We start from the raw sequence: 53569 nt of genomic DNA, 5'->3' as shown, positions 1-53569 counted from the left end.
AAAGCTCGCCGCCCAACCTTTCGGTCAAGCCCTTCGCCAATGACTCACCGCTTGTCTTGCGACTCGCGCTGCGTTGTCATCAGCGAAGCCCACGACTGTAGCACAGGTTTTTTCGGGAGCGCAAGACATCGGCGGAAATTCTTTCGAGACACGCCGACCGGCGGCGGAGACACCCTCAGCTCTGGCTCGCCCGTTACCTGCCAGCGCGGCAGGCTCCGGGCAGCGCGCCTACCTCAGCCCTCTTCTTGGAACGCCTCTTCACGCTTGCTCTTGATACTGGGCAACATCACCAGCAGCACCAGCAGCACTGCGCCGATCAAAAGCCCTGCAGAAAGCGGGCGCGTGATGAAGGTGCTCCAGTCCCCGCGCGCCAGCAGCAAGGCCCGTCGCAGGTTCTCTTCCATCATTGGGCCCAGGATGAAGCCCAACAGCAGCGGTGCGGGCTCGCAGTTCAACTTGTAGAAGACGTAACCCAGCAAGGCGAAGGCAGCCGTCAGGTAGACGTCGAAGCTGTTGTTGTTCAGCGAGTAAGTGCCAATGCAGCAGAACACGACGATGGCCGGAAACAGGAAACGGTACGGCACCGTCAGCAACTTGATCCAAATGCCGATCAGCGGCAGGTTCAAAACCACGAGCATCAGATTGCCGATCCACATCGACGCGATCAGGCCCCAAAACAGCTCCGGGTTGCTGGTCATCACCTGCGGTCCGGGCTGAATGCCTTTGATCGTCATGGCCCCCACCATCAGCGCCATGACAGCATTGGGCGGGATGCCCAGGGTAAGCATGGGAATGAACGATGTTTGCGCGCCGGCGTTGTTGGCACTCTCCGGGCCCGCCACCCCCTGGATGGCCCCCTTGCCGAAGGGCACGCTGGGGTTGCGGACGATCTTCTTCTCCAAGGTGTAGGCCGCGAAGGACGCCAACAGCGCCCCGCCACCGGGCAACACCCCCAGAACAGACCCCAGCGCTGTGCCACGCAGCACGGCAGGCCACGCCTCGCGCAGATCGTCCTTGGTTGGCCAGAGGCCTGTCACTTCTTGGGTGAAGACTTCCCGCGCCTCCTCGGGCTGCCCCAAGTTGGCGATGATTTCGCCAAAGCCAAAGATGCCCATGGCAATGACGACGAATCCCACGCCATCACCCAACTCAGGCGTGTCGAACGCGTACCGAACCGTTCCTGAGATCACATCAGTGCCCACTTGGCCCAACAGGAGCCCCAACACGATCATGGCAATCGCTTTGATCAAGGATCCCGAAGCGAGCACGACGGCCCCAACCAGGCCCAGCACCATCAGCGAAAAGTACTCGGCCGAACCAAACTGTGCCGCGAGGCGCGTCATGGGCTGTGCGAACGCGGCAATGATGACCGTGCCCACGCACCCCGCGAAAAAGCTACCGAGGCCCGCCGCCGCCAAAGCAGCGCCTGCGCGGCCACGGCGGGCCATCTGATAGCCATCAAGCGCCGTCACCACCGAACTGGATTCCCCGGGCACGTTGATCAAGATGGCGGTCGTGGAGCCCCCGTACTGGGCGCCGTAGTAAATGCCGGCCAGCATGATCAGCGCCGGCGTGGCATCCAAGGCATAGATGGACGGCAGCAGCATGGCGATCGTTGCCACGGGCCCGAGCCCTGGGAGCACGCCAATCAAGGTGCCCAGCACCGCACCAAAAAATGCATAGGCGAGGTTCTGGCCTGTGAAAGCGACGCCGAAGCCAAGCGCGAGGTTTTGCAGCAAATCCATACGTCCCTCAGCCAGCCAACACAACAGGCCAGACCGGCATGGTCAAACCCAAGCCGTCGATGAACATCCAGCAACTGATGCAAATCAGTGTGGCGACCAGCAGCACAACTTCCATGGTGGGCCGCAGGGCCGCGGGCGCACGGGTCACAAGCAACCAAGCCAACAGCGCGGAAGGCACCAAACGCCCGAGCAAGGCGACTGCAAGCGTCACGGCAGCACGCAGGCGCGAGCCTGGTGCCCCCCAGTCACCCAGCACTGCGCCCAACGCGGACAACAACGCCGGTACCAGCGTGTGCAGCAACAGCGCTGCCAGCGCGGTGCCGACGAGGGTTCCCACAATGGTGGGGCGCAGGCGGCTCCCCCGGTCGGCCTGCAGCGACAGGGCCACCAGCAGGGCCAACGCCACCACCAGCCCAAGCCGCGGCAGGGCCGCGCCGAACACCGCCACCGCTGCCACCACCACCAGCAAGGGGCGCCACGCGAGGGCCCCGATGGGGTCGCCGCCCTCCGATTCCAGCGTCAACGCCTTGAACAGCACGATGCCACCCAGCAGCGCCAGCAGCACACCCAGCACGAACGGGAAATAGCCCGGGCCGGGGCTGGCCGAACTGCCGAACGCGTATTCCGTCGCGCCCCAAGCGAATGCCACACCCACCCCCAGAAACAGCAGCCCGGCGCAGAAGTCTCGCTGGCTCTTGATCTTCATCGTTCCTCGCCTCCGGCCTGCCGGCGCAGCCGCCGGTGTCTGAACGATTCTGTCAGTGCGCGGCGGGCAGGCGCCTGTGGATTACGCGCAGCAACCGGTTGAACATGGGGGGATCAGCCTCGGGTTCAGCCTTCCCAAGCCGGCGTGCTGCGCAGCACTTCGTCCAGCGTGGTGACACCTTCGGCCACCTTCATCGCGCCCGCCAGGCGCAGCGGGCGCAGGCCCTCTTGCATCGCCTGGCGACGCAGGCCGGCCAGGTCGCCCATCGCGCCCTTCACGCTCTCGGTCACGGTCAGCAGCTCATACAAGCCGGCGCGCCCGCGGAAGCCCGTGTTGCGGCACTCCAGGCAGCCCACGGGCTTGTACGCCTTCACGCCACCGCCCAGGCGCCAGTGCCGCACGGTTTCGTTGAGGCGCTCGCGCGTCATCGCGTCGTCGGGCTGCTTGCAGTGCGGGCACAGCGTGCGCACCAACCGCTGGGCCAGCACGCCAATCACCGTGGCGCTGATCAGGTAGGTGGGCACCCCCAGGTCCTGCAGCCGGGTGATGGCCGACACCGAATCGTTGGTGTGCAGGGTGCTGAAGACCAAATGGCCGGTCAGCGCGGCCTGGATGGCCATCTCGGCCGTCTCCAGGTCACGGATTTCGCCGACCATGATGATGTCCGGGTCCTGCCGCATCAGCGCGCGCAGGCCTTCGGCAAAGCCAAAGTCCAGCGCGTTTTGCACCTGCGTCTGGTTGAAGGCGGGCTCGATCATTTCGATCGGGTCTTCCACCGTGCACACGTTCACCTCGTCCGTGGCCAGGCGCTTGAGGGTGGAATACAGCGTGGTGGTCTTGCCGCTGCCGGTCGGGCCGGTCACCAGGATGATGCCGTGCGCCTGGCGCACCAGGGCCTCCCAGCGGTCCGAGTCATGTTGGCCAAAGCCCAGCGAGGCCAGGTCCTTGACCGCGGTGTCGGGGTCGAAGATGCGCATCACCATCTTCTCGCCGAAGGCGGTGGGCAGGGTCGACAGGCGCATTTCCACTTCGTCGCCTGCCGGGTTGCGGGTTTTGATGCGCCCGTCCAGCGGGCGTCGCTTCTCCACCACGTCCATGCGGCCGAGCAGCTTGATGCGCGAGGTCATGGCCGCCAGCACGGTCGACGGCAGCTGGTAGACGGTGTGCAGCACCCCGTCGATGCGGAACCGGATCACGCCCATCTCGCGGCGCGGCTCCAGGTGGATGTCGGACGCGCGCTGGTCGAAGGCGTATTGCCACAGCCAGTCCACCACCTGCACCACGCCCTGGTCGTTGGCGTCCAGCTGCTTGTTGTTCTTGCCCAGCTCCACCAGCTGCTCGAAGCTGGCGATCTGGCTTTGCTCCCCCGCCTTGGCCGCCTGCCGCACCGACTTGGCCAGCGTGAAAAACTCGGTCGTGTAGCGCGCAATCTCCAACGGACTGGCCACCACCAACCGAATGGGCTTGCGCACGTGGGAGGCGATCTGGTTCACCCAGTCGATGTCGAAGGGCTCGGAGGTGGCGATGGTCACCTCGCTCAGCCCGAACTGCACCGGCAGGCAGCGCTTGGCTTCGGCGTAGCCGACCGACATCACATCGCCCACGCGGCCCACGTCCACCTTCAGCGGGTCGATGCGCAGGTAGGGCATGCGGGCCATGCCGGCCAGCCACTCCGTCAGGGCCTCCACATCCAGCGCCTTGCCGTTGGACACCCGCACCAACCCGGCGTGCCCCAGGCGCACCAACGGGTGCAGCGAACTGTCGCCCGCGGCAAAGCGCTGCTCGGTGCGCTGGGCTTGCGCGGCGTCGATGACGCCATCCCGCAGCAGCCACTTCAGCACCTGCCGCCAATCCAGGCGGCCTTGCGGCGGGGCGGCTGAGGCCCCGGACGCGGAAACGGCGCTGGGTTTGGGCTGCGAATCAGGCTTGGCGGTGGCGTTCATGGGCGGGTGTCGAGTCACAGCGCTTGGAGGATGCTCATGGGCAGCGGGCGCACCAGCCGCAACCACTTGCGCGCCGGCAGTTTGAAGCGCGATTCGATCGTAGCGGCGCGCTGCTCCAGCACCTCACGGTGCGGCACCTGCACGCCGCGCGCGGCCACCACCACGGTGTTGCCTTCCTTGGTGGGCGCCAGGCTCCATACCTGGTCGGAACCAAAGGCACGGGCGATGCGCAGCGCGCTGCGTGCAAAGCTCGCGCTGCGGCCGAACAGGTTCACCGTCATCAGCCCGCCGTCGGCCAGCACGCCGCGGCAGGCTGCGTAAAAGGCATCGTCGTCCAAGACCGGCGCGGCGGCGTCGTGGTCGTACAGGTCCACGTTCAGCACGTCCACGGTCTGCAGGTTCGCATCGTCGTTCACCCAGCGGGCGGCATCGGCGTTCACGACGTTCAGCCGCTCGTCGTTCGCCGGCAGGCGGAACCACTGGCGGCAAGCGGCGATCACCTCCGGGTTGATCTCCACCGCCGTCGTCTGCATCTTGAGCTGGCCCTGGCAGAAGCGCGTCAGCGCCGCGGCCCCCAGGCCCAACTGCACCGCGTGGCCCTGGCCCAGCGTGGCGCTGTCACGCCACAGCATCCAGGCGCACATGCGCTGCACGTACTCCAGCTCGATCTGATCGGGCTTGCGGATGCGCATGGCGCCTTGCACCCAGATCGAATCCAGGTGCAGGAAGCGCACGCCATCGAATTCGCTCAGGGTGGCGGGCCCCCAGGTCTGCTGCTTTGATTTCATGGCGGCATCCTAGACGTAGGGCGCCAGCGCCTCGCGCCACGCCGACTGCTTGGCGGCCAAGGACAAGCTCGCGTGCGCCGGGCTGGTGGACGGCAGTTGCAGCACCGGCACCGCGGGCGTGCCCAGCGCGCGCAGCGTCTGGCGGTGGGCCAAGGCCCCGTTGCAGGCGATCGCACGCAACGCCGGCAACTGCGCGAGCAGCATGGCCAGGTCGCTGGGCTGCGCCGCTTGAATGGCCGTGTCCAGGCTGCCTTGCCGCTCACAGGAGGCCACGGCATCCCACAAGGCCACCCGGTGCTGGCGCAGGGCCTGCAAGCGATCTTCATACGGGCGGGAGGCCAGGTCGGGCAGGTTCAGCACCGCTGCCATCGCCGGCCAAAACGCGTTGCGGGGATGGGCGTAGTACTGCGACGCCTTCAGCGACGCCACGCCCGGAAAGCTGCCCAGCACCAGCACCCGGGCGTGTGCATCGAACGCCGGCGCCAAACCCACCCATCGCACGGCGGCATCGTGGCCTAGCAGGACAAGAGCGGGCTCGGGGGTCAACCCGGGGGCGGGGGCAGGCAGGGGCATGGACACTTCAGCCCGCCGCACTCGGCGGGGCCGCAACCAAAGACGAGAGACATCATGGCTGATCTGATCGCCCGCATCGGCGGGCTGTGGCGCTACCCGGTCAAATCGTGCGCCGGCGAGGCGGTGGACGCCCTGCCCCTGGGCGACGACGGCTGGCCCGAAGGCGACCGCGGCTGGGGCCTGGTGGACGCTGCTGGCGAGTTGACCTGGATGGGCGCCCACCCGCGCCTGGCCTTGGTGTCGGCGCGCGCCACGCCAGAAGGCCTGACGCTACACACCGCCGACCGCACGGTGACCGTGACGGCCGCAGCCACCGAAGGCCACGAACAGACCGTGCGCGGCTGGAACGGCGACCGCCAGGACTTCGACCTGTTGCAAGCCTGGGACGCGGGCGACGCCGCCGCCGACCTGCTGCGCGCCGCCACCGGCGCGCCGCTGCGCCTGGTGCGCCTGAGCCAGGCCGCCCAGCGCCGGCCGGTGCTCAATGCGCTGCACCTGGTGGGCGATGGCTCGCTGCAGGCCTGGGGTGAAGCGCTCGGCACCCCTGCCAACCCGCTGGCCGCGCGGGCACGCCCCAACGTGCTGCTGCAAGGCGTGGACGGCGAGCCCCTGCCCGCCTTCATTGAAGACTTGCTGACCGAAGCGCGCGTCGGCGCGTTGACCCTGCTGCGCACCCAACCCTGCGTGCGCTGTGTGATGACCTCGGTGGACCCCGCCACCGGCGAACCCCAACCGCCCGCACTGGAAGCGTTGACCCGGCTGAGCGCCGAGCGCGCCCCCGGCGCGCCGGTGCAGTTCGGCATCTACGCCCGAGGCACAGGTGCCGGCGTGCTGCGCGTGGGCGACCGGGTGGACCTGACGCTGAACTTCAGCTGAGGCCTGAGAGCCGGGGCAACGCCGCCCGGGCATTCGCGCCCGTGACGGCCGAGGTTTGCGCCGCCGTCCAGCCGCGCAGGTCGGCCAGGGTCTGCGCGATGCGCGGCAACTCGGCCGGCTCGTTGCGCCCCTGCCCCGGCGCGGCCTGGCGCGCCTCGGCGGTCTTGTATAGCCACTGCGGCGGGATGTCCGGCGCGTCGGTCTCCAGCACCAACGCGGTCTCGGGCAAGCCCGCCGCCAGGCGGCGGATCTGCAAAGAGCGCTCGAACGTCAGCGTGCCGCCAAACCCGAGCTTGAAGCCCCGGTCGACGAAGGCCAGCGCCTGCTGTTCGCTGCCATTGAACGCGTGCGCAATGCCACCGTGTGCGAAGCCCACGCGGCGCAGGCCCGCCAACAACAAGTCGGCGCTGCGGCGCACGTGCAGGATGACGGGCAGCGCGAAGCGCTGAGCCAGCTGGAGCTGACTCACGTAAAAGCGCTGCTGCACCTCAGCGTCCAGCCCCGGCACGAAGAAGTCCAGCCCGATTTCGCCCACCGCCACGAGGCGCGGGTCGCCCTGGTGGGCGTGCAGGGCTGCGGCCAGTTGATCCAGCGCATCGGCCGGCGCCCGCATCACATAGAGCGGATGGATGCCCAGCGCGTACGCCAAGCCGTGCTCGGCGGCCAGCCGGCGCACCGCGTCGAAGTTTGCCGGCTCCACGGCCGGGATGACGATCTGCGCCACGCCCGCCGCCCGGGCCCGGGCGACGACGGCATCACGGTCCGCGTCGAACTCGGCCGCGTCGAGGTGGCAGTGGGTGTCGGTCCACACTGCCGGCTCCGCTTACCGGAACACCACCGTGCGGTTGCCGTTCAACAGCACGCGGTGCTCGGCATGCCACTGGATGGCGCGGGCCAGCGCCACGCATTCCATGTCACGGCCGATGCCCACCAGCTGCTCGGGCGGCATGCTGTGGTCGATGCGGGCCACTTCCTGCTCAATGATCGGGCCCTCGTCGAGGTCGCTGGTCACGTAGTGGGCCGTGGCGCCGATGAGCTTCACGCCGCGCTCGTAAGCCTGGTGGTAGGGCTTGGCGCCCTTGAAGCTGGGCAGGAAGCTGTGATGGATGTTGATGGCCCGGCCCGACAGGTCGCGGCACAGCTCGGGCGACAGGATCTGCATGTAGCGCGCCAGCACCACCAGGTCGATCTGGTTCTCGGCGATGACTTCGCGGATCTTGGCTTCCTGCGCAGCCTTCTGCGCCTCGGTGCCGCCCAGCAGCGGGAAGTGGTGGAACGGGATGTTGTGCGACGCCGCGAGTTGGTAGAAGTCGCGGTGGTTGGAGACGATGGCCGGGATCTCCACGTTCAGGTGCCCGGTCTGCACGCGGAACAGCAGGTCGTTCAGGCAGTGGCCCAGCTTGGACACCAGCAGCAGCACGCGCGTCTTGCGGGCGCGGGCCACCAACTCCCAGTCCATGCCGAACTGCGCGGCCAGCGGGGCGAACGCGGCCTGCAGCGCGGCCTCGTCCGCCGCCGCCTCGAACTCGATGCGCATGAAGAAGCGCGCGTGGTCGGCGTCACCGTGCTGGTGCGAGGTGAGGATGTTGCCGCCCTGTTGCAGCAGCACACCCGTCACGGCATGCACGATGCCGGCGCGGTCGGGGCAGGAGAGCTTGAGGACGAAACGGGCGGTCATACAGAGGTCGCTTGGAATTGCCCCGCCACCAGCTGCAGCTGCCGGTCGCAGCGTGCCGCCAGGTCGCGGTCGTGGGTGACAAGGATGAAGGCGGTGCCGGATTCGCGGGCGCGCTCCAGCATGAGTTCGAACACGGCGGACGCGGTGTCGCGGTCGAGGTTGCCGGTGGGCTCGTCGGCCAGCACGCAGGCCGGGCGGGTCACCAGCGCACGGGCAATCGCCACGCGCTGACGCTCGCCGCCCGACAGCTCGCCGGGCCGGTGGTGCACGCGGTCCTTCAGGCCCACGCGCGCCAGCATCTCGGCGGCCGCAGCGCGGGCCACGGCTGGCGGTTCGCGGCGGATGCGCAGCGGCATGGCCACGTTGTCCAGCGCGCTGAACTCGGGCAGCAGGTGGTGGAACTGGTAGACAAAGCCCAGGTGCTGGTTGCGCCAACGGCCCCGCTCGGCCTCGTTCATGTGCGCCAGGCCCTGGCCCATCAGCGTGACGGTGCCGGCGGTGGGTTGGTCCAGCCCGCCCAGCAGGTGCAGCAGCGTGCTCTTGCCCGAACCCGAGGCGCCGATGATGGCCAACGTCTGGCCCCGGGGCATCTGCAAGTCCACGCCCTTGAGCACGTTGACGTCCAGCCCGCCTTCGTTGAAGCGGCGCGTCAGGCCCAAGGCCTGGATCACAAACTCATTCATAGCGCAGGGCCTCCGCGGGTTGCACGCGGCTGGCGCGCCAGCTCGGGTACAGCGTGGCCAGGAAGGACAGCAACAGCGACACGACGGCGATGGGAATGATGTCGCCCCGCTGCGGGTCACTGGGCATTTGCGTGATGACGTAGATGCTGCCCGGCAGGAAGCTCACGTTCAGCAGGTGCTCGATGGCCGGCACGATGACGTCGATGTTGCAGGCCACCAGCAAGCCCAGCAACACGCCGGACAGCGTGCCGATGACGCCGGACACCGCCCCCTGCACGATGAACACGCCCATGATGGAGCGCGGGCTGGCGCCCAGCGTGCGCAGGATGGCGATGTCGCTTTGCTTGTCGGTCACCGTCATCACCAGCGTGGAGACGAGGTTGAAGGCTGCCACCGCGACGATGAGGGTCAGGATGATGCTCATCAGGCGCTTTTCCACCTGCACGGCGTCGAACCAGGTGGCGTTGGAGCGGGTCCAGTCGCGCACCAGGACTTGCGGGCCCATGGCCGGGGCCAGTTCCGCGGCCACGCGCCGGGCCTCGTGCACATCGCGCAGCTTGAGCTGCACGCCGGTCGGGCCGCCAGTGCGGTAGAAGCGTGCCGCGTCATCGATGTGGATGAGCGCCAGCCCGGCGTCGTACTCGTAATGCCCAGCGCTGAACGTGCCCACCACATTGAACGCCCGCAGCCGGGGCGCCACGCCAGCCGGCGTGACCTGGCCATTGGGCGCCACCAGCGTGAGCTTGTCGCCCACGCCCACCCCAAGCTGGCGCGCCAGCTCCGCCCCCAGCACGATGTTCCAGGCGCCGGGCTGCAAGAGGCCGAACACGCCGTCTTTGAGCTGCGCCCCCAGGCCCGTGACCTGGGCCTCGTCAGCCGGCGAAATGCCGCGCACCACGGCGCCGCGGTAGGCGTCGCCACGGGCAATCAGGCTTTGGCTGGAGATGAAGGGCGCCGCGCCCACCACCTGCGGGTTCTGGCGCGCCCGCGCCGCCGTGGCCTGCCAGTCGGGCAGCGCATCGCCGGCGTAATCCAGCAGTTCAACGTGCGCGATGACGTTCAGCATGCGGTCGCGCACTTCCTTCTGGAAGCCGTTCATGACCGACAACACGATGATCAACGCCGCCACCCCCAGCGCGATGCCCAGGATGGACACGCCCGAGATGAAGCTGATGAAACGGTTGCGCCGCCCGCCGCGGCCGGCGCGCGTGTAGCGCCAACCCACCTGGAGTTCAAACGGCAAGGTCATGGGGCATCAAGGCGTACGGCATGGGGCGGCGATGGTAACTGGCCGCCCCCGCCCACAATGGGGCCCCCCCCCTTCTGGAGTTGCGATGAAGCCCTTGTCCGACACCGCTCTGGCCCGTGCGCTGACCCTCGCCTGCGCCACCCTCGCCCTGCTGGCGGCGCCCGCTGCCCGGGCGCTGCCCGACTTGGTCGTGCTGGTGCGCCACGCCGAAAAGGCCACCGACCCGGCAAGCGACCCGGGTCTGTCAGACGCCGGGCAACAGCGCGCGCAGGCCCTGGCCGACGCGGTGCGTGGCTTGCGCATCAACGCCGTGATCACCACCCAATACCAACGCACCCGCGCCACGGCGGCGCCGGTGGTGCAGGCGCTGGGGCTGACGCCGCAGGTGGTGGAAACGCGCCGGGGCGACCTGCCCGGCCATGTGCAAGCGGTGGCCGACGCGGTGCGCGAGCACACCGGCGCGGTGCTGGTGGTGGGGCACAGCAACACCGTGCCGGCGCTGCTGGCGGCGCTGGGCGGGCCACGCCTGCCGGATTTGTGCGAAACCAGCTTCCAGCACGTGTTCGTGCTGCAACCCGGCGGCACCGCGCCGCGCTGGGCGCACTGGACCTACGGCGCCCCGAGCGGCGCGCCCGAGGCGCAGTGCCAGTGAGCCGGCGCCGGTCGCTCGCCCCGGCGGCCGCATGCCGCCATCGGGACGGGCACTGGGCTCAGTGAAGCAACTGCTCCACCTCGGCGGCCGGATCGCCAGCAGCGGCCAACTTGGCGGCCAGCAGGTCCAGGTCCAGGTGCAGGTGCTCGATCAGTTCCGGCACGGCCAGCTTCAGTGCGGCCAGCGGGTCGTCATGGTGCTCGGCCGCGTCGGCCAACACCTCCGCCAGGTGCAGCACCGCGGCAATCAGCGAGAACGGGCGAATTTCCAGCGGCGTGTTGGCGTCGCGGAAGGCCTCCACCATGGCGTGCGGAAAGTGCCAGTGGGCGGCCAGCGAGGCGGTGACGTCGGCGTGCGTGCAGCCGAAGCGGTGTTCTTCCAGCGAGAAGCGGCTGCCCGGCTCGGCGGCGTGGGATTCCACATCGGCCACCAGCTTGGGCTCGTCCATGGCCATCAGCAGTTGGCCGGTACGCAGCATCAAGCCCGCCAGGTAGGCGGTGTCGCTCATGCCGCCGCTCACGCCCAACATGCGCGACAGCAGGCGCGCGTAGTTGGCGGTGGCCACGCTGTGGCGCCAGAAGAGGCTGCGGTCCAGCCCTTGAATCTTGGGGAAGGCCCCGCTCAGGCAGGCCGCCATGGCCAGGTTGCGCAGGGTCTCCAGGCCCAGCGCGTGGGCGGCGTCGATGACGGTGGAGATCTGGTGCGACGGGCTGTAGTGCGCCGAGTTGGCCAGCCGCAGCACCTTGGCCGCCAGCGTCGAGTCCTTCTCGATCAGCGCGGCAATTTCCGCGAGGCCCACGTTGTCGTCATCGAAGCTCTTGAGCAGCCGTGAGGCCACTTCAGGCATGGTCGGCAGGGCACTGTGCTTGACAAAAAAACGCTCGGCGGCGGCTGTCATCGGGGTCTCCTTCCAGACGTGAGATGCGACCCAGTCTAGGACGAAGCTCCCACGCCCGCCACGCGAAAAAGCCGCCTCAAGTGATCAGCAATGCACGGAAATCGTTGACGTTTGTGAACGTCGGCCCGGGCACCAGCAGGTCGCCCAAGGGCTCGAAAAACGAGGCGCTGTCATGCGCGTCCAGCAGGGCCTGCGGGTTCAGCCCCAAGGCCCGTGCCCGGGCCAGGCTGGTGGGCGTGAGCAGCGCCCCGGCATGCGGCCCCACGCCGTCGATGCCGTCGGTGTCCGCCGCCAGCCCGAACACGCCCGGCTCGCCGCCCAGGGCCAGCGCGCAGCCCAGCAAAAACTCGGTGGCCCGCCCGCCCCGGCCGGCGGGCCGACCGGCGTTCACCGTCACCGTGGTCTCGCCGCCGGACAGGATCACGCACGGCCGCGCGAAGGGTTCGCCCCGCCGCGCCACAGCCCGCGCCAGGGCGGCATGAACACCGCCCACCACGCGGGACTCGCCCTCGATCTCGTCGCTCAGGATGTGTGCGGGCACCCCGTGCGTCCGGGCCAACCGGGCCGCTGCGTCCAGGCTCATTTGCGGTGTGGACAGCATCACCTGCTCGTGCCCGCTGAAGCACGGGTCGCCGGGCTTGGGCGTCTCGAAGGCGCCTGAGGTCAGACCGGCCAGCGCGGCGGGCGGCAGGTCGATCTTGTAGCGGCGGCAAATGGCGAGTGCGTCGGCGCAGGTGGTGGCGTCAGCCACCGTGGGGCCGGAAGCGATGACCGCCGGGTCGTCGCCCGGCACGTCGCTGATGGTGAGCGTGAACACCCGCGCCGGGGCGCAGGCCGCGGCCAGGCGCCCGCCCTTGATGGCCGACAGGTGCTTGCGCACGCAGTTCATCTCGCCAATGGCGGCGCCGCTGTTCAACAGCGCGCGGTTCACCGCCTGCTTGTCGGCCAGCGTGAGGCCCGGCGCGGGCAGGCTCATCAGCGCCGAGCCGCCGCCCGAGATCAGGCAAATGACGAGGTCGTCCGCCGTGAGCCCTTGCGTGAGGGCCAGCAGGCGCTCACTCGCAGCAAGGCCTGCGGCATCGGGCACGGGGTGCGCGGCTTCCACCACCTCCAGCCGGCGCGGCCGGTAGCCCGGCGGCACATGGCCGTAGCGGGTGATGACGAGACCGGAGAGCGGCGCTTCGGCCGGCCAGGCCACCTCCAGCGCTTGCGCCATCGCGCCGCCCGCCTTGCCCGCGCCCAACACCAGGGTGCGGCCCTTCTTGGGGTCCGGCGGCGAGGGCAAGTGCGCGGCCAGCATCTGGCCGGGCAGCGCGCTGGCCACGGCCGCGTCGTAAAGCTGGCGCAGCAGGGCGCGCGGGTCTGGGGTCATGGTTGGGTGGCCCAGCGCCCGATGAGGGCGCGTTCGTCGTCGGTGATGCCCGTGGCGTTGTTCAGCGGCATGGCCTTTTGCACCACCACCTGCTGGTAGATCTGCGCCTTGTGCGCCGCCAGGCCCTCGGCCGAGTCCAGCCGCACGCCCTTCTGGGCGGCCTCGCCCGCATGGCAGGCCACGCAGCGCTGGGCCGCAACGGCCTGAACCTGGCCCGGGGTCACCGGCGCGGCGGGCGCCACCTGGGGCTGCGGCGCCATCCACGCGATGAGCCCGGCCAGCAGCGCCAGCGCCAAGGCCACGGCGCCCCAGCTGTTCACGCCCTTGTGGCGCTTCACGAAGAACACGCGGATCGCCACGCCTGCGGCCATCAGCACGCACAGCACCAGCCAGTTCTGCGGGTGCTGGTGCAGCATGCCGTAGTGGTTGCTCAACATGGCCACCAGCACCGGCAGGCCGAAGTAGGTGTTGTGCACGCTGCGCTGTTTGCCGCGCTGGCCGTAGAGCGGGTCGGGCTTTTGGCCGGCGCGCATCTGGGCGATGACCTTCTTCTGGCCCGGAATGATCCAGTGCGCCACGTTGGCGGTCATCATGGTGGCCAGCGTGGCGCCCACCAGCAGGAAGGCTGCCCGCCCGGCGAACAGGTGGCAGGCCAACCAGGCCGCGCCCACCACGAACAGCGCCACCACCGCGAGCACCCGGCCGTCGTTGCCGATCTGCCCATCCCGCGTGCGGCCCAGCGTGATGCAGGCCAGGTCATACACCCCGGTGCCCACCACCAGGAAGCCCAGCGCCGCCAGCACCGCCTGCCACGGCGCGCCCCAGGCATGCACGCGCGGGTCGATCAGCATCTGGCTGGCGTTGAGCAGGTACAGCACCACGAAGAGTGCAAAGCCGCTCATCCACGTCCAGTAGCTCTCCCAGTAAAACCAGTGCAGCGTCACGGCGCCCCCAGTCGCGCCGCCTTGCGGCGCTCCGCCCCCCGAGGGGGTCGCGGAAGCTCGGGAACGGCCCGTCGCTTCCGCGAGGGGCAAGTTGACCGGCGCCACCATGTACTTCTGCGGGTTGTAGAACCCGCCGCCGTGCACGGCCCAGAGTTCGCCATCCACGCCCTTGACTTTCAGGTCGTCAGCCGTGGGTTTCTGGAGGTGGTTGTCCATCCAGACGAAATAAAAAGACGCGCCAATCCAGGCGATGACGGTGATGACGTGCAGCCAACGCAGCAGCAGGTTGGCCCAGTCGAGCAGGTAGATGTCCATGAGCGGTGGAGGTCTCGCGCGGCCCCACCACGGCGGGTGCTGTGGGGCCCGAAGCGTCGCGTCTGCAGGCGCAAGGCGCCCGACACCGCTGCGACGACACGCGAGTGTATTCAGCACCGCCGGGCCGCCCTAGGCGGCCCGCGGGTGTCAACGCGACAGCCGGAAGAAGGCCACCGCCTCCACCAATTGCTGCGCCTGGGTGCGCAGGCTCTCGGCCGCTGCGGCGCTCTCTTCCACCAGGGCAGCGTTTTGCTGGGTGCTCTGGTCCATCTCGCTCACGGCGGCGCCCAGGTCGTTGACCTGCTGCGCCTGGTGCGAGCCGGCCTGGCTGATGTCGGTGACGATGCGGTCCACCTTCTGGATCGCCTCCACCACCTGCTGCATCGTGGCGCCTGCCCGGTCCACCTGGCTGGAGCCTTGCTGGATTTGCTCCACGCTGGCGGTGATCAGCTGTTTGATCTCCTTGGCCGCCGTGGCGCTGCGCTGCGCCAAGCTGCGCACCTCGCCGGCCACCACGGCAAAGCCACGGCCTTGCTCACCGGCACGGGCCGCCTCCACCGCCGCGTTCAGCGCGAGGATGTTGGTCTGGAACGCAATGCCGTCGATCACACCGATGATTTCCGCGATGCGGGCCGAGCTTTGCGAGATGCCCCGCATGGTGGCCACCACCCCGCCCACCACTTCACCGCCCTGGGCCGCAATGCCCGAGGCGGCGGTGGCCACGCCACTGGCGTCGCGCGCGTTCTCGGCACTGCCCAGCGCTTGCTGGCGCAGTTGATCCATGGCGCCGGAGGTGCGCTGCAGCGCGGCCGCCTGCACCTCGGTGCGCTGCGACAGGTCGCTGTTGCCCGAGGCAATCTCCTGGCTGGCCGTGGCCACGCTGTCGGCGCCGCGGCGCACCTGGTCCACCACGGTGATCAAGCGCTCCTGCATGTCGGCCAGGCTGGCCATCAGGCTGCGTGTGTCGCCTGTGCGAACGCGCACCGTGTGCGTCAGGTCGCCACCGGCAATGCGCTGCAGCAGATCGGCCGCCACACGCGGCTCGCCGCCCAGGTCACCCGAGAGGCTGCGCGCAATCAGCACCGCCAGCAGCAGGCCCGAGCCCAGCGCCACCGCCAGCAATGCCGCGGTGATCAAGCGAGCGCGCTGATACAGCTGGTCCGAGGCTTCGCCGGCGGCTTGCCCCGCCTCGAAGCCGGCTGCGGCCACTTTGTCCAGTGCCGCAATCGCGTCGTCGAAGCTGGATTTGCCCGCGCCGTCGCTGATTTCCTTGCCGTCGTCCTGCTTGCCGCCCTTGTCCAGGGCAATCACCTTTTGCGTGGTATCCAGGTAGGCGGCCAGCAGCTTGTCGAACTCCGCCCGCAGGGCCTGATGGTCGCCTGGCGTCACCAGCGGAAGGTGGTCTTGCAGCGCCTGCTTCGCCGTTTGCAAGGCGTTGCGGATCTTCTCCTCGTACTCGTCCATGTAGCCCGCGTCGGCCGCAGTCGTGTGCTTGACCACGAACTCGCGGTGCTCCAGCAGCGCTGCCCGCGCGGCGGCGAGGTGCCCCGCCGTGGGCAGCCAGCGCGAGGCCAGTTCGCTGGAGGCCGAACGCACCTGGCTCAACGCCAGCAGCGAACCCACGCCGATGACGGCCGACAGCAGGATGAGCCAGCCGAACGCCAGCGCCAGTTTCTTGGCGGTGGCCAGCCTGGCCAACCGCTCACGGAGGCCCGAAGCCCCCTGCGTCCACGCCGACATCAGCTCTTCTTGAAGCCAACGTAGGTCACGCCGATCACGCCACCCTTGTCATCCTTGATGGGGTTGTAGCAAGCGTTGAACATCGTGCCCAGCACGTCCACCTCGCCGCAGAAGCTTTGGCCCTTGGAGACCGCGTCGTACGCCTTGGCCCGGGCAAGGTTGGTGCCCACACCGCGCTTGCCTTCGGGCGTGAGCACGTTGGTGGAGATGCGCACGAACTCGTCGCCGCTCTTCACGAAGATGGTGGCCGTGGCGCCGGACTTCTTCTTCACGTCGTCCACGATGTCGTAGTTGTTGTTCAGCTTGCGCGGGCCGAAGAACAGGCCCGGCGCCGTCTTGTCGCCCGCCTTTTCGGTGCCATCCACCTTGGCCGCGCCCAGCTTGGTCAGACGCGCATCCAGTTCGGCAATCGTGGCCTTGGGGTCGTTGGCCTGCGCAGCCGCCAGACCCGATGCCACCAGCAAGGACGCAGCCACAGCCGCACGCACGGAGATCTTCTTCATGGGTATCTTTCAAAGTTGCCGAGAACGCCGCGCCGCTATCAACCGTCCTTGGCGGCGCAAGCGCGTGCATCTTCAAGACAGCTAACCGCAATTACAAGCGCAACCCCTGGGGGTGCAAGGGCTTGCGGTAAGAGTTCACGGCCGCTGAGCAGGCGGGCGGACACGTGCGCCAGACGCACACGGGGCTCTCGTGCGTTGATTCAGAGCCCGCCGGTCCGGCGCCCCCCTGGGCCGGCTGGGCTGCGCTGAACAACCGGCGCAGCCGTGCAGCGCATCACACCTTCGCCGCCGGCGCACCGTGCCACCCGGCGCCACGCGTTCAAGAATGCGGCCATGTCCGCCCTTCAGCCTCTCATGCGCCGGGTCTGGCCCCGCGCGGCCCTGCTGGGCGTGGCGATGGGTGCGGCCCTGAGCGCCCAAGCGCAGGACGCGCCCCCGGTGCGGCTGGCCACCAACGTGGAGCGCAGTTACTTTCCGCCCGCCGAAGCCCTGTTGCGCAAGGCCTACGCGAGCCTGGGGCTGCAGGTGGAGTTTGCGGCCTGGCCGCTGAACCGCGCGCAGGTGGAACTCACCGCCGGCCGGCTGGATGGCGTGGCCATGCGTGCCGAGGTGTTTTTCACCCAAACGCCGGCGGCCCGCAAGGTGGACGTGCCGCTGCTGACACTGCAGGTGTTTGCGTTCACGCGCCCACCCTGCCCTGCGGCGCTGAGCGCCGACGACCTGGCCCGCCGCCGGTCGGCCTACCAACGGGGCATGGTGGTGGCGGAAAGCCTGATTCCCGAACCCATGCGCTTGCCGGCCAACACCCCCAGCGACGCCTTCATGCTGGTGGGCCTGGGCGCGGCGGACTACGCCTTGACCCTCACCACACCCTGGATGGCCGAGCTGCCGGTGCTCACCCGCCAGGGCAACCTTTGCCGCGTGGCCACGCCGCTGAGCCAGACGGTGCTGTACCACGGCGTGCACGAGTCGCACGCGGCCTGGGTGACGCCATTGGAGCAAGCCCTGCGCGCGCTGCGCGACCGCGGCGAGATTCAACAGGCCTGGGTGGCCTACGAGCGGGAGATTGCGGCGCAAAACGCCGGCCTGCAGGCGCAGCCCGGCCGCAGCCTCACGCTGACGCCGGTGCCGCCCCCGGCGGCGTCTGCGGCAACGCCAGCAGCTGCGCCAGCACGGACACCGCAATGACGCCCGGCTGCTTGCCCACCACGCCGGGCACCCCGATGGGGCAGGTCACGCGCGCCAGGTCGGTGCCGTCAAAGCCCCGCGCCTCCAGCCGCTGACGAAAGCTCGCCCACTTGGTGCGGCTGCCGATCATGCCGATGAAGGGCAGGTCGCCCCGCTCGCGCTGGCGCTTCAGGCACGCGGCGAGGATGTCGAAGTCTTCCGCGTGGTTGTGCGTCATCACCAACACCGCCGCGCCGGGCGGCAGGTCGGCCACGGCATCGGCCGGCGGGTCGCTCACCACCTGCTGCCAGCCGCGCGCTGGTGGCTGGGCGGGGAACTGGCTCTCGCGGCTGTCCACCCAATGCAGGGCCAGCGGCAGCTCACGCGCCATGTGCGCCAGGGCCTGGCCCACGTGGCCGGCGCCGAACAGCGCCACCGGCCGCAGCGCCTGGGGCGGCAGGTGGGCCGCCAGGTCCGCCCCAGCGGGCGGGCGCTCAAAGCGCAGCCACACCACGCCGCCGCAGCACTGGCCGAGGCTCGGGCCCAGGGGGTAGCGCACCTCGTCGGGCAGTTCGCCCCCGGCCAGCGCCGCGCGGGCGCGGGCGATGGCGTCGAACTCCAGATGCCCGCCGCCCACGGTGCCGGTGATGCCATCCGGGCTCACCGCCATCCAGGCCCCCACCTCGCGCGGCACGCTGCCTTGCGTGCGCGACACGGTGACGAGGACTTGCCCCTCAGCTGCCACGGTAGGTGGAATACGCCCAGGGCGAGGCCAGCAGGGGCACGTGGTAGTGGCTGTCGGCATCGGCAATGCCGAAGTCCAGCGGCACTTCATCCAGGAAGGCCGGCTCGGGCAGCGGGGTGCCGTGGGCGCGGAAGTAGGCCGCCACCTCGAACACCAGCCGGTAGCGGCCCGCAGTGAAGGCCGAGCCTTCCAGCACGGGGCCATCGGCCCGGCCGTCGTCGTTCAGCACCAGGCTGCGCAGCCACTTGGGGCCTTCAGCGTCGAATCGGTACAGCCGCACGGCCATGCCGGCTGCGGGGCAGCCGTTGGCGGTGTCGAGCACGTGTGTTGTGAGTTTGCCCATGGGAGATCCTGTCGATGGGGCAAAGTGTAGGGATGAGCACAGCGCAAGCGCCCCGCTATCCCCGCGACCTCGTCGGTTACGGCGAAAACCCACCCCACGCCCAATGGCCCGGCCAGGCCCGCGTGGCAGTGCAGTTCGTTTTGAACTACGAGGAAGGCGGCGAGAACTCGGTGTTGCACGGCGACGCCGGCAGCGAACAGTTCCTGTCTGAAATGTTCAACCCCGCCAGCTACCCGGCGCGGCACCTGAGCATGGAGAGCATCTACGAGTACGGCTCGCGCGTGGGCGTGTGGCGGCTGCTCAAAGAATTCGAAAAGCGCGCCCTGCCGCTGACCGTATTCGGCGTGGGCATGGCGCTGGAGCGGCACCTGGACGTGACGCAGGCCTTCATCGAACTGAACCACGAGATCGCCTCCCACGGCTGGCGCTGGATTCACTACCAAGGGCTGGACGAAGCCACCGAGCGCGCCCACCTGGCGCAGGCCATGGCCAGCCTGCAGCGCCTGACCCTGGGGCGCGACCCGCACGGCCTGGGCTGGTACACCGGCCGCGACAGCCCCAACACCCGCCGCCTGGTGGCGGACTTCGGCGGCTTCGAGTACGACAGCGACCACTATGGCGACGACCTGCCCTTCTGGCTGCAAGTGCGCAAAACCAGCGGCGAACTGGCGCCGCACCTGGTGGTGCCCTACACCCTGGACTGCAACGACATGCGCTTCGCCCTGCCCCAGGGCTTCAGCCATGGCGAGCCCTTCTTCGAGTACCTGCGCGACACCTTCGATGTGCTCTACGCCGAAGGCGCCGAGGCGCCCAAGATGATGAGCATCGGCATGCACTGCCGGCTGCTGGGCCGCCCGGGGCGCTTCAAGGCGTTGCAGAAGTTTCTGGACCACATCGAGGCGCACGACCGCGTGTGGGTGTGCCGCCGGCTGGACATCGCGCGGCACTGGAAAACCACGCACCCCTTCGACCCCAAGACCGCCTTCCTGTGGGAATGATGACCCTGGACCAACTCAACGCCGCCAGCGCGGCGGACTTCGTCGCCCTGCTGGACGGCACCTACGAACACTCGCCCTGGATTGCCGAGCGCGCCGCCGCGGCCCGCCCGTTTGCCACGCTGGCCGCACTCAAGGTGGCGCTGGCCCGCGTGGTGCGCGAGGCCACGGTGGACGAGCAGCTGGGCCTGATCCGCGCCCACCCGGAACTCGCCGGCAAGGCGGCGGTGGCGGGCGAGCTGACGGCCGAGTCGACGAACGAGCAGCAAAAGGCCGGACTCACCGCCTGCACGCCGGACGAATTCGCCCAACTGCAGCAGCTGAACGCGGCTTACAACGCGCGCTTCGGCTTCCCGTTCATCCTGGCCGTGCGCGGCCCGCGCGGCACCGGATTCACCCGCGCCGAAATCATTGCCACCTTCGAGCGCCGGCTGCGCGCGCACCCGGACGTGGAACGCGCCGAATGCCTGCGGCAGATCCACCGCATCGCTGAGATCCGCCTGAACGACAAGTTCGGCGTGACACCGTCACTCGGCCAACAGCTGTGGGACTGGGCCGCCGAGCTGGCCCGCCACAGCGACGACCCCGAGTGGCTGACCTGCACCTACGCCACACCCGCCCACACCGCCGTGGCCGAGCAGCTGATGGCGTGGATGCGCGAGTGCGGCTTTGACGACGTGCACCGCGACGCGGTGGGCAACGTGGTGGGCGTCTACAACGGCACGGGCAGCGCCTCGACCGAGCCGCGCCTGCTCACCGGCAGCCACTACGACACCGTGCGCCGCGCTGGCCGCTTCGACGGGCGGCTGGGCATCCTGGCGCCGATGCTGGTGGTGCGCGAGCTGCACCGCGCGGGGAAGCGCCTGCCCTTCGGCCTGGAGGTGGTGGGCTTCTCGGAAGAAGAGGGCCAGCGCTACGCCGCCACCTTCCTCGCGTCCAGCGCGCTGACCGGCGCGTTCGACCCCGCCTGGCTGGACCAGACCGACGCCGCGGGCGTGCCGCTGCGCGAGGCGATGCAGTCTGCCGGCCTGCCGGGCACCATGGATGCCATTGCCGCGCTCAAGCGTGACCCGAAGCGCTACCTCGGCTTCGTCGAGGTCCACATCGAGCAGGGCCCAGTGCTGGACAGCCTGGACCTGCCGCTGGGCATCGTCACCAGCATCAACGGCAGCCGGCGCTACACCGGCGAGATCGTCGGCCTGGCCAGCCACGCTGGCACCACGCCCATGGGCCAGCGGCGCGACGCGGCGGCCGGCGTGGCGGAGCTCATCCTGTTCTGCGAGCAGCGCGCCACCGCTGTGGCCGACGTGGTGGCCACGGTGGGCATGTTGGAAGTGCCTTCGGGCTCCATCAACGTCATCCCCGGCCGTTGCCGGTTCAGCCTGGACCTGCGCGCCACCACCGACGAAGCCCGCGACGCGCTGGACGCCGATGTGCGCGCCCAGCTCGACGAGATCTGCACGCGCCGCGGCCTGAGCTACACGCTGCAGCCGACCGTCGCTGCAAACGCGGCACCGAGCGACTCCGCGTGGCAAGCCCGCTGGGAAGCCGCCGTCACCGCGCTGGGCCTGCCCATCCACCGCCTGCCCTCCGGCGCCGGCCACGACGCGATGAAGCTCCACGAACTGCTGCCGCAGGCCATGCTGTTTGTACGCGGCGGCAACGGCGGCATCAGCCACAACCCGCTGGAGTCGGTGACGGTGGATGACGCGGAGTTGGCGGTGCTGGGGCTGCAGGCGCTACTCAACCAGTTGGAGCCCGGCGCAGCATGACGAACGATTCGTCTTATTACGTCTACGCCCTGAAAGACCCGCGAACGTCCCCTGCGATGCCGTTCTACATCGGCAAAGGAACAGGAACTCGATCCCACGACCACTTGGTCAAGCCGGACGGAACGAGAAAAGGGGACCGCATTCGAGAGATAGAGGCCACAGGCGCGAAAGTCCTTGTGGCGCGCCTTGTCGACGCATTGGAAGAGCATCAGGCCATCCGACTCGAAGCGGAGCTGATCTCCGCGTTCGGCACCATCGACACCGGCGGCATCCTGACGAACAGCGTCATGCCGACCGGCGTTGCACGCAAGGCGCGGTCCACCGTCGTCGTTCCCACAGGCGTCAAAGAGAAGGCGCAGTTGGGCTTGGCCCTACTGAAAGACGCCGTGCTCGAACTGGCGAAGGCCAACCCGTCCGGCATTTCAAACTCTGAGACTGCAAGTTTGTTGGGACTTCGCAGCGATTACGGCGGCGGCTCGAAGGACTACCTCTCGTACAGCCTGCTCGGCCTTCTGATGCGGGAAGGAAAGCTCGCTCGCTCCCCGTCAAATCGCAAACACGTCGCGCGCGTTGAATAAACGGATACCCATGATTGATTCCTGGATCGCCAAGAATTTCGACGACGAAGTCCGCTTCCTCCAAGCCCTCGTCCGCATCCCCACCGACACCCCGCCCGGCAACAACGCGCCGCATGCCGAGCGCACGGCCGAGTTGCTGACCGAACTCGGCTTCACCGTCGAGAAGCACGCCGTGCCGGCCGCCGCGGTGCAGGCCGCGGGCATGCAGTCCATCACCAACCTGATCGTGCGGCATCGCTTCAGCGAAGACGGCCCGACGATTGCGCTGAATGCGCACGGCGACGTGGTGCCGCCCGGCGAGGGCTGGACGCACGACCCCTACGGCGCCGACATCGTCGACGGCAAGCTCTACGGCCGCGCGTCGGCCGTGAGCAAGAGCGATTTCGCCACCTACACCTTCGCGCTGCTGGCGCTGAAGCACTCCGGCCTGCCGCTGAAAGGCGCGGTGGAACTGCACTTCACGTACGACGAGGAATTTGGCGGCGAGCTGGGCCCGGGCTGGCTGCTCCAGCAGGGCCTGACGAAGCCCGACTACCTGATTGCCGCCGGCTTCAGCTACCAGGTCGTCACCGCCCACAACGGCTGCCTGCAGATGGAGGTGACGCTGCACGGCCTGGCCTCGCACGCGGCCTACCCGCACACCGGCGTGGACGCGCTGCAGGCGGCAACGAAGCTGCTGACCGCGCTGTACGCCCACAACGAGGTGCTGAAAACGCGCGTGTCCACAGTGCCGGGCATCACCCACCCCTACCTGAACGTGGGCCGCATCGAGGGCGGCAGCAACACAAACGTGGTGCCGGGCAAGGTGGTGCTGAAGCTGGACCGCCGCATGATCCCCGAGGAGAACCCGGCCGCCGTGGAGGCCGAGGTGCGGGCGCTGATCGAACAGACGGTGGCGGGCTCCCCGGGCATCCGGCTGGAGATCAAACGCCTGCTGCTGGCCCACCCCATGACGCCGCTGCCCGGCGCCGCACCGCTGGTGGCCGCGCTGCAAAAGCACGGCGAGGCGGTGTTCGGCGAGCCCATTCCCACCTCGGGCACGCCGCTGTACACCGATGTGCGGCTGTACACCGCCCACGGCATTCCGGCCGCCATCTACGGCGCCGGGCCGCGCACGGTGCTGGAGAGCAACGCCAAGCGGGCCGACGAGCACCTGAACCTGGCCGACCTGCGACGCGCCACGCAGGTGGTGGCCGGCGCGTTGGTTGATTTGCTTCAAGCCTGAGGCCGCCCCCGCTGCCTAGAATCGCGCCCCATGCCCGCCCTGCCCATCACGCACCGCACCGCCCGCCGCTCGGCGTGGTGGCTGCTGGCCGTGTTCCTGCTGGGCGTGCTGGCCCCGGGCATCAGCGCCGCACTTGCCCACGCGCGGGGTGACTTCTCGGCCTGGCAGGACGTGTGCCGCGCCCCCACGGCCACCAATGCCGCGAAGCCCAAGCCCATCGAGGCTGCGCTGGACCTGCTGGCCAAGGGCCACTGCCCGGCCTGCCACCTGAACACGGCCGACTTGGCCACCCCGCCCGCGCCCCCCGTGCTGGCCTTGCGTGACGACCTGGTGCTGGAAGCCCCCGACCGCTTCTGGACCGCACCCGTCACCGCCCACGCCTGGCGCCCTGCCAGCGCACGCGCCCCACCTGGGCGGATCTGAGTCCCCTCACGCCGCCGCGGCCCTGTGGGCCCGGCGTTTGCCGTCGCGCCTGCGGCGGCTTGGCTCTGATCCCTGCCCTGTTCATGAAAAAACTGCCTCTTGCGCGCGCGGCTGCCGCCTGCGCCGCCCTGGCTGGCTTCGCTCTGGCCCACACCTCGGCCCTGGCCTGTGACGACTGCGATTGCGACGACGCGCCAGCGTCTTCCACACCGCCTGCCGCTGCAGCCGCCGCAGCCGCGGCAACTGCCACCGCCGCTGAAACCGCCCCGCCGCCCCGCACGCGCCTGGGCCTGGTGCGGGTGACGGGCGCCTCGCCCACCAGCCTGCCCACCAACATTCCCACCACGCGTGAGACGGTCACGCGCGAAGACATCGCGCGCAACATCAACGCCACCGACGCGGAAGACGCACTCAAGTACCTGCCCAGCCTCTTGGTGCGCAAGCGCTACATCGGCGACTACAACCACGCCATCCTGTCCAGCCGCGCCTCGGGCACCGGCAACAGCGCGCGCTCGGCGGTGTATGCCGACGGCATCTTGCTGTCCAACTACCTGGGCAACGGGGTGGGCGGCCTGAGCTTTCCGCCGCGCTGGGGGCTGGTGACGCCAGAAGAGATCGAGCGCGTGGACGTGATGTACGGCCCGTTCTCGGCCGCCCACCCGGGCAACTCGGTCGGCGCGGTCGTGGACTACCAGACCCGCATGCCCAGCCGCTTCGAGGCGCATGCCCAACTCACGCACAGCGTGCAGCCGTCCAGCCTGTACGGCGAGCACGCCACCTACCGCGCCACGCAGGCCAGCGCCTCGGTGGGCAGCCGCGAGGGTGCGTTCAGCTGGTGGCTGAACCTGAACCACACCGACAGCGAAGGCCAGCCGCTGACCTACGCGACCCGCCTGCTGAGCAACGGCGTGGCCAGCACGGTGGGCACGCCGGTGACGGGCGCCGTGGCGGGCCTGAACAACGCCAACCAGGCGTGGTTGCTGCTGGGCGCCGGCACGCAGTACCAAACCCGGCAAGACCACCTCAAGCTCAAGCTGGCGGTGGACCTGAGCCCCAGCCTGCGCGCCAGCTACGTGCTGGGCCTGTGGCGCAACGACGCGGACGGCAACTCGCAAAGTTACCTGCGCGACGCCGCCGGCAACCCGGTCACCAGCGGTGCCATCAACGTGGGCGGCCTGGCCTTCTTCACGGGGCCGCAGCTCATCAACGGCAAGACGGTGACCGGCACACAAGGCCTCACCGGGGCGGACTTCGCCCTCACGCGAGAGCAGCTGCTGCACGCGATGCACGGCGTCTCGGTCAAAAGCCACAGCGGCGGCGAGTGGGACTGGGAGGCCGCCGCCAGCCTGTACAGCTACCAGCGCGACGACAAGCGCCAGAACGCCGCCACCAACCCGCAGCCCGGCGCCTGGACCGGTGGCGCTGGCACGCTGGCCGACGGCAGCGGCACCGGCTGGCACACGCTGGCCCTGAAGGGCGTTTGGCGCCCGGCGGGCACCAACCACGTGGTGGACCTGGGCATGCAGCAAGACAGCCACCACCTCAGCTACCGCACTTCCAACATCACCGGCAACTACCTGGCCGACGCGCCGGGCACGCTCGCGAACAACGCACAGGGCCGCACGCAACTGCAGGCCGCCTACGCCCAAGACGCCTGGCTGCTGAGCCCCGACTGGAAGGCCGTGCTGGGCCTGCGCGCGGAAGCCTGGCAGGCGCGCGACGGCCGCACCGACTTCTCGGCCACCGCCGGCCAGAGTTACCCGGTGCGCCGAGAACACGCCCTGTCGCCCAAGGCCGCGGTGTCGTGGCAGGCCGCGCCGGACACGGTGCTCAAAGCCTCGCTCGGTCGCGCGGTGCGCATGCCCACGGTCAGCGAGCTGTACGGCGCCACGTCCACCACCAATTCGCAGTACATCAACGACGCGAACCTCAAGCCCGAAAAGTCGTGGACGGGCGAGCTGAGCGCCCAGACGGCTTGGGGGCCGTGGCAGTCGCGCCTGACGGCGTTTGCCGAGACCACGCGTGACGCCATCTACTCGCAGACCCTGCTCGACCCCGCCGCCAACAAGAACATCAGCCGCGTGCAGAACATCGACCGCATCGGCACCACCGGGCTGGAGGCCACGCTGGCGGCGGTGGACTGGGGGCTGCCGGGGCTGGACCTGTCCGGCAGCGTCACCTATGCCGATTCCAAGATCAAGGCCAACCGCGGCTTCGTCGCCACGCCGGGCGACACCCTCGGCAAGTGGCAGCCCAACATCCCGCGCTGGCGCGCCACGGCGCTGGCGGCCTACCGCTTCAACGGCCAGTGGAGCGCCAGCCTGGCCGCGCGCTACAGCGGCCGGCAGTTCCGCACGCTGAACAATGCCGACGTGAACGGCTTTGCCTACCAGGGCGTCAGCCGCTACGCGACAGCCGACCTGCGCGTGCGGTGGCAGATCGACCGCCAGTGGACCGCCGCCTTCGGCATCGACAACCTGAACAACGACCGGTACTGGAACTTCCACAACTACCCGCAGCGCAGGTATTCGGCTGAGCTGAAGTTCGACCTGTAAGACGCGGAGCACGCACCCATGAAAGCCTTCATCGCCACTGCCCTCACCACCCTCGCCGCTTTATCCGCCACCACCGCCCAAGCCCACGTGGTGCTGGAACAGCCCGACGCGCCGGCCGGCAGCGGCTACCGCGCCACCTTCCGCATCGGCCACGGCTGCGACGGCGCGGCAACCAAGGTCGTCGTCGTCACGCTGCCCGCCGGGCTGCGCGGGGCCAAGCCCATGCCCAAAGCCGGCTGGACGCTGACCACCACGCGCCGCCCCCTGGCCAAGCCCTACGAAAGCCACGGCAAGCCCGTGACCGACGAACTGGCCGAGGTGCGCTGGACGGCCAACACGCCGGCCGACTTCCTGCAGGACGATTGGGTGGACGAGTTCGTGCTGCGCGCCAGCCTGCCGGCCGAACCCGGCGTGTTGTGGTTTCCGGTGCGCCAGTTGTGCACCCAGGGCGAATGGAACTGGGCCGAGGTGCCCACTGCCGACACACCCAAGCCCCGCGCCCCGGCCGTGAAGCTGACGGTGACGCCCGCCCGCGCCGAGCCCCACGCGCACTGAGTCGGGCTGGGCCGGGCTGAACCGAAAAAAGCCGGGCGCACCCCGGCTGATCGCGGCTTTGTTCACACCCGGCTGCGCTGATGATTCATCCCGTCACCAGTGCACGGCCCCCGGCAACGCTGCGGCCCCTGGCGAGGTGGAGCTCGAGCCCACCCGCGACCCAAAGCAATGACGTTTGGCCCGCACCCAGCACGCTCGCGTGTTGCCCGCGTTCGGCCGCCTGCGCTGTGATGCACGCCGCAGCCCCATGTTCCTTCGGGAATGTCTCGGGCGGCGTGAGGCGCCCTTGCGCCCCGACGGTTCCGCCGCCGGGGCTTTTCCTTTGCACCCGCCCGGGGTGCGGCCGGTTCAAGCCGCCAGCAACTGCTCCAGGCGCTGCTCCCGCAGGCCGTAAAAGCGCTTGATCTCGGCGATCTGCGCCAGCAACTCGGGCCGGCGTGCTGCCAGCGCCTCGGCCGCCGCGCCTTGCGCCTTCACGGCCAGGATCATCTTGTTCTTGCTGGTGTGCTCCAGCGCAATGAACTCGAACACCTGCGTGCGGTAGCCCTGGCTTTCCAGCAGCAGGGCGCGCAGCGAGTCGGTCACCATCTCGGCCTCCTGGCCCAGGTGAATGCCGTGCTGCAGCATCGGCTTGAGCGCCGCCGGCATCTGCATCTGCGGGCGAATTTCCTTGTGGCAGCAGGGCGAGCTCATGATGATGCGCGCGCCGCTTTGCAGGCCCACGTGCAAGGCGTGGTCGGTGGCGATGTCGCAGGCGTGCAGCGCAATCATCACGTCCAGCGGCTGCACGGCTTGTGTGCGCACGTCGCCCTGGTCGAAGCGGATGCCTTGCAGCTGCTCGCCCTCGATCACCGCGTTGCACAGCTTCACCATGTCGTCCCGCAGCTCGATGCCGGTCACGCGCGGGCCCAGGCCCTGAGCCTGCAGCCAGGCATGCACCGCGAACGTGAGGTAGCCCTTGCCGGAGCCGAAGTCCGCCACGCGCACCGGCGCCGTCAGGCCCGCTTCGTCCACGGCGGCCGACAGGATCTCGACAAACCGGTTGATCTGCTTCCACTTGCGGGCCATGGCCGGCACGAGCGCAGCCTGGCCCTTGACGAGGTGCGTCAGCCCCAGCGCCGCCCACACGGGCTGCGCCATGTCCAGCGGTCGATGTTTGGCTTTGTCGTGGCCGGCGGGGGCTGGGGCTGCGGTTTCATCCCCGTCCACCCGCGTCACGCGCAGGGTTTCGCGCCCCTTGCGGCTGACGGCGAACTGCACCTCTTCCGTGGCGGTGTGCAGGTGGGCATTGCGAAACCGCGCGCCCAGCAGCGTGGCCAACTCGGCCAGCCCGGCCTCAGGCGCGTGGTTCTTGGTGATGTCTTTCGTGCGGTGGCGCCACAGGAAGGTGAGCGCAGGCTCACCGCGCAACTCAATCGCACGAACGGTCAGCCGCTCCACGTCCGCATCGTCACCCTCCACAGCCACCGGGCCCGAGAGCAGCAGCTTGCCGAACTGCCCGCTGGCCAGCGCCAGGCGCACCAGGTGCAAAAAGCGCTCATGCGCGGGCGCGGTGGCGGCGGGAGGCGGGGTGATCAGGCGGGTGAACATCGGGCCGGATTGTCCGTGACCCGCACACCTCGCGTTCATCCGGGCCGGCGGAACGAACGCGGCTGACAGCAGCGTCCGTTCGGCTGGCTGCCTTCAGCGCCGACGGCGCACGGCCCCCATCACGCCGAGGGCCAACGCGGCCAGGGCCAGCGCGCCCGGCTCTGGCACCGTGCCGCCACCACAAGCGCGCCCGGTGCACTGGTTATCGCTCGTCAGGCGGAAGTCCTGGAAGGTCCACGCCCGGCTGAGACCGTAGTCCGGGCCGGCAGTGCTCTCACGCAGGCGGATGCCCAGCGAGGTGCCGCCGCTGGTCACCAGGCTGTTGAAGAAGCTGGTCACATCGAAACTGAAGATGTCGCCGACACCGAAGTTCGCGGGGTCGATGTTGAAGGTGCCCACTTGGCCCAGCGACGGCGCCTGGTAGTCGGTGATGTCCTCGAGGTTGTTGCCCGCGTAGGCCTCCACGATCACGGTGCCCGTGAACGGCGTGTTGTTGGTGCCGTTGAACAGGCCGCCCGCCTTGTAGATGTCAAAGGTGACGAAGGCGGACGACGCCAGGGACTGGCCGGCCAGGTTGTACTCCGACAACCCGCGCACCTCCTCCACGGAGAAGCGCCCCACCTCGGCCTTGCCTGCCGGATTGCCGAACACGCCGCCGGTGCTGGAGTGGAAGTGCGAACCGACCGCGGTGTTGGAACCGGAGGCCACGGCGAACGTGAACCCGTTGGTGATGAGGGCCGCCTGGGCTGTTGCAGCTGTCAGGGCCAGCGCGGAGACCAACAGGCCGCGCTTGAACATGCGATGGATCATGGGTACCCCTAGTTTGAAGCGCCCCCAAGACTGGGGCCACTGCAACGAGGCAACTTTCAAGCCAGACAGGCCCTACCCCCGGGCAGCGGCGCTGTCAGCCCAGCAACGGCCCGCCACGACCCCGCCGAAATGACAAATATTTCGACAGCGGCCCAACGCGTTAGGCGTGGGTGATCAGGGCGCGCGTGTCCGCCGTGTCCAGATGCGGCAGCGTGTTGAACGTGACCAGGTGGTGCCGCTTGGGGTTGAACACGAACTCCGTCACCGACGCATTGCGGATGCGCAGGTTCAGCTCCACCACGGTGTCAGCCGGGGTGGCCAGCACCTGGCCCACTGCGGTGGAGATGGGGCCGCCGCTGGAAACGATGAGCACCTGCCGGCCCACACCCACGGCGCGGGCGCGGTCCAGCGCGTCGGCCACGCCGGCGGCGAACGCCGCGTGCGAGGGCATGCCCTCGGGCTGGGTCTCGCCGGCCATCCAGGCCAGCAGCCCTTGGCGCAGCAGGCGGAAGTGCTGTTTCACCGCCTCGGCATCCGTGGGGCGGGCCAGCGGCTCGGGGTGAATGGCGCGCACTACGGCTTCGCTGTCGTACTCGTTCAAGCCGGGCAAGGCCACGGCGGGCAGGTCCTGCCCCAGGCCCTCCACGATGCCGGCCAGCGACTGCGCATGGCGCTTGAGCGTGCCGGTGAAGACCGCATCGAACCGCTGACCGCGCTCGCGCCAGTAGGCGCCGAGGTGGCGGCATTGCGCGTGGCCGGTGGGGCTGAGCTGGTCGTAATCGGCCGCGCCGAAACTGGCCTGGCCGTGGCGAACAAGGTAGAGGCTTCCCATGCCGCGCATGATGGCAAGCCGGCCGCCCCGGCGCTGTCGCGACAATGACGCCATGACCCTGCGAATTGCCACCCGCGACGACACGGCCGAACTCTGGCGCGTGCGATATGCAGTCACCGAGAACACCCTCACCCCCGGGCGCATCTCCGACGCCGAACTGCACGCCTACCTCGAGACCTACGGCCGCGGCTGGGTGGTGGAGTTGTCGCCCCACCCGAACCTGAAGATCGCCGGCTTTGCGATTGGCGACGCGCGCGACGGCCACATCTGGGCCATGTTCGTGGACCCGGCATTGCACGGCCAGGGCTACGGCCGCCAGTTGCACGAGGTGATGGTGGACTGGCTGTTCAGCTTGGGCCACACCCGGTTGGACCTGGGCACCGAGCCCGGCTCGCGGGCGGAAGCCTTTTACCGCCGCGCCGGCTGGACGCCGACCGGCGACGCCCCGGACGCCTACGGCGACCGGCCGTTTGAACTGCGCATCGAACACTGGAAGCGCCATGCTTGACACCCACATCATCGACACCGGCCCCAACCCGCGCACGACACTGATCGTGCTGCACGGCCTGGGGGCCGATGGCTACGACTTCGTGCCCATCTGTGGCGAACTGGACCTGAGCCGGCTGGGCGCCGTGCGCTTCATCTTTCCGCACGCCCCCGAGCGGCCGGTCACGCTCAACGGCGGCTACGTGATGCGGGCCTGGTACGACATCCTCGGCCCCTACCCCGCCCCGGGCGAGGACGAAGCCGGGCTGCGCGCCTCGCAAGCTGCCATTGCCGGTTTGATCAATGCCGAGCGGGCGCGCGGCGTGGCGGCCGAGCGCATCGTGGTGATGGGGTTCTCGCAAGGCTGTGCCATGGCGTTGATGACCGCGCTGCGCTACCCCGAGCGGCTGGGCGGCGCGGTGGGCCTGTCGGGCTACCTGCCGCTGGCCGCCCACACGGCAGTCGAGCGCGCCCCGGCCAACGCGGCGCTACCGCTGTTCATGGCGCATGGCACGCAAGACACGGTGGTGGTGCCGGCCCGCGGCGCGGCCAGCCGCGATGCCCTGCGCACGCTGGGCCACCCGGTGGCCTGGCACGCGTACCCGATGCCGCATTCGGTCTGCGCCGAGGAAATTGCGGACCTGAATGCGTGGCTGTTGACGCAACTGGCTTGATTTCAACGTGCTGTTCGCCCCGCTTGGGGCGGCGGCACTGAGGCAAGATCAAGCAGTCATGGAGCGCCTGGCCCAACAGATCGTCGACTGGCACAACCGCCACCCGCTGGCGCGCCGCATCACCCTGGACGCCGTTCACACGGTGGGCGTGGTGGCGTTGCCGTTCGTGCGGGCCTCGGCCCAGCCGGGCGGCCTGGTGGAACCGGTGCTGACCGACGCCGTCAGCGCGTTCGACGAGCTGGCCGGCTCGCCGCCGGTGTCGCGCGGCGCGGTGTGGCTGCAGCGGCTCAAGGGCCTGGCCGGCCGCGTGCCGCGGCTGCTGGGGCGCGCGCCTCGCACGCAGTGGCGCGCGTTCAGCGAAAAATTCCTGCCCGGCTTGAGCCCGGCCCAGGTGGAGCGGTTTGCGCTGGCGTTCGGCTTCACCGAGCCGCCAGCCGCGCCGGAAAGCCAGCCCTGGCGCGTGATCGTCATCGACGAAAAACTGGCCGCCCGCCACAGCGGTTGGCCGTTTGAGCTGTACCTGATGACGGCCGGCATCGACGTCGGCAAGCGCCGCACCCGCGTGATTGCGGGTCGGGGCATCCCGTCGCAAATCGCCGGGCGCCGGCTGCTGGACATGCGCCGCGTGGCGGCAGCCGCCGCCGTGGTGCTGGGCCTGACCGGCGCGGCCGCCGCCCTGCTGTGGCCCAAGGCCACGCCGGTGCCGGTGGAGCCCGCCCCGGTGGCCACCGCGCCCGCTGAAGCCGCCAGTGCGGCCGCGTCTGCCGCCCTGCCGGCCGAAGCGGCGAGCGGTGCCGCCAGCAGCGCAGACCCCGGCGCCTCCACCCCGGTCAGCGAGGCTGCGGCCCACGCCGGTGCTGCATCGGCCGCTGATGCACCGGCCTCGGCCGCCCCCGTGGCCGCCGCCAGCGCGCCCGACCCCGATGCCCCGCCGCCCGACATCCGCCCCCGCCTGGTGGAGCGGGCCGACGGCGTGAAGCGCCCGCCCATGCTGTCCAGCAAGCCCGCCGAGCCGGCGGAAGCGCCTGACAAACGCGGCGGCGACGCCCAACGCGGCGCCGAGCGGCCGGCCGGGCCGGACCCGAGCCTGGCCCGCATGGCCAAGACCCCGGACAAGGCCGTGGTGGCGCTGGTGGGCCCGCCCGGCAGCAAAGCCGAGGCCGAAGCCCTGCTCAAGAAGATGCAGGCCGGCCTGGCGGGTGTGCACGCCAACCCCGAGAGCTTGCAGGGCGACGTGATCCAGACGCCGGACGGCTGGCGCGCCACGGTGTGGCCGTTCCAGACCCGCGAGCAGGCGCAGCTGATCAACGCCACGCTGATCGCGCGCGGCTACAAGACCCGCGCCGTCAACTTCTAGCAGCCGCGTCGGCCTGGGCCAGCGCCGCCCCCAGGCGCTCGGCCAGTGCGTCCAGCAGCAGGCGAAGCGCCAGCGGCTGGTACTGGCGCGACAGGTACACGCCGTGCACGCCGTGGGATTCGGGTTCGCAGTCGGGCAGCACGCGCCGCAACCGGCCCGCTCGCAGGTCGTCGGCCACCAGGTAGCTGGGCAGGATGGCCAGCCCCGCGCCAGCCAGGGCCGCGCTGCGCATCACGGCAGCATCGTTGCTTTGCAGCACCGCGCGCACCGGCACGCGCAGCCATTCGCCCTGGTGCTGCAACGCGTAGTCGGTGCGGTTGACGTAGGCATGCGTGACGCAGCGGTGCTGCCGCAGGTCCGCCGGCACGGCCAAGGCCGGCGCCGACGCCAGGTAGGCCGGTGCTGCGCACAGCACCGAAGCAAAACGCCCCAGGGGCCGGGCCACGAGGCCGGGGTCGAGCTGGTTGCTGATGCGCACGGCCAGGTCGATGCGCTCTTCCACCAGGTTCACCGCCCGCTCCACCACCACCAGTTCCACCTCGCAAGCCGGGTGCTGGGCCAGGAACTCGGCCACCGCTGCGGCCAGGCAGGCTTGGGCGAGCGACGCGCTGGCCGTGACGCGCAAGCGGCCTCGGGCCTGCTGCTGCGGTGCGCCGGCGGCAGCCTCGGCCTCGCGGGCCAGGTCCAGCATCTGGCGGGCCCGCAGCAGCGCGGCACTGCCCGCCTCGGTCAGACTCACCCGCCGGGTGGTGCGCTGCAGCAGCCGCGCGCCCAGCCAGGTTTCCACATGCTCCAGGTAGCGCGACACCATGGCGCGCGACATGCCCAGCGCCTCGGCCGCCTGCGTCAGGCTGCCGCGCTCGGCCACCTCCACCAACACCTGCAGGGCCCGCAGTCGATCCACGATTTGCTCGATTCAGTAGACAAAGCAAACACTCTATCGATGTTTATCTTCAATTCGCGCATCAATACAGTGACTTCACCGACCCACTCGCGATGAAAGACACACCATGAACGCCTTGAAGACCCTGCGCCGCCTGGCCCTGCCGCTGGCCACCCTCGCCTTGCACGCCAACGACGCCAACGCCCAAACGAGCGCCCTGGCCCCCGCACCGCTGCAGTTGACCGTCTACAACGCCGACGCCGGTAGCTTCCACGTGAACGCCGTGCTGGTGACCGGCCAGACGGACGCCGTGCTGCTGGACACCGGCTTCACCCGCGCCGACGCGCTGCGCCTTGCCGCGCTGGTGCTGGACAGCAAGAAGACGCTTAGAACCATTTACATCAGCCAGGCCGACCCCGACTTCTACTTCGGCGCCGCCGTGCTGAAAGCGCAGTTCCCGCAGGCCCGCCTGGTGGCCACCGCGCCCACGGTCCAGAAGATGCAGGCCACGCTGGCCACCAAGCTGCAGGTGTGGGGCCCGCGCCTGGGCGCCAACGCACCGCAGCAGGTGCCGATGCCCGAGGTGCTGGACACGCCGGTGATCGAGCTGGAAGGCCAGCGGCTGGAAGTGCGCGGGCTGGACGGCGCCCTGCCGGGCCGCAGCTATGTGTGGGTGCCGTCGCTTCGCACGGTGGCCGGCGGCGTGAACGTGTTTGCTGGCCTGCACGTGTGGACGGCCGACACGCAGACCGCCGCCGAGCGTGCCGCATGGCGCACCACGCTGGAGGGCATGGCGGCGTTGCAGCCGGCCCGCGTCATTCCCGGCCACAGCCGCGCCGGCACGCCGCAAGACGCCAGCCTGCTGCGCTGGACGCAGGACTACCTGACACGCTTCGAGGCCGAACTGCCCAAGGCGGCGAACGCGGCCGCACTGATCGGCACGATGCAGACCGCCTACCCCGATGCAGGGCTGGGCATCGCCCTGGACATCGGCGCCAAGGTGAACAAGGGCGAGATGAAGTGGTGAACGCCGCCTGAGCCGGCTCAGGCCGGCCGGCGGATGACGAAGGCGCGCTTGTCGCCGCTGTCAAAGCCGCAGCGCTCGTAAAAGGCCCACACCGCGGGGTCTTTGCGGCTGGTGGTCAGCACCACCTTGTAGGCGCCCATCGTCCAGGCCTGCGCGATGGCGTGCCGGATGACGGCCTGGCCATGGCCGCGGCCGCGGTGGGCCGCATCCGTCACGACGTTCTCGATGACGCCGTAGGACCGCCCGCCACGCGTGAGGTTGGGAATCACGGCGAGGTTGCAGCTCGCGATGAGCTGCGCCCCCTCAAACACGCCGAAGTGGCGCAGGCCCGGGTGCCGGAACACCGCCTGCACCGCCTCGGGGGACGGCGGCGCATCGCCCGCGTTCAGGTGCTGGTACAGCGACACGAGGGCGTCGACCTCGTCGATGCCCAGGTCACGCAAGGTGGTGTTCATGGGCGACAGGCCGCGCACCGGGCCGCCCTCAGCCGGACTGCCAAGCGATGCCGGACGAGAGCCTGCCTCACCTTCACTTCACCTCAAGCTTCATGGTGTTCGCAAAGAACGCCAGGATGTCGCTGCGCTCCTCGATGATCTTGGAGGTGGGCTTGCCCGCGCCGTGGCCTGCGTTGGTTTCGATGCGGATCAGCTTGGGCGCCGGGCCGGTTTCCGCGGCCTGCAGCGTGGCGGCGTACTTGAAGCTGTGCGCGGGCACGACACGGTCGTCGTGGTCGCCGGTGGTCACCATCACGGCCGGGTAGTTCACGCCGCTCTTGATGTTGTGCACCGGCGAGTAGGCCAGCAGCGCCTTGAACATCTCGGGGCTGTCTTTGCTGGTGCCGTAGTCGGTGGCCCAGGCCCAGCCGATGGTGAAGTTCTGGTAGCGCAGCATGTCCATCACGCCCACCTGCGGCACCGCAGCGGCGAACAGGTCCGGCCGCTGGTTGGTGACCGCGCCCACCAGCAGGCCGCCGTTGGAGCCGCCGTTGATGGCCAGCGTGGCGGGGCTGGCGATCTTGTTCTTGACCAGCCACTCGGCCGCGGCGATGAAGTCGTCGAACACGTTCTGCTTCTTGAGCTTGGTGCCGGCCTCGTGCCAGGCCGAGCCGTACTCGCCGCCACCGCGGATGGAGGCCATCACGTACACGCCGCCCATCTTGAGCCAGGTGGCCGCCGTCACGCCGTAGGCCGGCGTGATGGACACGTCGAAGCCGCCGTAGCCGTACAGGATGGTCGGGTTGCTGCCGTCGAGCTTCAGGCCCTTCTTGGCGGCGATGAAGATCGGAAAGCGCGTGCCGTCCTTGCTGGTGACGAACTCGCGGCGCGTCTCGAACTCGTCGGTGTTGAACGCCGTCTTGGGTTCCTTGAAGGCCGAGACCTTGCCGGTCTTGACGTCAAAGCGGTAGATGGACGCCGGGGTGGTCAGGCTGGTGTAGCTGAAGAAGGTCTCGGCAGCGTTCCAGTGGCCGCCGAAGCCGCCGGCCGTGCCCACGCCCGGCAGCTTCACGTCCGACAGCGCCTTGCCGTCGGCGGCGTGCACACGCACCAGCGTGGCGGCGTCGTGCAGGTAGCTCAGCAGGAATCGGCCGCCCACAGCGGAGGCGCCGGTCATGGCGTCCGGCCCTTCGGCCACCAGCGTCTTCCAGCCGGCGGGGGCGGGGTTCTTCAGGTCCACCGAAATCAGCTTGCCACGCGGCGCGCCCTTGTCGGTCTTGACGATGAGACGCTGACCCACGGTGACCACCGGCACGTACTGCGCGTCGAAGTCCAGCGAAATCGCCTGCGGCTTGCCACCCGCGAAAGCGCCCTTGGGCAGCGGCAGCACCATCAGGCCGTTCTTGCTGCCAGCACTCTTCCAGACCGTGACCAGCAGGTGCTGACCGTCGTCGGACACGCCGGCGCCGAAGCCCCATTCCTTGTCGTCCCGGTTTTCCAGCACCAGCACGTCGTCGGCCTGCGCCGTGCCCAGGCGGTGGTAGTAGAGCTTTTGGAAGTAGTTGGCGCCCTTGAGCGCCTCGCCGGCCTTGGGGGCGTCGTAACGGGCGTAGAAGAAGCCTTTGCCATCGGCCGTCCAGGCGGCGCTGCTGAACTTCACCCACTCGATGGTGTCCGGCAGGTCTTGCCCGGTGGCCAGGTCGCGCACCTTCCAGGTCTGCCAGTCGGAGCCCGCGCCGGCCACACCATAGGCCAGCAGCTTGCCGTCACGCGAGGGCACCACGCCACTCAGCGCCACGGTGCCGTCCTTGCTCATGGCGTTGGGGTCCAGCGCCACTTGCGGGGTGTCGGTCAGCGACTTGGCCGTGTACAGCACGTTCTGCTGCTGCAGGCCGTCGTTGCGCGTCCAGAAATAGCGGCCGCCTTCCCGGAACGGGATGCCGAAGCGCTCGAAGTTGTACAGCTCGGTGTAGATGCGGCGCGCCGGCAGGCGCTGCGGCATGGCCGCCAGGAACTGGTCAGTGACCTGGTTTTGCTGGACGACCCAGGCCTTGGTGTCGGCGGCGTTGTCGTCTTCCAGCCAGCGGTAGGGGTCGGCCACGGCGGTGCCGTGGTAGGTGTCCACCTGATCGACCTTGCGGGTGGCCGGGTAGCTGAGGCCTTGGGCCTGCGCGCCCGTCGACAGGACCGCAGCCAGCGTGAGTGCAGAGAGGGTGAGCTTCATGACACAGCGTCCACGTTTTTTGATGGCGCGCATTGTCAGGGCCACCTCACGGCGCGCCGATGGTCACGCAGGGTTTCACCCAGCCGCCCCGCCGGCACCGGCCGCGGGGCGCCTCGTTGGCCGCGTGCTGCACCCGCGCGCAGGCTCAGCTGCGGTAGTCGGCGTTGATGCTGACGTAGTCGTGGCTCAGGTCGCAGGTCCAGACCGTGGCACTGGCCGTACCGCGGTTCAGGCCCACGCGGATGGTGATCTCGGCCTGCTTCATCACGCGCTGGCCCTCTTCTTCGCGGTAGCTGGGCAGGCGGCCGCCCTGGCGCACCACGGCCACGTCGTCCAGGTCCAGGTCGATCAAGCCCTGGTCCAGGTCGGTGATGCCGGCATAGCCCACGGCGGCCAGGATGCGGCCCAGGTTCGGGTCGCTGGCGAAGAACGCGGTCTTGACCAGCGGCGAGTGCGCAATGGCGTAGGCCGCCAGCTGGCATTCGGCCTCGGTGCGGCCGCCTTCGATCGTGATGGCAATGAACTTGGTCGCGCCCTCGCCGTCGCGCACGATGGCCTGGGCCAGTTCCTGCGCCAGCGAAATCAGCGCGGTGCGCAGGGCCTGGGCCTCGGCGCTGTCCAGCGAGGTGATCTCGGCGTGCGCGGCCTGTCGGCTCGCGATCAGCATGAAGCAGTCGTTGGTGGAGGTATCACCATCGATGGTGATGCGGTTGAACGACGCATCGGCCGCTTCCTTCACCAGGGGCTGCAACAGGGCCGGGGCGATGCGCGCATCGGTGGCGATGAAGCCCAGCATCGTGGCCATGTTCGGCCGGATCATGCCGGCGCCCTTGGAGATGCCCGTCAGCGTGACCGGCACGCCGCCGATCTCGATGCGGCGCGAGGCAGCCTTGGGCAAGGTGTCGGTGGTCATGATGCCGGCGGCGGCTTCGCCCCAGGCGTTGCTCTGCAGGGCAGCAAGTGCGGCCGGCAGGCCGGCGGTGATGCGGTCCACCGGCAGGGTTTCCATGATCACACCGGTGGAGAACGGCAGGATCTGCTCGGGCGCGCAGCCCATCAGGCCGGCCAGGGCCTCGCAGGTTTGGCGGGCCCGCGCCAGGCCGTCGGCCCCCGTGCCGGCGTTGGCATTGCCGGTGTTGATCAGCAACGCGCGCACCGCCGAGCCGCCGGCCAGATGCGCGCGGCACAGCTGCACCGGCGCGGCGCAGAAGCGGTTGGTGGTGAACACCCCGGCCACGGCAGCGCCGTCGTCGAGCGCAATGACGGTCAGGTCCCGCCGGTTGGCCTTGCGCACGCCGGCCATCGTCACGCCAAGGCGCACGCCCGGCACGGGCAACAGGGTGGAAGGATCGGGGGCAGACAGGTTGACGGGCATGGCGCGATCAAAAAATGGGACAAAACAGCGCGCGGATTGTAGGAAGCGACCCGCACCGCAGCGCCGCCTCCTCCGGGTGGGCGGCCAGAAAAAACAAAAGGCTCCCGAAGGAGCCTTTCGTTGCAGCCCGAAGGCTGGCGTTCAGCGCGCCGAACGGCGACGGGCCTTCAAGCCCACCACACCCAAACCGGCCAGCAGCAGGGCGTAGGTTTCGGGTTCCGGAACCGGAGTGACGTTGGGCGTGACAGCGGCCAGAGGCGTGGCTGTGATCAGATCCTGCCGGGTCGCGTTCGTCAGCTTGACCAGGCCGTACTGCGCAGCACCGGTGTAGCCGGCCGCAGCAGCCAGGAAACTGTTGGCCAAATTGGCCACGGCGTCTTGCTCAGACTGGGAGTTCAGCTGATTGCTGGTGCCCATCAAGAAAAACTTACCGTCGGCGGCGTTCAACGTGCCCGAGGTCTCGCGCACGATTTCCCACACCGCAACTTGGAAGGCCGCCTTGTCGGTGTAGCTGGCCAGCTTGGCGTACTCCGTGGAGTACAGACCTTGCAGCAGCTTGGATTGCGTGCCAGTGAAGCTGTCCACTGTATAAGTCAACGAGACGCCTGCGCGCCCATTGCTCTGCTCCGGCTCGATGCAAAACGCCAGGAAGCTCGCACCGCCCACATACGAGTAGCTGAGGGCTGACGTGGCGAAATTCGACACAACGGGCCCCGCGCCCAGGTTCAAGTCCTTCGCGCTGAGCTTGATGGCAGCGTTATCCAGACCGCCAAACTGCACATCCACCGTCGCCGCGGACGCGGGCGACAGGGCGAGGGCCAAAACACCGGCGGCAAAAACTGCGTACTTCATGATCAATCCTGTGATGCAGCGGGGACGCAAAGCTCAGTCAGCGCGACGACGCAGGCGGGTCGCGCCAACGCCAGCCAGAGCCAAAGCAGCCAAGGCCAAGGACTGGGGTTCCGGCAGTTCGACCGAAGCCTGAACTCCATCGCCCAGCTTGTCCGCATAGGTCACACCCGTCACGACGAGGGTCCACTGACCGGCCGACAGATTCACGGTCGGCATGGCCCACTGCTCGACGCCGTCGAACTGGCTCCAATCAATGCCCAAGGTCTCCGTCCAGTTGATCTGGACATTGCCCTGCTTCAGCAAGACCGACTGCACATCCACGAACGGCGAGCCACCCAGGGCGCCCACCGTGAACAGCGAACCGCCCACCCAGGTGTTGGCATCCAGCGTGAAGTCCGCCGTCTTGGTGAAAGATGTGCCCCAACCACCGGTGGCGTCTTGCAGGCCCGTGGCCGTCAGCACCGGCAGCACGCCCGCTTGGGCGCCGCCCATGGCGAGCGAGGTGAACAGCGCCAGAGCGCTCAGCAGCTTTTTCATTGGTCTTCCCAACTGACGTATTTGTAGGTTCAGGGCGAAGTTCGACCTGAGGACTTCACTCTAGGGGGGTGCAGCCTGCGGCGCCATCCCCCGACTGCGGGCTTCAGGGCAGGCGGTGTCGGCCTGCCACGACACCGCGCGGCCGGCCCGAGGCTCAGCCGATCAGGCCAGCTTGCCGTGGCAGAGCTTGAACTTCTTGCCGCTGCCGCAGGGGCAGGGGTCGTTGCGCCCGATGTGGCCGAACTGTTCCATCAAGGTCGCCGGGTCGACGTCCTGGCTGATGGAGCCGTCTTCGTTCGGATGCTGGTAGGTCACGTTGGACACAGATTCCGCGCGGCGCTCCATGGCCTCGGCGGCCTGGGCGGCCTCTTCCTGGCTTTGGATGCGCACGTTCATCAGCGTGCGGGTGACTTCCATCTTCACCAGGTCCAGCAGTTGCGAGAACAGCTCGAACGCTTCGCGCTTGTATTCCTGCTTGGGGTTCTTCTGGGCGTAGCCGCGCAGGTGGATGCCCTGGCGCAGGTAGTCCAGCGCGGCGAGGTGCTCGCGCCAGCGCTGGTCGATGCTCTGCAGCAGCACCATGCGCATGAACGGGTTGAACTGGTCGATGCCCACGCGGTCCAGCTTGGCCTGGAACTGCTCATCGCCCGCCTTGATGACCGCCGCAAGGATGTCTTCATCGGTGATGGAGTCGCTCTGCTTGACCATGTCGACCAAGCCGATCGGCACCTGCCACTCCGTCTGCAGCACCTGCTCCAGGCCGGCCAAGTCCCACTGCTCTTCCAGGCTCTCGGCCGGCACATAGGTCCGCACAACGTCGGTGAGCGTGGACTCGCGCAGCGAGGCCATCTGAGCCAACAGGCTTTCAGCTTCGAGGATGTCGTTGCGCTGCTGGTAGATGACCTTGCGCTGGTCGTTCGACACGTCGTCGTATTCCAGCAGCTGCTTGCGGATGTCGAAGTTGCGCGCCTCGACCTTGCGCTGGGCGCCTTCGATGCTGCGCGTGACGATGCCTGCCTCGATGGCTTCGCCTTCGGGCATCTTGAGGCGGTCCATGATGGCGCGCACGCGCTCGCCAGCAAAGATGCGCATCAGCTGGTCGTCCAGCGACAGGTAGAAGCGCGAGGAGCCTGGGTCGCCCTGGCGGCCAGCGCGACCGCGAAGCTGGTTGTCGATGCGGCGGCTTTCATGCCGCTCGGTGGCGATGATGCGCAGGCCGCCTTCGGCACGCACCTTCTCGTGCAGGCCTTGCCACTCGTCCTTCAGTTGCTGAATGCGTGCGGCCTTATCAGCGTCCGGGATGGACGCGTCCGCCTCGATGAACTGGATCTGCTTCTCGACGTTGCCCCCCAGCACGATGTCCGTGCCACGGCCGGCCATGTTGGTGGCGATGGTGATGACGCCCGGACGTCCCGCCTGGGCGACGATTTGCGCCTCCTTCTCGTGCTGCTTGGCGTTGAGCACGTTGTGCGGCAGCTTGGCTTGCGTCAGCAGCTTGGAGATCAGCTCCGAGTTCTCGATGGACGTCGTGCCCACCAGCACCGGTTGGCCGCGCTCGTGGCAGGCGCGGATGTCGGCGATGACGGCGTTGTACTTTTCCTTGTCGGTCTTGTAGACCAGGTCCAGTTCGTCCTTGCGGATGGTCGGACGGTTCGGCGGGATGACGACGGTCTCCAGCCCGTAGATTTCCTGGAACTCGTAGGCCTCGGTGTCGGCCGTGCCCGTCATGCCAGACAGCTTGCCGTACATGCGGAAGTAGTTCTGGAAGGTGATCGAGGCCATCGTCTGGTTCTCGGCCTGGATCTGCACGCCTTCCTTGGCCTCCACGGCCTGGTGCAGGCCGTCACTCCAGCGGCGACCGCTCATCAGGCGGCCGGTGAACTCGTCGACGATGACGACTTCGCCGTTCTGGACCACGTAGTGCTGGTCACGGTTGTAGACATGGTGGGCCCGCAGCGCTGCATTCAAGTGATGCATCAGCGTGATGTTGGCCGCGTCGTACAGGCTCGCGCCCTCGGCGATCAGGCCCGCCTCGGTCAGCAGCGCCTCGGCCACTTCGTGGCCGTCTTCGGTCAGGTGGATCTGGTGGCTCTTCTCGTCCACCGTGAAGTCGCCCGGCTCGATGACGCCTTCGCCCGTGCGCGGGTCGAGCTCGCCAATCTGCTTCTTCAGCTTGGGCACCACGGCGTTGATGCGCAGGTAGACGTCGGTGTGATCGTCGGCCTGGCCCGAGATGATCAGCGGCGTGCGCGCCTCGTCGATCAGGATGGAGTCCACCTCGTCGACGATGGCGTAGGCCAAGCCGCGCTGCACGCGGTCGGCCGTCTCGTAGACCATGTTGTCGCGCAGGTAGTCGAAGCCGTACTCGTTGTTGGTGCCGTAGGTCACGTCCGCGGCGTAGGCCGCCTGCTTTTCCTCGCGCGGCATTTGCGGCAGGTTGATGCCCACTGTCAGCCCGAGGAAGTTGTACAGCTTGGCCATCCATTCGGCGTCACGACGTGCGAGGTAGTCGTTCACCGTCACCACGTGCACGCCCTTGCCGGTCAGTGCATTCAGGTAGACCGGCAGCGTGGCCATCAGCGTCTTGCCTTCGCCGGTGCGCATTTCGGCGATCTTGCCGGCGTTGAGCACCATGCCGCCGATCAGCTGCACGTCGAAGTGGCGCATCTTCAGCGCCCGCTTGCCGCCCTCGCGGCAGACCGCAAAGGCCTCAGGCAGCACATCGTCCACCGTGGCACCAGCGGCAATGCGCGCCTTGAAATCAGCCGTCTGCGCGCGGAGCTCGTCGTCCGTCATCGCCTCGTACTTCGGCTCCATCGCATTGATTTGCTGCACGATGCGGCGGTACTGCTTGAGCAGTCGCTCGTTGCGGCTACCGAAAATCGAGGTGAGAAGCTTGGGCAACATGCTGCGAAGGAGTGGTACGGTCGACGTGAGCCGGGCGGCTCGGACGCTGGAATCTGAGGACGTTGCGCAACATCGCAAGGCAGGTATTGCCCTGATGCGCAAAGCCGGGCAGTTTAGCAGCGCCTCCCGTGAGCCTTTCCGGGGGGCTCATTACACTGACGGCATGGCGTCAGGACCCAATTTTTTGCCCGCACGTGTGCGGACCAGCGTGCCCGCCCCAACGCCGCTGTCGCAGGCACTGCAATCGCACGCCGGTCTGCGGGCCTTGACTGAACGCTTGCAAGCGTCGGAACGGCGGCTGGCGCTGATTCGTCGGGCCATGCCCGGCACGCTGTCGCCACACATCGAAGCAGGCCCCTTGGACGAGGAGTGCTGGACCGTGCTCGTCGCCAACGCGGCCGTGGCAGCCAAGCTGCGGCAACTGCTGCCGCGGCTCGAGTCGGCACTGAACCAGGCCGGCTATCCGCAGCGCATGCGAATCAAACTGAAGCAGGCATGAAAAAACCCGCTGCGCAGTGCAGCGGGTTTCGTTTGGTGCCGGCTATCGGATTCGAACTGATGACCTACCGCTTACAAGGCGGTTGCTCTACCAACTGAGCTAAGCCGGCGTCATTGGCGCCGCATTCTAGGCGGTCATTTGACCCGTTTCAGCGAAGGACGAGCGCCACCGGTGCTGGGCGGCTCGGGCGGCGGCTCATTCTCACCTTCGGTCGGGCGCTCCGGCGCGAGGCGAAGCCCGGCTTTGACGGGTGCAGGCGCTGCCGCCGGCTCCGCCGCATCGGTCACGGGCTCCGGCGCGGGGAAGGCCATGCCTTGCCCGTTCTCGCGAGCGTAAATGGCCACCACGTGATCCACGGGCACCACGATCTCGCGCGCCACCCCACCGAATCGCGCCTTGAACTGGACGAATTCGTTGCCCAACTCGAGACCACTCGTCGCATCGAAACCGATGTTCAGCACGATTTCGTTGTTCGAGACGTACTCCATCGGCACCTGCACCGAGCGGTCAACGTGCACCGCGATGTAGGGCGTGAATCCGTTGTCGGTGCACCAATCGTGCAGCGCACGGATCAGGTAAGGGCGGGTGGACGTGCCACCCGCCGAGCCCCCAGAAGCCGAGGTGGCGTCCATCAGCGGCGCATCACCTTTTCCGAGGGCGTCAGCGCCTCGATGTACGCCGGGCGGCTGAAGATTCGCTCGGCGTACTTCAGCAGCGGCAGCGCATTCTTGGACATGTCGATGCCGTAGTAGTCCAGGCGCCACAGCAGCGGGGCGATGGCCACGTCGAGCATCGAGAAGTCGTCGCCCAGCATGTACTTGTTCTTCAGGAAGATGGGCGCGAGTTGCGTCAGGCGATCGCGGATTTGGGCGCGGGCCTTCTCCAACTGCTTGTCCGTCGCCTTGGTCGTCATGCCGCGGCCTTCCAGCACGTTCACGTGAGCGAACAACTCCTTCTCGAAGTTCAGCAGGAACAAGCGCACACGGGCACGGGCCACCGGGTCGCCGGGCATCAACTGCGGATGCGGGAAGCGCTCGTCGATGTACTCGTTGATGATGTGCGACTCGTACAGGATGAGATCGCGCTCAACGAGGATGGGCACCTCGTTGTACGGGTTCATCAGAGCGATGTCTTCGGGCTTCGCGAACAGGTCGACGTCGCGGATTTCGAAGTCCATGCCTTTCTCGAACAGCACGAACCGGCAGCGGTGCGAGTAGGGGTCGGTGGTACCGGAGTAAAGGACCATCATGGCTTGGGCTCCCGAGGGGTCAATCAATCAAAAACGCGCGACACGTGGGTCGCGCTGAAAAAGCAAACGCAGTGGGTGGCCGTCAGCGCGCCCCACTGCGTGATTCGGCATCGCGAACGCGACGCCGGAACTTGCACGGTTACTTCACGTCCTTCCAGTACGACGCATTCAAGCGCCAGGCGAAGACGGTCAGGCACAGCAGGAAAATCAGCACGACCACACCCAGTTGGAAGCGCTGGGCCTGCGCCGGCTCACCCATCCACTGCAGGTAGGCCACCAGGTCGGCCACTGCATCGTCGTATTGGCGCTCTGTCAACTTTCCGGCCGAGACTTGCTCGTAACCTGCGAACACGTGCACCTTCTTTTCGTGGTCGTGCGGGTCGGCGACTTCGTCGAACTTGACTGTGCGCTGGCCTTGAAGCTCCCACAGCACATGCGGCATCGCCACGCTCGGGAACGCCCGGTTGTTCCAACCGGTCGCCTTCGTGTCGTCGCGATAGAAGCTGCGCATGTAGGTGTACAGATAGTCTGCACCCGAGCCCTTGGAACCGTCGGCCCGCGAGCGGGCGATCACGGTCAGGTCCGGGGGGTTCGCACCGAACCAGGCCTTGGCGTCCTTGGCATCGATGCTCACCTTCATGGTCTCACCAACCTTGTCGGCGGCGAACAGCAGGTTGTTCTTGATGTCGGCTTCGGTCAGGCCGATGTCGCGCATGCGGTTGTAGCGCATGAAAGCCGCGGCGTGGCAGTTCAGGCAGTAGTTGACGAACAGCTTGGCGCCGTTTTGCAGCGCCGCCATGTCCGACATCTTTTCCTTGGGGAACTTGTCCCATTCGATACCGCCGCTGGACGCGTTGGCAGCACCGACCAGGCTCAACGAGGCCAGCAGGATGGCGATCAGCTTTTTCATATCTGTTCTGTCTCCGCGGCTCAGTGGGCGTGGAAAGTCACACGATCAGGCACTGCCTTGGGCGTGCCCAGTCGGCTCCACCAGGGCATCAGCAGGAAGAAGCCGAAGTAGAACAGGGTGCCGACCTGCGCCACCAGGGTGCCCATGTCGCTGGGCGGCTGGATGCCCAGGTAGCCCAGCCACAGGAAGAACACGACAAACACGGCGTACACGTACTTGTGCCATTCCGGGCGATAACGGATCGACTTGACCGGGCTGTGGTCCAGCCAGGGCAGGAAGAACAGGATCACGACCGCGCCGCCCATGACGACGACGCCCCAGAACTTCGCGTCGAACACCTTGAGCAGGAAGATCAGCCCTGCAGCCGCCACCAGCAGCGCAATCTTGGCGCCACCACCGAACTTGCCCTTGAGGAAGCTCACCACGGCCGCCAGACCGATCACGCCGCACAGCACGTTGACCATCACGTCGGTCGTCGCACGCAGCATCGAGTAGAACGGCGTGAAGTACCACACCGGGGCGATGTGCGCCGGCGTCTTCAGCGGGTCGGCCGGGATAAAGTTGTTGTACTCCAGGAAGTAGCCACCCAGCTCCGGTGCGAAGAAGATGATGGCAGTGAACACCATCAGGAACAGGCACACGCCGTAGATGTCGTGCACCGTGTAGAACGGGTGGAACGGCACGCCGTCCAGCGGCTTGCCTTGCGCGTTCTTCGGGCCCTTCTTGATCTCGACGCCGTCCGGGTTGTTCGAACCCACATCGTGCAGCGCCAGCAAGTGCGCCACCACCAGACCCAACAGCACCAGCGGCACGGCGATGACGTGGAAGCTGAAGAAGCGGTTCAGCGTGGCGTCGCCCACCACGTAGTCGCCGCGGATCATCAGTGCCAGATCCGGACCGACAAACGGCACCGCGGCGAACAGGTTCACGATCACCTGAGCACCCCAGTAAGACATCTGGCCCCAGGGCAGCAGGTAGCCCATGAAGGCTTCAGCCATCAGGCACAGGAAGATCGCGCAGCCAAAGATCCAGACCAGTTCGCGCGGCTTGCGGTAGCTGCCGTAGATAAGGCCACGGAACATGTGCAGGTAAACGACGACGAAGAACGCCGACGCACCCGTGCTGTGCATGTAGCGGATCAGCCAGCCCCAGGGCACATCACGCATGATGTACTCCACCGACGCGAATGCGAGGGCGGCGTCCGGCTTGTAGTGCATCACCAGGAAGATGCCGGTGACGATCTGGATCACCAGCACCAACAGGGCCAGCGAACCGAAGATGTACCACCAGTTGAAATTCTTCGGCGCGTAGTACTCCGACATGTGGACCTTGTAGGCGTCGAACGCGGTCGGGAACCGGTTCTCCAACCAGGTCATGGTCTTCACGCCAACCGAGGCGCCTGCGGGAGCTTCTTTGAATTCAGCCATGTCTCGTCCCGTTTCCTGTTAGGCCTTCTTGTCCTCGCCGATCAGCAGCTTGGCGTCGGAGAGATACATGTGGGGGGGCACTTCGAGGTTGTCCGGCGCGGGCTTGTTCTTGAACACACGGCCAGCCATGTCGAACGTGGAGCCGTGGCAAGGGCACAGGAAGCCGCCCGTCCAGTCGTCCGGCAGCGACGGCTGCGGGCCCGAAGCGAACTTGTCGCTGGGCGAGCAACCGAGGTGAGAGCAAATACCCACCGCCACGAAATACTCGGGCTTGATCGAGCGGTGACCGTTCTTGGCGTAATCCGGCGTCGGGTACGCCTTGCGATCGGAATTCGGATCGGCCAGCTGGGCGTCGTTCTTCTTGAGGGCCTCGACCTGCTCGGCCGTCCGACGGACGATCCACACGGGCTTGCCGCGCCATTCGACGGTGAGCTTTTCACCGGGCTTGATGCCGGAGATGTCGACCTCGACGGGGGCGCCGGCAGCCTTGGCGCGCTCGCTCGGCGCAAACGTGCTGACGAAAGGCACAGCGGTCGCGACACCGCCCACGGCGCCAGCGCAGCCGGTTGCAATCAACCAGGTACGCTTGCCTTGGTCCACTTGCTGGTCACTCATGAGGGTCCTCTAAAGAGACTTCTGATCAGGGGCAACTCGGGATTCTAGCGGACGCCAATCGGCGGGCAGCCCGGTCCCGCGTACGGCTGGACACAGGTTTACCCGCCTTCAACCCCTCGCAGCTTGGCGCGAACATGCAGAATTTGGGACTTCGATAGCGCTAACCGGGAGGAACGGATGAGCTTCTTTTCAGAATTCAAAGAATTTGCAGTCAAAGGCAACGTGGTCGACTTGGCCGTCGGTGTGATCATCGGCGGCGCGTTCGGCAAGATCGTCGACTCCTTGGTGGGCGACGTGATCATGCCGGTGGTCAGCAAGGTGTTCGGCGGGCTGGATTTCAGCAATTACTTCATCCCGCTGGCCGGGCAAACCGCCACCACGCTGGCAGAAGCCAAAAAGGAAGGCGCTGTGCTCGCCTACGGAAGCTTCATCACCGTGTCCTTGAACTTCATGATCCTGGCCTTCGTCATCTTCCTGATGATCAAGCAGATCAACCGCCTGAAGCGCGCACCGGACGCCGCGCCGGCCGCCCCCGCCGAGCCGCCCCCGACGCCGGAAGACATCCAATTGCTCCGCGAAATCCGGGATTCGCTGAAGCGCTAAGCTGCCGGATGGACTGACCGCCCGGTAAGCAATGGTTACCGGGCTTTTTTTTGCCACCAAGTTGGCGCGCCTGCAAAGCCTGTCGCTCGACCCAAGCGCGATACTTTGAAAGCTGTTTGCGCTGGTTTTATCAATGAACGCGCCCGAGATCCGCCTGAACCCGCACCTGGAAGCCTCCCTCACCCGCATTCGCATTGCGGGCGAGCAGGCGGCGGAGCGCTGTGCGGAAGGCTTGGGGCTGTCCGCGCTGTCAGCCGGCGAGATCAAGCGCCGCGACGCCCTGCTGGCCGCGCAATTCGTGTTCCGCCAGCAGCAAGGCGTGTTTTCGCAGCGGTTCGTGCAAAGCCTGCGCCGCCAGGTGGCGGCCGAGCAGGGTGATGACAAGCCCGCGGCGGCGGCGCCGGCCCGCAAGGAATGGGGTGAGTTGTCGTTGATGGACGACGACCAGGTCGACAACCTGGTGGCGGCAGACCGCATCGGGCTGGCCATTGGCCACCACTGCGAGTGGGAGTTGCGCGAAGTCGAGTCGTACGTCAGCGGCATTCAGGTCGGCGAGCGCAACCCGCTGCGGCCGGAGTTGATTGCGCAAGGCCTGCTGGACGCCATCCAGAGCATCACGGACGACCCGCAAACCCGGCAGACGCTGACGGACGAACTCACCCGCGCCTTGGCCCAGGAGATGCGCGCCTGCTACGGTGACATCGCCGAGTTGCTGCGCTCGCGCGGGTTGCGCCCCCAAGACCTGCGCGTGCGCGCCACGCCGGACAGCGGCGCATCGCGCTACGGCGGCCTGGGGTCCAGCACCCAACACGGTGACCTGGACTCGGGCCACGGCAGTTTGTCGACGCGCGGCGGCTACGCCCAAACCACGCCGGGCGCGCTTGGCGGCCCGTCGCGCAGCACGGGCTTTGGCGGCGGCATGGGCGCCGGCGGGCGCGGTGGCGGCATGGGAGGCGGTGGAGGTGGCGGCGGCTTGGGGCGTGTCGAGCCGCAGATGATGGATCTGCTGCGCCGCCTGGCCTCAGCACCACCCACGTTCGACACGAGCAGCCTCGACACCACGGGCTCAGGTCGCCTGGGCGGCGACACCGTCAGCGGCGACCTCAGCACCAGCATGTGGGGCCAGATGCCGGTGCCCACCAACCTGATCCACCAGCACCGGGATGAACTGCGCCAGATGGCCACCGGCCGGCTGGATCACATGGTCATCGACGTGGTGGCCGGCCTGTTCGATCAGATCCTGGCCGACCCCAAGGTGCCGCCCCAGATGGCGCGCCTGCTCGCCCGGTTGCAGTTGCCCGTGCTGCGCGTGGCGCTGGGCGACGAAACCTTTTTCTCGTCGCGCCGCCACCCGGTGCGTCAGTTCGTCAACCGCATGGCATCGCTGGCCTGCGCGTTCGACGACTTCAGCGACGACCCCGGCCGCTCCTTCCTGGCCCACGTGCGCGACCTGGTGCAAGACGTGGCCAGCGGCGACTTCGACCGCATGGACGTTTACACGGCCAAGCTCGATGCGCTGGAAGCCTTCATCACCGAGCAGACCCGCAACACCCTGAAGGCCGCGGGTGACGCCGCCGCCGTGGTGGAGCGGCGTGAGACCGACCTGCGGCTGCAGCAGCGCTACGCCCTTCAGTTGCAGCAGCAACTGGCCAAGGTGCCGATGCAGGAGTTCCTGCGGAACTTCCTGGCGCAGGTGTGGAGCCAGGCCATCGTGCTGGCTTCGCGCGAAGGCGCACCCGAACGCGCGCTGCGCCTGCGGCAACTCGGCCGCACCCTGGTGATGAGCGTGCAGCCCAAGGGCGGCACGGCGGCGCGGGCAGACTTCCTGCGCGAGTTGCCCAACCTCATGCGCACCCTCAACGAGGGGCTGGACCTGATCCGGTGGCCCGACGCGCCGCGCAAAGACTTTTTCGGCGCCCTGCTGCCAGCCCACGCGGAATCGCTCAAGGGTCAGGCGCCCAGCGCGCTCGACACCAACCTGCTGATCAAGCAGCTGGACCAGATCTTCGGCGTCGCGCCGCCGGCGGAAGCCGACCTCGCCCGCCCTGTCGCTGGCGAAACCGCGCCCGGTGAACTGGACGCCAGCCAACGCCTGACCCCGGCCGAGGCCAAGAGCCTGGGCCTGGTGGAGGAGTCCGGCGTTGACTGGAACGGCGAGCTGGACCTGGACCTGTCAGGCAACGACGCCGAGGCCGCCGCCGCCCCGCTGACCGCGGTGGACATTTCCATCGACGGCCTGCCGCCTGCCGAAGCCCCGGTCGAGGCCGCGGCGGGTGCGTCGCTGATGGACAACCTGCAGATCGGGTTCGCCTACCAGATGCACACCGGCGAGCACTGGCAGAAGGTGCGCCTGGCGCACGTGAGCGCAGGCCGCAGCTTCTTCATCTTCACGCACGGCAGCCGCCACCAGGAAACCGTCACCATGACGGCCCGCATGTTGCGCAAGCTGTGCGAGGCCGGGCGCATGCGCGCCTACGAGCCGGCCCACCTGCTGGAGCGCGCCACCGCGCGGGCTCGCGCGCAGTTGGCGGCGCTGGGCAGCGGCCGCTAAGCCGCAGCGCGGCTAACTCGCCGCGCCGCTCAAACGGCGTGCCATATGCAGCGCGGCGTGCAGGCTGGAGGCGTCCGCCACGCCACGGCCGGCGATGTCGAATGCGGTGCCGTGATCCGGGCTGGTGCGCACGAACGGCAGACCCAGCGTCACGTTCACGCCCTGCTCCACGCCCAGGTACTTCACCGGGATGAGACCATGGTCGTGCAGCATGGCCACCACCACATCGAACTCGCCCCGCCGCGCACGCATGAAGACCGTGTCCGGTGCGAACGGGCCGCTCGCATCAATGCCTTCGGCACGGGCGTCGGCAATCGCCGGGGCAATGTGCTGCTGCTCTTCATCCCCGAACAAGCCGCCTTCGCCGGCATGGGGGTTCAAACCCGCCACTGCCACCCGGGGCGACGCCCAGCCCATGCGGCGCAGCGCGGCATCGGTGATGCGCAGGGTGTCCAGCACCGATGCGCGGGTCACCTGCTCAATGGCCTCGCGCACCGAGCAGTGGATGGTCACCAGCACGGTGCGCAGCTCGTCGTTGGCCAGCATCATGCGCACCGGCACACCCCCGGCCAGGGCTTGCAACATCTCGGTGTGACCCGGGTACACCGAGCCCGCGGCGTGCAACGCCTCCTTGTGCAAAGGCGCCGTCACCACGGCACGCCCCCGGCCCGCCTGCACACAGGCCACGGCCGCCTCGATGCACGCCACCGCCGCGGCGCCTGCGGCCGCAGACACCTGGCCCATGGGCAGCGCCGCCACATCGGCCGGCAAGCCGGGCGGTTGCCACACCGGCACGCAACGGGGCGGCACGCTGGCCACCTCGGCCGGATCGTCCAACACCGCCACCGCCAAATCGACACCCACCTGCCGCACCGCACGGCGCATCACGGCCACGTCGCCGACGACCACGGCATCGGTCGGGCGGGCTTGATGCCACAGCTTGGCAATGATTTCAGGGCCGATGCCGCAGGGGTCGCCTTGGGTCACCAACAGCGGCAGGGCTAGGGAGTTGTCCGGAGTCATGCAGCATTCTTTCATCACCCCGCAGGCCCGCTGGCAGACTGCGCGCCGGCCCATCCGGCCCCGGAGATGCACTTGCGCCAGACCCTCGCCGCCGCCCTGATCACGGGCCTGCACCTGGTGTGCGCGGCCCACACCACCGCCACACCGCCCACCCCAACCGCAACGCACAGCCAGGGCGTGCCGGCCTCCTCGCCCACGCCCGCGCCCACATCCGCCACCGCCGCGTCGCGTGCGCTGCAGGCACTGTTCGACGAAGCCTGGGACGCCGAGAGCCGCGCCCAGCCGGAATGGGCCACCGCGCGAGGCGACTTGCGCTTCAACGACCGCCTGGCTGACCGCTCCCCCGCCGCCCTGGCCGCACGCGACGCGCTGGCGCGCGACCTGCTGGCCCGTGCCCAGCGCGTGGACGCATCGCAACTGAACGACACCGACCGCACCTCGCTGGCCCTGTTCATCCAGCGCCAGCAACAGGAGGTGGCCCTGCAAGCACTGGCAGGCTGGCGCACGCTGACCTTGGGCACGCTGGGCGGCGCGCAGTCAGCGCTGGCGGGCCTCGCCCGCAACGTGCCGGTGGCCACCGAGGCCCAAGTGCGCCAGTGGCTCGCCCGCTTGGCCGCCTATCCGGCGCGGGTGGATCAGGAAATCGCCATCCTGCGCCAGGGCTTGAGCCTGGGCTGGGTCACCGCACGGCCGGTGCTGGTGCGCGCGATGGCGCAGGTCGAAGCGCAATTGCCCGACGACCCGGCCCGCAGCCCCATCCACGAACCCTTCCTGCGCCTGGGCGCCGGCCTGGACGCCACCACCAAAGCGTCGCTCCAGGCCCAGGGCTTGGCCGCGTTGCGCGAGCAGGTCTACCCCGCCCAGCGCAAGCTGCTGGCCGTGCTGCGCGACGAATTGCTGCCCAAAGCGCCCGAGAGCGGCTCGCTGTCCGGCTACCCGGGAGGCGACAAGGCCTACGAGGCGCTGATCCTGCGCCACGTCACCCTGCCGCTGGCCGCGGGCGACATCCACGCCATCGGCCTGCGGGAAGTGGCCCGCCTGCGCACAGAGATGGACAAGGTGCGCGTGGAGGCCGGGTTCGACGGCGACCTCGCGGCCTTCAAGAAGTTCCTCTACAGCGAGCCGCGCTTCTTCAACCAGTCGGGCGAGGAACTGTTGGACGGCTACCGCGCGATCGCCAAGCGCATCGACCCCGAGCTGCCCAAGCTCTTCGCGCAACTGCCACGCGCGCCCTATGGCATTCGCGGCATGCCGGCCTACACCGGCGAAGGCGCGGCCGACAACTACAACGGCCCGTCGCTGGACGGCGGCACGGCCGGCTGGTTCAACGCCAACGTCATCGCCTACAAACGCCGCCCGAAATGGGCCATGGAGACACTGGTGGCCCACGAGACGGTGCCGGGCCACCACCTGCAAATCGCGCGGCAGGTGGAGCTGGGCGACCTGCCCGCCTTCCGCCGGCAGGCGCAGTACTCGGTGTTCAGCGAGGGCTGGGCGCTGTATGCGGAAACGCTGGGCCCGCAGCTCGGCCTGTTCCGCGACCCCTACACCCGCTTTGGCCACCTGCAGGCCCAGATGTTTCGCGCCGCGCGGCTGGTGGTGGACACCGGCATCCACGCCTTGGGCTGGAGCCGCGAGCGGGCCATCGCCTACATGATCGAGCAAACCGGCCACGAGGCCG

50 protein-coding genes and 1 tRNA gene (1 of these 51 only partly in view) are annotated in these 53569 nt (G+C 68.5%); 18 read left to right on the top strand and 33 right to left on the bottom strand.

The genetic code is table 11. The features are described from left to right. Positions 1–233 precede the first annotated feature (233 nt). From ACG01O_RS18685 to ACG01O_RS18665, 5 genes are all read right to left on the bottom strand, one after another. Entirely contained in the window at positions 234–1745 is a 1512-nt protein-coding gene (locus ACG01O_RS18685) for a tripartite tricarboxylate transporter permease (RefSeq protein WP_394386914.1), read from the bottom strand. A 7-nt stretch (positions 1746–1752) separates the two neighbouring features. Then, positions 1753–2451, bottom strand: coding sequence for a tripartite tricarboxylate transporter TctB family protein (locus ACG01O_RS18680; protein WP_394386913.1), 699 nt, complete (start codon positions 2449–2451; stop codon positions 1753–1755). A 125-nt stretch (positions 2452–2576) separates the two neighbouring features. Continuing rightward, complete coding sequence (tfpB, locus tag ACG01O_RS18675; protein WP_394386912.1) at positions 2577–4394, bottom strand: type IV pilus assembly ATPase TfpB; 1818 nt, start codon at positions 4392–4394, stop codon at positions 2577–2579. Positions 4395–4408: 14 nt separating this feature from the next. Beyond that, entirely contained in the window at positions 4409–5182 is a 774-nt protein-coding gene (locus tag ACG01O_RS18670; protein ID WP_394386911.1) for a spermine/spermidine synthase domain-containing protein, read from the bottom strand. A gap of 9 nt (positions 5183–5191) precedes the next feature. Beyond that, positions 5192–5755 carry a DNA-deoxyinosine glycosylase gene (locus ACG01O_RS18665; RefSeq protein ID WP_394386910.1) on the bottom strand — a complete coding sequence of 188 codons (564 nt, stop codon included), beginning with the start codon at positions 5753–5755 and terminating at the stop codon, positions 5192–5194. A gap of 54 nt (positions 5756–5809) precedes the next feature. On the opposite strand from ACG01O_RS18665, the gene ACG01O_RS18660 reads away from it, so the two are divergent. Continuing rightward, positions 5810–6631, top strand: a complete 822-nt coding sequence (locus ACG01O_RS18660; protein WP_394386909.1) for an MOSC domain-containing protein — start codon at positions 5810–5812, stop codon at positions 6629–6631. On the opposite strand, the gene ACG01O_RS18655 is transcribed toward ACG01O_RS18660, so the two are convergent. Genes ACG01O_RS18655 through ACG01O_RS18640 form a run of 4 tightly spaced genes read right to left on the bottom strand, consistent with a single transcriptional unit; the run spans position 6624 to position 10241 of the window. Then, positions 6624–7442, bottom strand: a complete 819-nt coding sequence (locus ACG01O_RS18655; protein ID WP_394386908.1) for a TatD family hydrolase — start codon at positions 7440–7442, stop codon at positions 6624–6626. The genes ACG01O_RS18660 and ACG01O_RS18655 overlap by 8 nt on opposite strands. Positions 7443–7454: 12 nt before the next feature. Then, on the bottom strand, positions 7455–8309 hold the full coding sequence (gene purU, locus ACG01O_RS18650; protein WP_394386907.1) for a formyltetrahydrofolate deformylase: 855 nt from the start codon (positions 8307–8309) through the stop codon (positions 7455–7457). Beyond that, positions 8306–8992 carry a lipoprotein-releasing ABC transporter ATP-binding protein LolD gene (gene lolD, locus ACG01O_RS18645; RefSeq protein WP_394386906.1) on the bottom strand — a complete coding sequence of 229 codons (687 nt, stop codon included), beginning with the start codon at positions 8990–8992 and terminating at the stop codon, positions 8306–8308. The genes purU and lolD overlap by 4 nt, the downstream gene beginning before the upstream one ends. Next, positions 8985–10241 (bottom strand): lipoprotein-releasing ABC transporter permease subunit, encoded by a 1257-nt coding sequence (locus tag ACG01O_RS18640; protein ID WP_394386905.1) that lies wholly within the window; start codon positions 10239–10241, stop codon positions 8985–8987. The genes lolD and ACG01O_RS18640 overlap by 8 nt, the downstream gene beginning before the upstream one ends. A gap of 85 nt (positions 10242–10326) precedes the next feature. Here ACG01O_RS18640 and ACG01O_RS18635 point away from each other — a divergent pair, with 85 nt between their 5' ends. Then, complete coding sequence (locus tag ACG01O_RS18635) at positions 10327–10893, top strand: SixA phosphatase family protein (RefSeq protein ID WP_394386904.1); 567 nt, start codon at positions 10327–10329, stop codon at positions 10891–10893. A gap of 58 nt (positions 10894–10951) precedes the next feature. Here ACG01O_RS18635 and ACG01O_RS18630 read toward each other — a convergent pair whose 3' ends face one another. The 5 genes from ACG01O_RS18630 to ACG01O_RS18610 form a co-directional block, all read right to left on the bottom strand. After that, positions 10952–11791, bottom strand: coding sequence for an HDOD domain-containing protein (locus ACG01O_RS18630; protein WP_394386903.1), 840 nt, complete (start codon positions 11789–11791; stop codon positions 10952–10954). 76 nt (positions 11792–11867) lie between these two features. Then, on the bottom strand, positions 11868–13163 hold the full coding sequence (locus ACG01O_RS18625) for a glycerate kinase type-2 family protein (protein WP_394386902.1): 1296 nt from the start codon (positions 13161–13163) through the stop codon (positions 11868–11870). Further along, positions 13160–14422 (bottom strand): urate hydroxylase PuuD, encoded by a 1263-nt coding sequence (locus ACG01O_RS18620; protein WP_394386901.1) that lies wholly within the window; start codon positions 14420–14422, stop codon positions 13160–13162. The genes ACG01O_RS18625 and ACG01O_RS18620 overlap by 4 nt, the downstream gene beginning before the upstream one ends. A 147-nt stretch (positions 14423–14569) precedes the next feature. Next, entirely contained in the window at positions 14570–16162 is a 1593-nt protein-coding gene (locus tag ACG01O_RS18615) for a methyl-accepting chemotaxis protein (RefSeq protein WP_394386900.1), read from the bottom strand. Beyond that, positions 16162–16665 (bottom strand): Cache 3/Cache 2 fusion domain-containing protein, encoded by a 504-nt coding sequence (locus ACG01O_RS18610; protein ID WP_394386899.1) that lies wholly within the window; start codon positions 16663–16665, stop codon positions 16162–16164. The genes ACG01O_RS18615 and ACG01O_RS18610 overlap by 1 nt, the downstream gene beginning before the upstream one ends. Before the next feature lie 333 nt (positions 16666–16998). Between ACG01O_RS18610 and ACG01O_RS18605 the strand changes: the two genes are divergently transcribed. Further along, positions 16999–17853, top strand: a complete 855-nt coding sequence (locus ACG01O_RS18605) for a substrate-binding periplasmic protein (RefSeq protein ID WP_394386898.1) — start codon at positions 16999–17001, stop codon at positions 17851–17853. Here the strand turns inward: ACG01O_RS18605 and xdhC are convergent. Continuing rightward, positions 17777–18637 carry a xanthine dehydrogenase accessory protein XdhC gene (xdhC, locus tag ACG01O_RS18600; RefSeq protein WP_394386897.1) on the bottom strand — a complete coding sequence of 287 codons (861 nt, stop codon included), beginning with the start codon at positions 18635–18637 and terminating at the stop codon, positions 17777–17779. The genes ACG01O_RS18605 and xdhC overlap by 77 nt on opposite strands. Then, positions 18567–18920, bottom strand: a complete 354-nt coding sequence (gene uraH / locus ACG01O_RS18595; protein ID WP_394386896.1) for a hydroxyisourate hydrolase — start codon at positions 18918–18920, stop codon at positions 18567–18569. The genes xdhC and uraH overlap by 71 nt, the downstream gene beginning before the upstream one ends. 32 nt (positions 18921–18952) lie before the next feature. Between uraH and puuE the strand changes: the two genes are divergently transcribed. The 7 genes from puuE (at position 18953) to ACG01O_RS18560 (ending at position 27023) form a co-directional block, all read left to right on the top strand. Then, positions 18953–19918: an allantoinase PuuE gene (gene puuE, locus ACG01O_RS18590; RefSeq protein WP_394386895.1), complete on the top strand. Its 966-nt coding sequence runs from the start codon at positions 18953–18955 to the stop codon at positions 19916–19918. Further along, positions 19915–21687: a 2-oxo-4-hydroxy-4-carboxy-5-ureidoimidazoline decarboxylase gene (gene uraD / locus ACG01O_RS18585; RefSeq protein ID WP_394386894.1), complete on the top strand. Its 1773-nt coding sequence runs from the start codon at positions 19915–19917 to the stop codon at positions 21685–21687. Before puuE ends, uraD begins: the two co-directional genes overlap by 4 nt. Continuing rightward, positions 21684–22265: a GIY-YIG nuclease family protein gene (locus ACG01O_RS18580; protein ID WP_394386893.1), complete on the top strand. Its 582-nt coding sequence runs from the start codon at positions 21684–21686 to the stop codon at positions 22263–22265. Before uraD ends, ACG01O_RS18580 begins: the two co-directional genes overlap by 4 nt. Before the next feature lie 10 nt (positions 22266–22275). After that, positions 22276–23490 (top strand): ArgE/DapE family deacylase, encoded by a 1215-nt coding sequence (locus ACG01O_RS18575; protein WP_394386892.1) that lies wholly within the window; start codon positions 22276–22278, stop codon positions 23488–23490. Between the two features lie 30 nt (positions 23491–23520). Then, positions 23521–23913, top strand: coding sequence for a DUF2946 family protein (locus ACG01O_RS18570; protein ID WP_394386891.1), 393 nt, complete (start codon positions 23521–23523; stop codon positions 23911–23913). Positions 23914–23996: 83 nt separating this feature from the next. Continuing rightward, positions 23997–26468 carry a TonB-dependent receptor gene (locus ACG01O_RS18565; RefSeq protein ID WP_394386890.1) on the top strand — a complete coding sequence of 824 codons (2472 nt, stop codon included), beginning with the start codon at positions 23997–23999 and terminating at the stop codon, positions 26466–26468. An 18-nt stretch (positions 26469–26486) separates the two neighbouring features. Beyond that, positions 26487–27023: a YcnI family copper-binding membrane protein gene (locus ACG01O_RS18560; protein ID WP_394386889.1), complete on the top strand. Its 537-nt coding sequence runs from the start codon at positions 26487–26489 to the stop codon at positions 27021–27023. Positions 27024–27371: 348 nt separating this feature from the next. On the opposite strand, the gene ACG01O_RS18555 is transcribed toward ACG01O_RS18560, so the two are convergent. The 3 genes from ACG01O_RS18555 to ACG01O_RS18545 all read right to left on the bottom strand — a co-directional run bounded on the left by ACG01O_RS18555 (position 27372) and on the right by ACG01O_RS18545 (position 30255). Beyond that, positions 27372–28613, bottom strand: a complete 1242-nt coding sequence (locus tag ACG01O_RS18555) for a class I SAM-dependent methyltransferase (RefSeq protein ID WP_394386888.1) — start codon at positions 28611–28613, stop codon at positions 27372–27374. A 93-nt stretch (positions 28614–28706) separates the two neighbouring features. After that, the gene (locus tag ACG01O_RS18550; protein ID WP_394386887.1) at positions 28707–29423 is read right to left on the bottom strand and encodes a PEP-CTERM sorting domain-containing protein; all 717 of its coding nucleotides are present in this window, start codon (positions 29421–29423) and stop codon (positions 28707–28709) included. Between the two features lie 160 nt (positions 29424–29583). Then, positions 29584–30255 carry a histidine phosphatase family protein gene (locus ACG01O_RS18545; RefSeq protein WP_394386886.1) on the bottom strand — a complete coding sequence of 224 codons (672 nt, stop codon included), beginning with the start codon at positions 30253–30255 and terminating at the stop codon, positions 29584–29586. 52 nt (positions 30256–30307) lie between these two features. Between ACG01O_RS18545 and ACG01O_RS18540 the strand changes: the two genes are divergently transcribed. From ACG01O_RS18540 to ACG01O_RS18530, 3 genes are read left to right on the top strand one after another with little or no spacing between them, the layout of a single operon-like run. Beyond that, the gene (locus ACG01O_RS18540; protein WP_394386885.1) at positions 30308–30763 is read left to right on the top strand and encodes a GNAT family N-acetyltransferase; all 456 of its coding nucleotides are present in this window, start codon (positions 30308–30310) and stop codon (positions 30761–30763) included. Further along, positions 30756–31415 carry an alpha/beta hydrolase gene (locus tag ACG01O_RS18535; RefSeq protein WP_394386884.1) on the top strand — a complete coding sequence of 220 codons (660 nt, stop codon included), beginning with the start codon at positions 30756–30758 and terminating at the stop codon, positions 31413–31415. The genes ACG01O_RS18540 and ACG01O_RS18535 overlap by 8 nt, the downstream gene beginning before the upstream one ends. A 58-nt stretch (positions 31416–31473) precedes the next feature. Then, positions 31474–32772, top strand: coding sequence for a hypothetical protein (locus ACG01O_RS18530; protein ID WP_394386883.1), 1299 nt, complete (start codon positions 31474–31476; stop codon positions 32770–32772). On the opposite strand, the gene ACG01O_RS18525 is transcribed toward ACG01O_RS18530, so the two are convergent. Further along, positions 32762–33676 carry a LysR family transcriptional regulator gene (locus ACG01O_RS18525; protein WP_394386882.1) on the bottom strand — a complete coding sequence of 305 codons (915 nt, stop codon included), beginning with the start codon at positions 33674–33676 and terminating at the stop codon, positions 32762–32764. The two genes, ACG01O_RS18530 and ACG01O_RS18525, sit on opposite strands and share 11 nt — an antisense overlap. Positions 33677–33782: 106 nt before the next feature. Here ACG01O_RS18525 and ACG01O_RS18520 point away from each other — a divergent pair, with 106 nt between their 5' ends. Further along, a complete protein-coding gene (locus ACG01O_RS18520; RefSeq protein ID WP_394386881.1) occupies positions 33783–34682 on the top strand; it encodes an MBL fold metallo-hydrolase in 900 nt (299 codons plus the stop codon). A 17-nt stretch (positions 34683–34699) separates the two neighbouring features. Here the strand turns inward: ACG01O_RS18520 and ACG01O_RS18515 are convergent, their stop codons facing one another. From ACG01O_RS18515 to secA, 6 genes are all read right to left on the bottom strand, one after another. Further along, on the bottom strand, positions 34700–35137 hold the full coding sequence (locus ACG01O_RS18515) for a GNAT family N-acetyltransferase (RefSeq protein ID WP_394386880.1): 438 nt from the start codon (positions 35135–35137) through the stop codon (positions 34700–34702). Between the two features lie 73 nt (positions 35138–35210). Beyond that, complete coding sequence (locus tag ACG01O_RS18510) at positions 35211–37340, bottom strand: prolyl oligopeptidase family serine peptidase (protein ID WP_394386879.1); 2130 nt, start codon at positions 37338–37340, stop codon at positions 35211–35213. Between the two features lie 145 nt (positions 37341–37485). Continuing rightward, positions 37486–38715 carry a bifunctional glutamate N-acetyltransferase/amino-acid acetyltransferase ArgJ gene (gene argJ, locus ACG01O_RS18505; protein WP_394386878.1) on the bottom strand — a complete coding sequence of 410 codons (1230 nt, stop codon included), beginning with the start codon at positions 38713–38715 and terminating at the stop codon, positions 37486–37488. A 141-nt stretch (positions 38716–38856) separates the two neighbouring features. Continuing rightward, entirely contained in the window at positions 38857–39567 is a 711-nt protein-coding gene (locus ACG01O_RS18500; protein ID WP_394386877.1) for a PEP-CTERM sorting domain-containing protein, read from the bottom strand. Positions 39568–39600: 33 nt separating this feature from the next. Next, on the bottom strand, positions 39601–40104 hold the full coding sequence (locus ACG01O_RS18495; RefSeq protein WP_394386876.1) for a hypothetical protein: 504 nt from the start codon (positions 40102–40104) through the stop codon (positions 39601–39603). A gap of 162 nt (positions 40105–40266) precedes the next feature. Continuing rightward, positions 40267–43011, bottom strand: coding sequence for a preprotein translocase subunit SecA (secA, locus tag ACG01O_RS18490; protein WP_394386875.1), 2745 nt, complete (start codon positions 43009–43011; stop codon positions 40267–40269). Between secA and ACG01O_RS18485 the strand changes: the two genes are divergently transcribed. Then, a complete protein-coding gene (locus tag ACG01O_RS18485; RefSeq protein WP_394386874.1) occupies positions 43001–43510 on the top strand; it encodes a DciA family protein in 510 nt (169 codons plus the stop codon). The two genes, secA and ACG01O_RS18485, sit on opposite strands and share 11 nt — an antisense overlap. A gap of 33 nt (positions 43511–43543) precedes the next feature. Here the strand turns inward: ACG01O_RS18485 and ACG01O_RS18480 are convergent. The 6 genes from ACG01O_RS18480 to petA all read right to left on the bottom strand — a co-directional run bounded on the left by ACG01O_RS18480 (position 43544) and on the right by petA (position 47711). Then, positions 43544–43619: transfer RNA gene (locus tag ACG01O_RS18480), tRNA-Thr, on the bottom strand. Positions 43620–43644: 25 nt separating this feature from the next. Beyond that, complete coding sequence (locus ACG01O_RS18475) at positions 43645–44142, bottom strand: ClpXP protease specificity-enhancing factor (RefSeq protein ID WP_394386873.1); 498 nt, start codon at positions 44140–44142, stop codon at positions 43645–43647. Beyond that, the gene (locus tag ACG01O_RS18470) at positions 44142–44759 is read right to left on the bottom strand and encodes a glutathione S-transferase N-terminal domain-containing protein (RefSeq protein ID WP_394386872.1); all 618 of its coding nucleotides are present in this window, start codon (positions 44757–44759) and stop codon (positions 44142–44144) included. Before ACG01O_RS18470 ends, ACG01O_RS18475 begins: the two co-directional genes overlap by 1 nt. A 139-nt stretch (positions 44760–44898) precedes the next feature. Beyond that, positions 44899–45669 carry a cytochrome c1 gene (locus tag ACG01O_RS18465; RefSeq protein WP_394386871.1) on the bottom strand — a complete coding sequence of 257 codons (771 nt, stop codon included), beginning with the start codon at positions 45667–45669 and terminating at the stop codon, positions 44899–44901. Positions 45670–45689: 20 nt separating this feature from the next. Further along, a complete protein-coding gene (locus ACG01O_RS18460; RefSeq protein ID WP_394386870.1) occupies positions 45690–47096 on the bottom strand; it encodes a cytochrome b in 1407 nt (468 codons plus the stop codon). 18 nt (positions 47097–47114) lie between these two features. After that, on the bottom strand, positions 47115–47711 hold the full coding sequence (gene petA, locus ACG01O_RS18455; RefSeq protein ID WP_394386869.1) for a ubiquinol-cytochrome c reductase iron-sulfur subunit: 597 nt from the start codon (positions 47709–47711) through the stop codon (positions 47115–47117). 177 nt (positions 47712–47888) lie between these two features. Between petA and mscL the strand changes: the two genes are divergently transcribed. Beyond that, positions 47889–48314: a large conductance mechanosensitive channel protein MscL gene (gene mscL, locus ACG01O_RS18450; RefSeq protein ID WP_394386918.1), complete on the top strand. Its 426-nt coding sequence runs from the start codon at positions 47889–47891 to the stop codon at positions 48312–48314. 133 nt (positions 48315–48447) lie between these two features. Beyond that, positions 48448–50865: a DUF1631 family protein gene (locus ACG01O_RS18445; RefSeq protein WP_394386868.1), complete on the top strand. Its 2418-nt coding sequence runs from the start codon at positions 48448–48450 to the stop codon at positions 50863–50865. Between the two features lie 12 nt (positions 50866–50877). Here ACG01O_RS18445 and pdxA read toward each other — a convergent pair whose 3' ends face one another. Continuing rightward, complete coding sequence (gene pdxA / locus ACG01O_RS18440; RefSeq protein ID WP_394386867.1) at positions 50878–51888, bottom strand: 4-hydroxythreonine-4-phosphate dehydrogenase PdxA; 1011 nt, start codon at positions 51886–51888, stop codon at positions 50878–50880. 66 nt (positions 51889–51954) lie between these two features. On the opposite strand from pdxA, the gene ACG01O_RS18435 reads away from it, so the two are divergent. Next, on the top strand, positions 51955–53569 hold the 5' portion of the coding sequence (locus tag ACG01O_RS18435; protein ID WP_419964630.1) for a DUF885 domain-containing protein. It continues 233 nt past the right edge of the window; 1615 of the gene's 1848 nt are visible here — the first part of the coding sequence; it begins with the start codon at positions 51955–51957; its stop codon lies off the right edge, out of view.

Origin of the sequence: Pelomonas baiyunensis (genome assembly GCF_043555935.1) — a bacterium.
Classification (GTDB): domain Bacteria; phylum Pseudomonadota; class Gammaproteobacteria; order Burkholderiales; family Burkholderiaceae_C; genus Pelomonas; species Pelomonas baiyunensis.
Note: the sequence above shows the minus strand (reverse complement) of the source record. Positions and strands in the feature narration are given on the sequence as shown.

What these genes read in the sequence shown, in the direction of transcription:
- ACG01O_RS18685 (WP_394386914.1), bottom strand. Translation starts at nt 1,745, where the DNA reads ATGGATTTGCTGCAAAACCTCGCGCTTGGCTTCGGCGTCGCTTTCACA.
- ACG01O_RS18680 (WP_394386913.1), bottom strand. Translation starts at nt 2,451, where the DNA reads ATGAAGATCAAGAGCCAGCGAGACTTCTGCGCCGGGCTGCTGTTTCTG.
- tfpB (WP_394386912.1), bottom strand. Translation starts at nt 4,394, where the DNA reads ATGAACGCCACCGCCAAGCCTGATTCGCAGCCCAAACCCAGCGCCGTT.
- ACG01O_RS18670 (WP_394386911.1), bottom strand. Translation starts at nt 5,182, where the DNA reads ATGAAATCAAAGCAGCAGACCTGGGGGCCCGCCACCCTGAGCGAATTC.
- ACG01O_RS18665 (WP_394386910.1), bottom strand. Translation starts at nt 5,755, where the DNA reads ATGCCCCTGCCTGCCCCCGCCCCCGGGTTGACCCCCGAGCCCGCTCTT.
- ACG01O_RS18660 (WP_394386909.1), top strand. Translation starts at nt 5,810, where the DNA reads ATGGCTGATCTGATCGCCCGCATCGGCGGGCTGTGGCGCTACCCGGTC.
- purU (WP_394386907.1), bottom strand. Translation starts at nt 8,309, where the DNA reads ATGACCGCCCGTTTCGTCCTCAAGCTCTCCTGCCCCGACCGCGCCGGC.
- lolD (WP_394386906.1), bottom strand. Translation starts at nt 8,992, where the DNA reads ATGAATGAGTTTGTGATCCAGGCCTTGGGCCTGACGCGCCGCTTCAAC.
- ACG01O_RS18640 (WP_394386905.1), bottom strand. Translation starts at nt 10,241, where the DNA reads ATGACCTTGCCGTTTGAACTCCAGGTGGGTTGGCGCTACACGCGCGCC.
- ACG01O_RS18635 (WP_394386904.1), top strand. Translation starts at nt 10,327, where the DNA reads ATGAAGCCCTTGTCCGACACCGCTCTGGCCCGTGCGCTGACCCTCGCC.
- ACG01O_RS18630 (WP_394386903.1), bottom strand. Translation starts at nt 11,791, where the DNA reads ATGACAGCCGCCGCCGAGCGTTTTTTTGTCAAGCACAGTGCCCTGCCG.
- ACG01O_RS18625 (WP_394386902.1), bottom strand. Translation starts at nt 13,163, where the DNA reads ATGACCCCAGACCCGCGCGCCCTGCTGCGCCAGCTTTACGACGCGGCC.
- ACG01O_RS18620 (WP_394386901.1), bottom strand. Translation starts at nt 14,422, where the DNA reads ATGGACATCTACCTGCTCGACTGGGCCAACCTGCTGCTGCGTTGGCTG.
- ACG01O_RS18615 (WP_394386900.1), bottom strand. Translation starts at nt 16,162, where the DNA reads ATGTCGGCGTGGACGCAGGGGGCTTCGGGCCTCCGTGAGCGGTTGGCC.
- ACG01O_RS18610 (WP_394386899.1), bottom strand. Translation starts at nt 16,665, where the DNA reads ATGAAGAAGATCTCCGTGCGTGCGGCTGTGGCTGCGTCCTTGCTGGTG.
- ACG01O_RS18605 (WP_394386898.1), top strand. Translation starts at nt 16,999, where the DNA reads ATGTCCGCCCTTCAGCCTCTCATGCGCCGGGTCTGGCCCCGCGCGGCC.
- xdhC (WP_394386897.1), bottom strand. Translation starts at nt 18,637, where the DNA reads ATGCCGACAGCCACTACCACGTGCCCCTGCTGGCCTCGCCCTGGGCGT.
- uraH (WP_394386896.1), bottom strand. Translation starts at nt 18,920, where the DNA reads ATGGGCAAACTCACAACACACGTGCTCGACACCGCCAACGGCTGCCCC.
- puuE (WP_394386895.1), top strand. Translation starts at nt 18,953, where the DNA reads ATGAGCACAGCGCAAGCGCCCCGCTATCCCCGCGACCTCGTCGGTTAC.
- uraD (WP_394386894.1), top strand. Translation starts at nt 19,915, where the DNA reads ATGATGACCCTGGACCAACTCAACGCCGCCAGCGCGGCGGACTTCGTC.
- ACG01O_RS18580 (WP_394386893.1), top strand. Translation starts at nt 21,684, where the DNA reads ATGACGAACGATTCGTCTTATTACGTCTACGCCCTGAAAGACCCGCGA.
- ACG01O_RS18575 (WP_394386892.1), top strand. Translation starts at nt 22,276, where the DNA reads ATGATTGATTCCTGGATCGCCAAGAATTTCGACGACGAAGTCCGCTTC.
- ACG01O_RS18570 (WP_394386891.1), top strand. Translation starts at nt 23,521, where the DNA reads ATGCCCGCCCTGCCCATCACGCACCGCACCGCCCGCCGCTCGGCGTGG.
- ACG01O_RS18565 (WP_394386890.1), top strand. Translation starts at nt 23,997, where the DNA reads ATGAAAAAACTGCCTCTTGCGCGCGCGGCTGCCGCCTGCGCCGCCCTG.
- ACG01O_RS18560 (WP_394386889.1), top strand. Translation starts at nt 26,487, where the DNA reads ATGAAAGCCTTCATCGCCACTGCCCTCACCACCCTCGCCGCTTTATCC.
- ACG01O_RS18555 (WP_394386888.1), bottom strand. Translation starts at nt 28,613, where the DNA reads ATGTTCACCCGCCTGATCACCCCGCCTCCCGCCGCCACCGCGCCCGCG.
- ACG01O_RS18550 (WP_394386887.1), bottom strand. Translation starts at nt 29,423, where the DNA reads ATGATCCATCGCATGTTCAAGCGCGGCCTGTTGGTCTCCGCGCTGGCC.
- ACG01O_RS18545 (WP_394386886.1), bottom strand. Translation starts at nt 30,255, where the DNA reads ATGGGAAGCCTCTACCTTGTTCGCCACGGCCAGGCCAGTTTCGGCGCG.
- ACG01O_RS18540 (WP_394386885.1), top strand. Translation starts at nt 30,308, where the DNA reads ATGACCCTGCGAATTGCCACCCGCGACGACACGGCCGAACTCTGGCGC.
- ACG01O_RS18535 (WP_394386884.1), top strand. Translation starts at nt 30,756, where the DNA reads ATGCTTGACACCCACATCATCGACACCGGCCCCAACCCGCGCACGACA.
- ACG01O_RS18530 (WP_394386883.1), top strand. Translation starts at nt 31,474, where the DNA reads ATGGAGCGCCTGGCCCAACAGATCGTCGACTGGCACAACCGCCACCCG.
- ACG01O_RS18520 (WP_394386881.1), top strand. Translation starts at nt 33,783, where the DNA reads ATGAACGCCTTGAAGACCCTGCGCCGCCTGGCCCTGCCGCTGGCCACC.
- ACG01O_RS18515 (WP_394386880.1), bottom strand. Translation starts at nt 35,137, where the DNA reads ATGAACACCACCTTGCGTGACCTGGGCATCGACGAGGTCGACGCCCTC.
- ACG01O_RS18510 (WP_394386879.1), bottom strand. Translation starts at nt 37,340, where the DNA reads ATGAAGCTCACCCTCTCTGCACTCACGCTGGCTGCGGTCCTGTCGACG.
- argJ (WP_394386878.1), bottom strand. Translation starts at nt 38,715, where the DNA reads ATGCCCGTCAACCTGTCTGCCCCCGATCCTTCCACCCTGTTGCCCGTG.
- ACG01O_RS18500 (WP_394386877.1), bottom strand. Translation starts at nt 39,567, where the DNA reads ATGAAGTACGCAGTTTTTGCCGCCGGTGTTTTGGCCCTCGCCCTGTCG.
- ACG01O_RS18495 (WP_394386876.1), bottom strand. Translation starts at nt 40,104, where the DNA reads ATGAAAAAGCTGCTGAGCGCTCTGGCGCTGTTCACCTCGCTCGCCATG.
- secA (WP_394386875.1), bottom strand. Translation starts at nt 43,011, where the DNA reads ATGTTGCCCAAGCTTCTCACCTCGATTTTCGGTAGCCGCAACGAGCGA.
- ACG01O_RS18475 (WP_394386873.1), bottom strand. Translation starts at nt 44,142, where the DNA reads ATGGACGCCACCTCGGCTTCTGGGGGCTCGGCGGGTGGCACGTCCACC.
- ACG01O_RS18470 (WP_394386872.1), bottom strand. Translation starts at nt 44,759, where the DNA reads ATGATGGTCCTTTACTCCGGTACCACCGACCCCTACTCGCACCGCTGC.
- ACG01O_RS18465 (WP_394386871.1), bottom strand. Translation starts at nt 45,669, where the DNA reads ATGAAAAAGCTGATCGCCATCCTGCTGGCCTCGTTGAGCCTGGTCGGT.
- ACG01O_RS18460 (WP_394386870.1), bottom strand. Translation starts at nt 47,096, where the DNA reads ATGGCTGAATTCAAAGAAGCTCCCGCAGGCGCCTCGGTTGGCGTGAAG.
- petA (WP_394386869.1), bottom strand. Translation starts at nt 47,711, where the DNA reads ATGAGTGACCAGCAAGTGGACCAAGGCAAGCGTACCTGGTTGATTGCA.
- mscL (WP_394386918.1), top strand. Translation starts at nt 47,889, where the DNA reads ATGAGCTTCTTTTCAGAATTCAAAGAATTTGCAGTCAAAGGCAACGTG.
- ACG01O_RS18445 (WP_394386868.1), top strand. Translation starts at nt 48,448, where the DNA reads ATGAACGCGCCCGAGATCCGCCTGAACCCGCACCTGGAAGCCTCCCTC.
- pdxA (WP_394386867.1), bottom strand. Translation starts at nt 51,888, where the DNA reads ATGACTCCGGACAACTCCCTAGCCCTGCCGCTGTTGGTGACCCAAGGC.